Source organism: Comamonas sp. SCN 65-56, assembly GCF_001724135.1.
In the GTDB taxonomy this organism is placed as follows: domain Bacteria; phylum Pseudomonadota; class Gammaproteobacteria; order Burkholderiales; family Burkholderiaceae_C; genus Comamonas_C.
Genome location: NZ_MEDS01000006.1, coordinates 110705 through 165005, shown reverse-complemented (window position 1 = coordinate 165005; position 54301 = coordinate 110705). Strand labels below are relative to the sequence as shown.

At 65.4% G+C, this 54301-nt stretch carries 49 protein-coding genes (1 of these 49 only partly in view); 26 read left to right on the top strand and 23 right to left on the bottom strand.

The window, feature by feature from the left end; translation table 11 throughout:
* The first annotated feature begins 74 nt into the window (after positions 1–74).
* Positions 75–1697 (top strand): ATP-binding protein, encoded by a 1623-nt coding sequence (locus ABS45_RS04670; RefSeq protein WP_291553500.1) that lies wholly within the window; start codon positions 75–77, stop codon positions 1695–1697.
* A gap of 109 nt (positions 1698–1806) precedes the next feature.
* The gene (gene uvrA, locus ABS45_RS04665; RefSeq protein ID WP_291553498.1) at positions 1807–4785 is read left to right on the top strand and encodes an excinuclease ABC subunit UvrA; all 2979 of its coding nucleotides are present in this window, start codon (positions 1807–1809) and stop codon (positions 4783–4785) included.
* 17 nt (positions 4786–4802) lie between these two features.
* Here the strand turns inward: uvrA and ABS45_RS04660 are convergent, their stop codons facing one another.
* The 11 genes from ABS45_RS04660 to ABS45_RS04610 form a co-directional block, all read right to left on the bottom strand.
* Positions 4803–5609, bottom strand: coding sequence for an enoyl-CoA hydratase-related protein (locus tag ABS45_RS04660; RefSeq protein ID WP_291553496.1), 807 nt, complete (start codon positions 5607–5609; stop codon positions 4803–4805).
* Between the two features lie 148 nt (positions 5610–5757).
* Positions 5758–6654: a LysR family transcriptional regulator gene (locus tag ABS45_RS04655; RefSeq protein WP_291553494.1), complete on the bottom strand. Its 897-nt coding sequence runs from the start codon at positions 6652–6654 to the stop codon at positions 5758–5760.
* A gap of 203 nt (positions 6655–6857) precedes the next feature.
* Entirely contained in the window at positions 6858–7988 is a 1131-nt protein-coding gene (locus tag ABS45_RS04650; RefSeq protein ID WP_291553493.1) for an NAD(P)-dependent alcohol dehydrogenase, read from the bottom strand.
* Positions 7989–8025: 37 nt separating this feature from the next.
* Positions 8026–9267, bottom strand: a complete 1242-nt coding sequence (locus ABS45_RS04645) for a cytochrome P450 (RefSeq protein WP_291553490.1) — start codon at positions 9265–9267, stop codon at positions 8026–8028.
* Positions 9260–10210 carry a branched-chain amino acid ABC transporter permease gene (locus ABS45_RS04640; RefSeq protein ID WP_291553489.1) on the bottom strand — a complete coding sequence of 317 codons (951 nt, stop codon included), beginning with the start codon at positions 10208–10210 and terminating at the stop codon, positions 9260–9262. The genes ABS45_RS04645 and ABS45_RS04640 overlap by 8 nt, the downstream gene beginning before the upstream one ends.
* A gap of 95 nt (positions 10211–10305) precedes the next feature.
* The gene (locus ABS45_RS04635) at positions 10306–11181 is read right to left on the bottom strand and encodes a branched-chain amino acid ABC transporter permease (protein WP_291553487.1); all 876 of its coding nucleotides are present in this window, start codon (positions 11179–11181) and stop codon (positions 10306–10308) included.
* Position 11182: 1 nt separating this feature from the next.
* Positions 11183–11899 carry an ABC transporter ATP-binding protein gene (locus ABS45_RS04630; protein ID WP_291553486.1) on the bottom strand — a complete coding sequence of 239 codons (717 nt, stop codon included), beginning with the start codon at positions 11897–11899 and terminating at the stop codon, positions 11183–11185.
* Positions 11896–12684: an ABC transporter ATP-binding protein gene (locus ABS45_RS04625; protein WP_291553509.1), complete on the bottom strand. Its 789-nt coding sequence runs from the start codon at positions 12682–12684 to the stop codon at positions 11896–11898. The genes ABS45_RS04630 and ABS45_RS04625 overlap by 4 nt, the downstream gene beginning before the upstream one ends.
* Positions 12685–12753: 69 nt before the next feature.
* Positions 12754–14010 (bottom strand): ABC transporter substrate-binding protein, encoded by a 1257-nt coding sequence (locus ABS45_RS04620; protein ID WP_291553484.1) that lies wholly within the window; start codon positions 14008–14010, stop codon positions 12754–12756.
* Entirely contained in the window at positions 14007–15467 is a 1461-nt protein-coding gene (locus ABS45_RS04615; RefSeq protein WP_291553482.1) for an NAD-dependent succinate-semialdehyde dehydrogenase, read from the bottom strand. The genes ABS45_RS04620 and ABS45_RS04615 overlap by 4 nt, the downstream gene beginning before the upstream one ends.
* A 204-nt stretch (positions 15468–15671) precedes the next feature.
* Complete coding sequence (locus ABS45_RS04610) at positions 15672–16811, bottom strand: acyl-CoA dehydrogenase family protein (protein WP_291553481.1); 1140 nt, start codon at positions 16809–16811, stop codon at positions 15672–15674.
* A gap of 306 nt (positions 16812–17117) precedes the next feature.
* Between ABS45_RS04610 and ABS45_RS04605 the strand changes: the two genes are divergently transcribed.
* Together ABS45_RS04605 and ABS45_RS04600 are read left to right on the top strand one after the other, a co-directional pair.
* Positions 17118–18281 carry a CaiB/BaiF CoA-transferase family protein gene (locus tag ABS45_RS04605; protein ID WP_291553479.1) on the top strand — a complete coding sequence of 388 codons (1164 nt, stop codon included), beginning with the start codon at positions 17118–17120 and terminating at the stop codon, positions 18279–18281.
* A gap of 50 nt (positions 18282–18331) precedes the next feature.
* Positions 18332–20521: an acyl-CoA dehydrogenase gene (locus ABS45_RS04600; protein ID WP_291553477.1), complete on the top strand. Its 2190-nt coding sequence runs from the start codon at positions 18332–18334 to the stop codon at positions 20519–20521.
* Positions 20522–20661: 140 nt separating this feature from the next.
* Here ABS45_RS04600 and ABS45_RS04595 read toward each other — a convergent pair whose 3' ends face one another.
* From ABS45_RS04595 to ABS45_RS04585, 3 genes are all read right to left on the bottom strand, one after another.
* The gene (locus ABS45_RS04595) at positions 20662–22389 is read right to left on the bottom strand and encodes an amidohydrolase family protein (RefSeq protein ID WP_291553476.1); all 1728 of its coding nucleotides are present in this window, start codon (positions 22387–22389) and stop codon (positions 20662–20664) included.
* 91 nt (positions 22390–22480) lie between these two features.
* Entirely contained in the window at positions 22481–22813 is a 333-nt protein-coding gene (locus ABS45_RS04590; RefSeq protein ID WP_291553474.1) for a multidrug efflux SMR transporter, read from the bottom strand.
* Between the two features lie 29 nt (positions 22814–22842).
* A complete protein-coding gene (locus ABS45_RS04585) occupies positions 22843–23610 on the bottom strand; it encodes a class II glutamine amidotransferase (protein ID WP_291553472.1) in 768 nt (255 codons plus the stop codon).
* A gap of 150 nt (positions 23611–23760) precedes the next feature.
* On the opposite strand from ABS45_RS04585, the gene ABS45_RS04580 reads away from it, so the two are divergent.
* The 12 genes from ABS45_RS04580 (at position 23761) to ABS45_RS04525 (ending at position 38336) form a co-directional block, all read left to right on the top strand.
* Positions 23761–25335, top strand: a complete 1575-nt coding sequence (locus ABS45_RS04580; RefSeq protein ID WP_291553471.1) for a Re/Si-specific NAD(P)(+) transhydrogenase subunit alpha — start codon at positions 23761–23763, stop codon at positions 25333–25335.
* Positions 25336–25365: 30 nt separating this feature from the next.
* Positions 25366–26781 carry a Re/Si-specific NAD(P)(+) transhydrogenase subunit beta gene (gene pntB, locus ABS45_RS04575; protein WP_291553469.1) on the top strand — a complete coding sequence of 472 codons (1416 nt, stop codon included), beginning with the start codon at positions 25366–25368 and terminating at the stop codon, positions 26779–26781.
* 147 nt (positions 26782–26928) lie between these two features.
* The gene (locus tag ABS45_RS04570) at positions 26929–28608 is read left to right on the top strand and encodes a long-chain-fatty-acid--CoA ligase (RefSeq protein WP_291553468.1); all 1680 of its coding nucleotides are present in this window, start codon (positions 26929–26931) and stop codon (positions 28606–28608) included.
* A 10-nt stretch (positions 28609–28618) separates the two neighbouring features.
* Complete coding sequence (locus tag ABS45_RS04565; protein WP_291553466.1) at positions 28619–29359, top strand: 5'-methylthioadenosine/adenosylhomocysteine nucleosidase; 741 nt, start codon at positions 28619–28621, stop codon at positions 29357–29359.
* A gap of 174 nt (positions 29360–29533) precedes the next feature.
* Complete coding sequence (locus ABS45_RS04560; protein ID WP_291553464.1) at positions 29534–30337, top strand: crotonase/enoyl-CoA hydratase family protein; 804 nt, start codon at positions 29534–29536, stop codon at positions 30335–30337.
* 26 nt (positions 30338–30363) lie between these two features.
* Entirely contained in the window at positions 30364–32241 is a 1878-nt protein-coding gene (locus ABS45_RS04555; RefSeq protein WP_291553462.1) for a feruloyl-CoA synthase, read from the top strand.
* A 151-nt stretch (positions 32242–32392) separates the two neighbouring features.
* Positions 32393–33640, top strand: coding sequence for a thiolase family protein (locus ABS45_RS04550; RefSeq protein WP_291553460.1), 1248 nt, complete (start codon positions 32393–32395; stop codon positions 33638–33640).
* A 70-nt stretch (positions 33641–33710) separates the two neighbouring features.
* Complete coding sequence (locus tag ABS45_RS04545) at positions 33711–34475, top strand: SDR family NAD(P)-dependent oxidoreductase (RefSeq protein WP_291553458.1); 765 nt, start codon at positions 33711–33713, stop codon at positions 34473–34475.
* A 14-nt stretch (positions 34476–34489) separates the two neighbouring features.
* A complete protein-coding gene (locus ABS45_RS04540; RefSeq protein WP_291553457.1) occupies positions 34490–34903 on the top strand; it encodes a thioesterase family protein in 414 nt (137 codons plus the stop codon).
* Positions 34904–34957: 54 nt separating this feature from the next.
* On the top strand, positions 34958–36097 hold the full coding sequence (locus tag ABS45_RS04535; RefSeq protein ID WP_291553455.1) for an ABC transporter substrate-binding protein: 1140 nt from the start codon (positions 34958–34960) through the stop codon (positions 36095–36097).
* Between the two features lie 59 nt (positions 36098–36156).
* On the top strand, positions 36157–37857 hold the full coding sequence (locus ABS45_RS04530; RefSeq protein WP_291553454.1) for an acyl-CoA dehydrogenase family protein: 1701 nt from the start codon (positions 36157–36159) through the stop codon (positions 37855–37857).
* A complete protein-coding gene (locus tag ABS45_RS04525; RefSeq protein ID WP_291553452.1) occupies positions 37854–38336 on the top strand; it encodes a MarR family transcriptional regulator in 483 nt (160 codons plus the stop codon). The genes ABS45_RS04530 and ABS45_RS04525 overlap by 4 nt, the downstream gene beginning before the upstream one ends.
* Before the next feature lie 23 nt (positions 38337–38359).
* On the opposite strand, the gene corA is transcribed toward ABS45_RS04525, so the two are convergent.
* The 4 genes from corA to tsaB all read right to left on the bottom strand — a co-directional run bounded on the left by corA (position 38360) and on the right by tsaB (position 41375).
* A complete protein-coding gene (gene corA / locus ABS45_RS04520) occupies positions 38360–39346 on the bottom strand; it encodes a magnesium/cobalt transporter CorA (protein ID WP_291553450.1) in 987 nt (328 codons plus the stop codon).
* 147 nt (positions 39347–39493) lie between these two features.
* Positions 39494–40216 (bottom strand): uracil-DNA glycosylase family protein, encoded by a 723-nt coding sequence (locus ABS45_RS04515; protein ID WP_291553448.1) that lies wholly within the window; start codon positions 40214–40216, stop codon positions 39494–39496.
* Positions 40213–40677, bottom strand: a complete 465-nt coding sequence (rimI, locus tag ABS45_RS04510) for a ribosomal protein S18-alanine N-acetyltransferase (protein WP_291553446.1) — start codon at positions 40675–40677, stop codon at positions 40213–40215. Before rimI ends, ABS45_RS04515 begins: the two co-directional genes overlap by 4 nt.
* The gene (tsaB, locus tag ABS45_RS04505) at positions 40674–41375 is read right to left on the bottom strand and encodes a tRNA (adenosine(37)-N6)-threonylcarbamoyltransferase complex dimerization subunit type 1 TsaB (RefSeq protein WP_291553444.1); all 702 of its coding nucleotides are present in this window, start codon (positions 41373–41375) and stop codon (positions 40674–40676) included. Before tsaB ends, rimI begins: the two co-directional genes overlap by 4 nt.
* Positions 41376–41574: 199 nt before the next feature.
* Between tsaB and dacB the strand changes: the two genes are divergently transcribed.
* Together dacB and ABS45_RS04495 are read left to right on the top strand one after the other, a co-directional pair.
* Entirely contained in the window at positions 41575–43017 is a 1443-nt protein-coding gene (dacB, locus tag ABS45_RS04500; protein ID WP_291553442.1) for a D-alanyl-D-alanine carboxypeptidase/D-alanyl-D-alanine-endopeptidase, read from the top strand.
* Between the two features lie 43 nt (positions 43018–43060).
* Entirely contained in the window at positions 43061–44167 is a 1107-nt protein-coding gene (locus ABS45_RS04495) for an SGNH/GDSL hydrolase family protein (protein ID WP_291553440.1), read from the top strand.
* A gap of 89 nt (positions 44168–44256) precedes the next feature.
* On the opposite strand, the gene ABS45_RS04490 is transcribed toward ABS45_RS04495, so the two are convergent.
* Positions 44257–46464, bottom strand: coding sequence for a malate synthase G (locus tag ABS45_RS04490; RefSeq protein ID WP_291553439.1), 2208 nt, complete (start codon positions 46462–46464; stop codon positions 44257–44259).
* A complete protein-coding gene (locus ABS45_RS04485) occupies positions 46461–46670 on the bottom strand; it encodes a hypothetical protein (protein ID WP_291553438.1) in 210 nt (69 codons plus the stop codon). The genes ABS45_RS04490 and ABS45_RS04485 overlap by 4 nt, the downstream gene beginning before the upstream one ends.
* 5 nt (positions 46671–46675) lie before the next feature.
* On the opposite strand from ABS45_RS04485, the gene ABS45_RS04480 reads away from it, so the two are divergent.
* Both ABS45_RS04480 and ABS45_RS04475 read left to right on the top strand, forming a co-directional pair.
* On the top strand, positions 46676–47653 hold the full coding sequence (locus ABS45_RS04480) for a LysR family transcriptional regulator (protein ID WP_291553436.1): 978 nt from the start codon (positions 46676–46678) through the stop codon (positions 47651–47653).
* Complete coding sequence (locus ABS45_RS04475; RefSeq protein WP_291553434.1) at positions 47650–48105, top strand: DUF2214 family protein; 456 nt, start codon at positions 47650–47652, stop codon at positions 48103–48105. The genes ABS45_RS04480 and ABS45_RS04475 overlap by 4 nt, the downstream gene beginning before the upstream one ends.
* 20 nt (positions 48106–48125) lie before the next feature.
* Here the strand turns inward: ABS45_RS04475 and ABS45_RS04470 are convergent, their stop codons facing one another.
* Genes ABS45_RS04470 through ABS45_RS04460 form a run of 3 tightly spaced genes read right to left on the bottom strand, consistent with a single transcriptional unit; the run spans position 48126 to position 49035 of the window.
* On the bottom strand, positions 48126–48494 hold the full coding sequence (locus tag ABS45_RS04470) for a GNAT family N-acetyltransferase (RefSeq protein ID WP_366246623.1): 369 nt from the start codon (positions 48492–48494) through the stop codon (positions 48126–48128).
* Positions 48495–48512: 18 nt separating this feature from the next.
* Positions 48513–48698, bottom strand: coding sequence for a hypothetical protein (locus tag ABS45_RS04465; protein ID WP_291553432.1), 186 nt, complete (start codon positions 48696–48698; stop codon positions 48513–48515).
* Between the two features lie 4 nt (positions 48699–48702).
* Complete coding sequence (locus ABS45_RS04460) at positions 48703–49035, bottom strand: PsiF family protein (protein ID WP_291553430.1); 333 nt, start codon at positions 49033–49035, stop codon at positions 48703–48705.
* Positions 49036–49157: 122 nt separating this feature from the next.
* On the opposite strand from ABS45_RS04460, the gene argS reads away from it, so the two are divergent.
* The 6 genes from argS to rpoN form a co-directional block, all read left to right on the top strand.
* Positions 49158–50837: an arginine--tRNA ligase gene (argS, locus tag ABS45_RS04455; protein WP_291553428.1), complete on the top strand. Its 1680-nt coding sequence runs from the start codon at positions 49158–49160 to the stop codon at positions 50835–50837.
* Positions 50838–50839: 2 nt separating this feature from the next.
* The gene (locus ABS45_RS04450) at positions 50840–51508 is read left to right on the top strand and encodes an SPOR domain-containing protein (protein ID WP_291553427.1); all 669 of its coding nucleotides are present in this window, start codon (positions 50840–50842) and stop codon (positions 51506–51508) included.
* Positions 51509–51568: 60 nt separating this feature from the next.
* The gene (locus ABS45_RS04445) at positions 51569–52219 is read left to right on the top strand and encodes a thiol:disulfide interchange protein DsbA/DsbL (protein WP_291553426.1); all 651 of its coding nucleotides are present in this window, start codon (positions 51569–51571) and stop codon (positions 52217–52219) included.
* A gap of 127 nt (positions 52220–52346) precedes the next feature.
* Positions 52347–52985 carry a lipopolysaccharide transport periplasmic protein LptA gene (gene lptA, locus ABS45_RS04440; RefSeq protein WP_291553425.1) on the top strand — a complete coding sequence of 213 codons (639 nt, stop codon included), beginning with the start codon at positions 52347–52349 and terminating at the stop codon, positions 52983–52985.
* Positions 52982–53752: an LPS export ABC transporter ATP-binding protein gene (gene lptB / locus ABS45_RS04435; protein WP_291553423.1), complete on the top strand. Its 771-nt coding sequence runs from the start codon at positions 52982–52984 to the stop codon at positions 53750–53752. Before lptA ends, lptB begins: the two co-directional genes overlap by 4 nt.
* Before the next feature lie 4 nt (positions 53753–53756).
* Positions 53757–54301, top strand: partial view of an RNA polymerase factor sigma-54 gene (rpoN, locus tag ABS45_RS04430; protein WP_291553421.1) — the start only. Its footprint extends 997 nt past the window's final position; the window shows 545 of its 1542 coding nt (coding positions 1–545); it begins with the start codon at positions 53757–53759; its stop codon lies beyond the right edge, outside the window.

The window sequence follows — 54301 nt, the reverse complement described above, 5'->3', positions numbered from 1 at the left end:
CATCCGCACTGCGCGTTCGCGCACCTCTGCGGAAAACTTCGTTGCATTGTTCATGGCTCAATCCTTTCAAAGATTTGAGCCTCCTCGGAAACCGGGGCGGTTCAGGTCAGGTCGGCTCCGAGCGCGCCAAGCTGGTGCGTGCGGGCAATGCACTGATGCAACGGCGCGACCAGCTCGATGCAACGTTTGAACAGACGACGCAGACGCTCGAGCGTATTGATGCGCTGCTCGACGGACCACTGGCGGCCGCGGCGCTCGAGGCGGGCAGCGGCGTTTCCCTGATGACGCTGCGCGACATCGAGGCGAAGACGGCCCGGATCGGCTACTGGCTCACGCTCTTCAAACACCGCCCAACCGCGGCGGCACGCCAGCACCTGCTGGACAAGGTGCGCAAGCACCACGGCGCGATCGCGCGCTTCGCGGAGCAGCCGCTTGGCGCGGCGGCGCAGCCGCTGCGCGACCGCGTCTCCGGGATGCACCGCGAGGTGGCGACCAACATCGCGCTGCTGCTGACCGGCGAGACCGAGATCAGCGACGCGGCGCGACAACTGGACGCGCTGTCCGAATCGATCGACGACATCTTCGACAACGAGATCCAGGTGATGCTGCTGGAAGACTTGTCCGAACCGCGCAAGAACATGGAGGCGGCGTTCGCAAACCTGCAGCGCACGCTGCGCTACCTGATCCCGCTCTATCTTTTGATAGCACTGGCCACCGGTTTGCTGCTGCTGCGCGCGATCATCACGCCGGTGCGCCGCCTGGCCGCCGGCACGCAGGCATTGGGCGCGGGCGATCTCGATTACCGGATCGCGGTGCGCGGCAACGACGAGCTCGCGGCACTGGCGCGACAGTTCAACACCATGGCGCAGCGACTGCAGGAGAGCACAGTCTCGCGCAAGCTGCTGGAAGCGAGCGAACAGCGCTTGCAGGCAAGCGTTGTCGAGCTGCGCCAGGAGATCAGCGAGCGCCAGCAGGCCGAACGCGAGCGCGAGGCCTTGCAGGCGCAGCTGCGGCACAGTGAAACGCTCGCGGCGATGGGGCGGCTGGTGGCCGGCGTGGCGCATGAGGTGCGCAACCCGCTGTTCGGCATTTCATCGACGCTGGACGCCATGCAGGCCAGTGCCGAGGCCGGGCGCACCAACCCGCGCTACCACCAGGTGCTGCGCCGCGAAGTCGACCGCCTCAACGGCCTCATGACCGATCTGCTGGAATACGGGCGCGCACCGCCGGCGGAGCGCGCCGTCGAACCGCTGGGCAAGACGCTGACCGAGGCGATCCGCAATTGCCAGACCGCCGCACGCATGGCGGGCGTCGAGGTGCTTGGTCGGCTGGAGCAGGACGCTGCGGTGCTGATGAGCCGCGACCGCCTGCTGCAGGTGCACGTGAACCTGATCGAGAACGCGATCCAGCACGCGCCGCGCGGCTCCACGATCATCGTGGCCACACAGGCAACCGTTGACGACGCGGGACGCCACTGGATTGGCTATCTCGTGATGGATGAAGGCCCCGGGTTCGCGCCTGAAGATCTCGCGCATGTGTTCGATCCGTTCTTCACGCGACGGCACAAGGGCACTGGCCTTGGCCTGGCGATTGCGCGGCGCATCGTGGACGAGCATCACGGCGTGATCGAGCCGGGCAACCGGCCAGACGGCGAGGCCGTGGTCAGAGTGCGCCTGCCGGTGGCACCAGCAGGTTGATGCCGTAACGCAGATCCCGATTGGCGCGGCACGGGCGTCCCGGGGGCCATGCGCGCAATCGCCGCACCGCCGATAATCGCCGGTTGCCCTGCGTTCAGGGCTGCCCGCCATGAATGACCTCACCCTTCCCCTGCCACCGGATGCCGACGGCCTCCCACTGTCGCTCGCGCTGCGCCGCCAGCGCATCAGCATCCGCGGCGCGCGCACGCACAACCTCAAGAACATCGACCTGGACCTGCCCGCGCACCAGCTCGTCGTCATCACCGGCCTGTCGGGCTCGGGCAAGTCGTCACTGGCGTTCGACACCTTGTATGCGGAGGGGCAGCGGCGTTACGTGGAAAGCCTTTCCACCTACGCGCGCCAGTTCCTCGGGCGCCTGGACAAGCCCGACGTCGATCTGATCGAGGGCCTGTCGCCCGCGATCGCGATCGAGCAGAAGGCCACGAGCCACAACCCGCGCTCCACCGTGGGCACCGTCACCGAGATTCACGATTACCTGCGCCTCTTGTACGCGCGCGCCGGAACGCCCCATTGCCCCGAGCACGATCTGCCGCTCGCGGCGCAAACCGTGAGCCAGATGGTGGATGCGCTCTTGCAACTGCCCGAGGGCACGCGCCTGATGCTGCTCGCGCCGATCGCACGCCAGAAGAAGGGTGAGTTCACCGAGGTCTTCGCGCAGATGCAACAGCTCGGTTACGTGCGCTTTCGCGTCGATGGCGCGGTGGTCGAGGCACACGAGCTGCCCGCGCTCAGGAAAACCGAGAAGCACGACATCGACGTCGTGATCGACCGCGTGAAGGTGCGCGCCGATCTCGCGCAGCGCCTCGCCGAGAGCGTCGAGGCGGTGCTGCGCGTGGGCGGGCAGGACGGCGCGGGCCGCGTGATTGCGCTGGACATGGACAGCGGGCGAGAGCACCTTTTTTCCAGCCGTTACGCCTGCCCGCTGTGCAGCTACGCGCTCCCTGAGTTGGAGCCTCGGCTGTTCTCGTTCAACTCGCCCAGCGGCGCCTGCCCGGCGTGCGACGGCCTGGGCCAGCAGGAGGTGTTCGACCCGGCGCGCGTCGTCGCCTACCCCGAGATCAGCCTGGCCAGCGGCGCGATCGCCGGGTGGGACAGGCGCAATGCGCTGTACTTCGGCATGCTGCAAAGCCTGGCGGCGCACTACGGCTTTGCGGTCGATACGCCGTTTGAAGATCTGCCGGAAGACGTGCGCGACGTGATCCTGCACGGCTCGGGCGAGGAAGACATCGCGTTCACCTACTTTGCCGATGGCGGCAAGCCCGTCGTCAAGCGGCACCCGTTCGAGGGCGTGCTGCCCAACCTTGCGCGGCGCTGGCGCGAAACCGACACCCCGGCGGTGCGCGAGGCGCTGGCCAAGCTGCGCAGCACGCAGCCCTGCAGCGAGTGCCACGGCGCGCGCCTGCGCCGCGAGGCGCGCCACGTCTTCATCGCCGAAGGGGCCGAGCGCCGCGCGATTCAGGATGTGGCGCGCATGACGCTGCACGACGCGCACGCCTGGTTCGCGCACCTGGCGCTTGCCGGGGCCAAGGCCGAGATCGCGCGCAAGATCGTGCACGAGATCACGGCGCGGCTGTCGTTCTTGAACGATGTCGGCCTGCCGTATCTGAGCCTGGCACGCAGCGCCGAGACACTCTCGGGCGGCGAGGCGCAGCGCATACGCCTGGCCAGCCAGATCGGCTCAGGCCTCACCGGCGTGATGTACGTGCTCGACGAACCCAGCATCGGCCTGCACCAGAGGGACAACGAGCGCCTGATCGCCACGCTCAAGCACCTGAGGGACCTGGGCAACAGCGTGATCGTGGTCGAGCACGACGAGGACATGATCCGCGCGGCCGACCATGTGGTGGACATGGGCCCGGGCGCGGGCGTGCACGGCGGGCAGGTGATGGCCCAGGGCACGCCCGAACAGGTGGCAGCCACGCCCGCGTCGCTCACCGGGCAGTATCTGCGCGGCGAGCGGCGCATCGAGGTGCCCAGGCACCGCAAGACTTTCAAAAACAGTAGCTATTCGCGCTTGATAGGCGGGCGCGAAGAGCATAAAGCGCTTGAAAGAACGGATGTGCTGCGCATCGTCGGCGCCTCTGGCCACAACCTGCGGGATGTGACGGTGGATTTCCCCGTCGGGCTGCTGACCTGCGTCACCGGCGTGTCCGGCTCGGGCAAATCGACGCTGGTCAACGACACGCTCTACCTCGCGGCGGCGCGCGAGATCCACCGCGCGCACGCCGAGCCCGCGCCCATGCGCGCCATCGAGGGCCTGGCGCAGTTCGACAAGGTGATCGCGGTCGACCAAAGCCCGATCGGGCGCACGCCGCGCAGCAACCCCGCGACCTACACCGGCCTGTTCACGCCGATCCGCGAGCTGATGGCCGAGACCACGACGGCGCGCGAACGGGGCTACGGCCCGGGGCGCTTTTCATTCAACGTCGCGGGCGGGCGCTGCGAGGCCTGCCAGGGCGACGGCGTGGTGAAGGTGGAGATGCACTTTCTGCCCGACGTCTACGTGCCCTGCGACGTCTGCCACGGCCAGCGCTACAACCGCGAGACGCTGGAGGTGCAGTGGAAGGGCAAGACCATCGCGCAAATCCTGGAGCTGACGGTGGAGGAGGCGCACGCCTTCTTCAAGGACGTGCCGACGCTGGAGCGCAAGCTGCAAACGCTGCTGGACGTGGGCCTCTCGTACATCCGCCTCGGGCAGAGCGCAACCACGCTCTCGGGCGGCGAGGCGCAGCGCGTCAAGCTCGCGCAAGAACTCTCGCGCCGCGACACCGGGCGCACGCTCTACATTCTCGACGAGCCGACGACCGGCCTGCACTTCGCCGACATCGCGCTGCTGCTCACGGTGCTCGAGCGTCTGCGCGACGCGGGCAACACCATCGTCGTGATCGAGCACAACCTGGACGTGATCAAGACGGCGGACTGGCTCATCGACATGGGTCCCGAGGGCGGTGCGGGCGGCGGGCAGGTGGTGGCGACCGGTACGCCGGAAGAGGTGGCGGGGAACCCGGCGAGTTTTACCGGGCGTTATTTGCAGCGCTACCTTGCGGGCGTGCCCAGCGCCGCCTGAGGTGGCCCCACTCAAGGTCAAGCAGTACCGAAGCAGGGTTTGCGCTTGTCCTTGAAGGCCTGTGTCGCCTCCTTGTGATCGGCCAACTCGAACGTCACCTGCTCAAGCGCCATGGAGGCTTCCAGCAGATGATTGACCCGCTCCTTGACGATCTGATTGACCGACAGCTTGGTCCAGCGGGTTGCCCACGTCGGCCCATCGGCCAGCTCCTGCGCTATCTGGCGCGCGAAGGGAAGTACTTCTGACCGTGGCTTCACGTGGCCCACCAAGCCAATTCGTTCAGCCTCCTTGCCCTTGAGCAGGGTGCCGCGCATCAGGAACTCTTTCGCCTTCGCCACGCCAATCAGCAGTGGCCAGATCACCGTGCCGCCATCGCCGGCGACAAGGCCAACCTTGTTGACGTGGCTGTCGCCGATCCGTGCGTCATCGGCCATCACGGAGATGTCGCACAGCAGCGCGATTGTCGCCGCGAGGCCGACGCAGTCTCCGTTGATTGCACTGACGATCGGTTTGTCGAGTTCAAGCAAACGGTTCACAAGGCGGCGACTGATCATCGGATCGTGCACTTCGCCTTCCTCGAGCACGTCGCCGCCAGGGCGCTCACTCATCGCCTTGACGTCACCGCCAACACTGAACCAGTCGCCCGCGCCCGTCAGCAATACGGCGTTGACGGACATATCGTCGGCCAGATCGTCCCAGATCGTGCGCAGCTCGCGAATCAGTCGCTGGTTGATCGCGTTGCGTGCTTCGGGGCGATTGAGCGTCACGGCGGCGACCTTGTTCGCCACTTCGACTTTCAGGTCGTGGTAATTTTCGTAAGTCATCAGCAGGTTCTCCTGGATCAGTGGTGGTCTGGAGATCAAGGTTAGGCGAGCAGCGCGCCCCTGCCAAGGCAGCTGCCGGCACAACACCTGTGCGTCGTCGGCAAGGTCGACAGTGACGCCGTGCCCTGCGATCACGGGTGCGTGCTTGTCAGTCCGCTGGCACGTGTTCGCTGAAATAGTCCAGGAACGCGCGCACGCGCGAACTCAGATAGCGCCGGTTCTGGTAGACAGCGTAGACCGGGTCACCGGGTGCGCGGAACTCATCGAGCACGGAGAGCAAGCGCTGACTTTCCACATCCGCGCGCGCACGTGCGTCTACCAACCGCACCAAACCCATGCCGGCTACCGCGAGCTGACACAACACATCGCCATCGGTTGCGGCCACCGGCCCCGAGGGCGTGAAACTACGTACGTCGTGCCCGTCGTTGAGCGGCCATTGGCTGCGAAATGACCCGGGCAGAAAGTTCAGGCACTGGTGCCCATCCAGGTCTTCTGGGGTGCGAGGTGTACCGTGTCGCTTCAGATACTCCGGCGAACCGAAGATGCGCCAGTGGACCGTGGTCATGCGCCGTGCGACAAGCGATGAATCCGGCACCATGCCGCTGTAGAAAGCAAGGTCGAGTTGCTGCTCCGCAAGGTTCAACGGGGTCTGCGACGCCACCAACTCCACCTTGAGCTTGGGGTGCGAAGCACAGAATCCCGGCATCAGCGGGGTGAGCCACAGTCGGGCGAAGCCCGCCGTGCTGCCGATGCGCAGCACGCCGTCGATTTCGTTGAGCGACGGGTTGAGCGATTCCTCGGCCTCCTCGATCGCCGAGACGACCTTCAGGACCGCGGCCTGGAAGCGTTCTCCCTCGTGCGTGAGGCGCAAGGTGCGCGAAGTCCGGTGAAACAATCGCACGCCCAGTCTGTCTTCCATTCGCTGCACGACCTTGCTGATCGTCGATGGATCGACGTCCAGACTGCGCGCCGCAGCCGAAAAACTCGATTCCTCCGTCACGCGCAGGAAGAAAGTCAATTCGCGAATGTTGTCGTAGAGGCTCATGGCGAACATCAAGTCTATTCGCTTCGTACTCCTGCCATGAAAATTCGAACCCGCGGTGGCGCCGACCCTGCACGCGATCACCGGGCCAAGACCGCCTGACGCAGGCCACGAGCGGCCCGCGGCCTGCGCCTGGGGTCCTCGGTGGATCGATCAAGCCTTCGGTGTCGGCGCGGTTCCGTGACAGAGGATGGCCTGTGTCTACCTCAGCCCGGCATCAACAATACTGGCTTCAGAGTCTGCCCACGCTCCATGTCTGCCATGGCTTCATTGATCTGCGCAAACGGGTAGCACCGCACCAGCTGGTCCAGCGGAAAGCGCCCGGCCCGATAAAGCTCAACAAGATGCGGAATGAAGGCACCAGGAACGCCGTCGCCTTCGACAATGCCCCGCAACATGCGTCCGCCAACCATCAGTTGACGCGGATCGAACGGTATCTCGCCCTGCGGCATAGCAACGAGCCCGCAAACACCGTGCACGGTCAACGACGCCAGCGCAGCCTTGATCGTTTCTGGTCGTCCCGTCGTGTCGACGGCATGGGTGACACCGTCACCGACGGTCGCCGCCAAGTCAGCTTCGAAGTCGGCCGCGCGCGCATCCAGCGCCGTGCAAGCCCCCAGTTCCCTGGCCAGCTCAAGCCGCGCAGGATGGATGTCAATGGCAATGATGCGCGAGGCACCCGCGGCTTTCGCTGCCATGACGGCAGACATCCCGACTGATCCGACCCCGAATACCGCCACGCTGTCGCCCGGTTGAACTCGCAGGCTGTTCAGGATGGCTCCAGCGCCGGTCTGGACGCCACACCCAAGCGGCGCGAGGTACTGCAACGGCAAATCGCGGGGTACGACCACGGCATGCCGCTCATTCGTGACGACATGGGTGGCGAAGGACGATTGGCCGAAGAAGTGACCATGCACGCGCTGTCCGTCAAGGCGCCGCAAGCCCGTCGATCCGTCTGGACGCCGCCCACCGAAGTTGAGGCTGTTGAAGTCGCGGCAATAGGCCATGCGCCCGGCTGCGCAGCGCGCGCAACTGCCGCACCAGCCATAACTCATTACGACGTGATCACCGGGCTGGATGCGCGTCACAAGGCGGCCCACCGATTCGACCACCCCGGCACCTTCATGACCGAGAACGATGGGCTTGGGCGCCCGGGTGTCGGAATCGCGCATCGCAACGTCGGTATGGCAAATTCCCGTTGCCACCACGCGTACGCAAATTTCATCGTCCATCGGCGCCGCGAGAACCAGTTGTTCGAGACGAAATGCCATCCCTGGTCGCTCAACGACCGCAGCCATCACCTGCCGATCCTGTGATTTCGCATGGGTCTCCATCATCCAGCCTTCCTGCACGGCAGTCGGTACGCCAGCCGACTCAGCTACGCATGGTCACACGAACCGGCAGACGCTTGACTCCGCCGACGAACGAGGTCTGCACCCACGCCGGTTCGCCGGCCAGTTCGAAACGATGGACTCGGGGCAAAAGTTGACGAAAAAGAATCTGCAGCTCCATTTTCGCGAGCATCATGCCCAGGCACATGTGCGCTCCGAAGCCGAAACCCAGGTGGCGATTGGGACTGCGATCGATCCGAAAGGCGAACGGCTCGTCAAACACGTCCTCGTCACGATTGCCGGAGGGATATGCCATCAGCAGTGCCTCACCGCGCTTGATGTTCTTGCCGCGAAGGACATAGTCCTGCTTCGCGGTTCGCATGAAATGCTTGGCTGGCGAGGCCCAGCGCACGAACTCGTCGACGGCTGAGGGAATGAGATCGGGTTCGGCCTGCAGGCGGCGCCATTGATCCGGATGTTGAATCAAGGCAAGCAGGCCACTGGCTGCCGTCCCGCCCGTTGTGTCATGACCGGCCGCAGCCAGTGCGATGTAGTACGAGGACGCTTCGTGATGTCCTATGGGCTTGCCGTCGATGACTGAATTGGCGATGACCGATGCCACGTCATCGGTGGGATGCGCGCGCCGGTTCTCGCTCACGCCGTCGAAATACCTGATGAAATCCCGGGTCGCTTGAAACAGATCTGAGCCTTTCTGCATCTCCGGGTCACTACCGCCAAAATAGGCATTGGTGATACGCAACAGTTCAGCCTCATCCGATTCCGGCAATCCGAGGATCAGCATGATCACCCGCAGCGGGTACCACGCCGCGAGTTCGGTGTAGAAATCGAATGTCTCTCCGGAACGTTGTTCCAGATCGGCGACTGTTCTTTGAGCCAGTTGGGTAATTCGCTCCTCAAGCTGCTTGATCTGTTTGGGCAGAAACCACGCTTGGGTGATCTGACGGTAGGTTCGGTGTTCCATCCCATCCATCTGGGGCAGTCCGCGTACGAGGTTACTGTTGCCTTCCATCAGCGAGCGCACCTTGTCCTCGAACTCGATGCTGAACAGCTTGGAGCGTGGTGCATTCGTGAACAAATCCTGTTGGCGCTCAATCTCCATGATGTCGGCGTGCTTGGAGACGGTCCAGAACGGCCTGAACCCTTCGGGTTCGCTCCAATGCACGGGATCCTCTTGCCGCAGCCGCGTGAACAGCGCATGCTGATCGTCCGGATTGCCGTAGGTCTTCCCGTCGGCGATGGCGTTGTCGAGTGCTTGATCAATCATCGGTTTTCTCCAGTTTTGTCGTGCCGCGCAGCGCGCGGACCATGCGTGTGAGGCGATCGATGCCGCCGGCCACACCGGTAGGCATGGTCAAGATGACCACGACCAGCAGTGCCCCATACAAGACACCGGGTGCGGATTTGGACACGCCTTCCAGCAGATTCGGCGCGAAGAGAATGAACAACGCGCCCCACACGGCACCCGACAGCCGCGCCGCGCCGCCCAGTACGACACCCACCAGCAAGGCAATGGAGAGCATCAACGAGTAGCTGTCGGGCGAGACGAATTGGGTCAGCAAGCCAGCCATGGCCCCCGCCATGCCGACATACATTGCACTGATGCCAAAGACGATTGCGCGATGCAGTGTCGTGTCGATGCCCATGGTTCTGGCCGCCACCGGTTGGTCGCGAATGGCCTCCATGGCTCTGCCGATGCGGCTGTTGACGAGGTTGCGCGCCAGCACGAAGAGCACTATGGTGACCACCGCAGTCAGTGCGAAAAACCATTGATCCGAGTCAAGGGGCAAGCCCGCAGGCGCACCAGCGCGCTCGACTGCCAGACCTTGGGCGCCTCCAGTCCACGCCTCCAGACTCTGGTGCTTGATCAATTGCGGTGTCGCCACGCTCAGTGCAAAGGTCGCCAGCGCGAGGTAGTGGCCGGCGAGCCGGGATGCGGGAAAGCCAAACAGGAAGCCAACGGCCAAGCAAACCAAGCCTGCAACGACGATTGCCACCACGCTTGGGGTTTGACCGAACTCAACCAGCATTGCCGCGGCGTAAGCACCCAGCGCGTAGAACGCACTATGCCCCAGAGAGAGCTGTCCGTTGTAGCCCACCAAGAGATTCAGTCCGAGAATTGCCACCGCGTAAATCAGCAACTGGGTGCCTTGAAACAGCAGATACCCAGGGGCCAGGGCCGCGAAGGCCGCCAGCAAGGTCAAGAGCATGAGCCACCGCCCGGGTCGGGCAGCCCCCCACTTGGCGAATGGCAGCGCGGCACCGCGAGCGCGAACCACGACAGTCGTATCAAAAGTTTTCGAGTTCATACCCGCACCACCATTTGTTTGCCGAACAACCCGCGTGGTCGCGCCAGGAGGACCACGATGATGACCAGCAGTGCGACTGTCAACCGCAGGTCTGTTCCTACCAGGTAGGACCCGGCCAGGGTTTCGATGATTCCGAGCAGAAAGCCGCCGACTGCAGCACCCCAGGGGTTGTCGATCCCGCCCAGCAGCGCACCGGCGAACGCGTAGATGATGATGCCGCTCATCATGTTCGGTTCCAGGTACACCAGTGGCGCCGTCATCATGCCGGCCGCAGCACCGATGCCCGCCGCCAGCGCCCAGCCCAGGCACAGCATTGCCCCCACGTTGATGCCGACCAGCCTGCTGCTGATCGGGTTCTGCGCCGCGGCACGCATCTTCAGGCCGAGGCTGGTGAACCGGAAAAAGAGGTAGACCAGCCCCAGCATTGCCAGAATCACCGTCAGCATCCCGAGTTGATGCGGCCCGACGTGGGGCACGGCACCCCAGACGCTTTCATTGAACGGGCTTTCAATCGACTTGGTTTCGTAGCCGAACAAGACGCCGGCCAAGCTGTTGAGCAAGATCATCAACCCTATGAAGACGACGATCAGCACCAGCATGGACTGACCCTCCGTGCGTCGGATCAGAATTCGCTCGATCAGACCACCCATGGCCATTGAAGCCACGATCGTCGCGGCAAATGCCGTCCAGTAGTCCAGCCCCGCGCTGATCAGCCACCAGCCGAGGTAGGTCGAAAACAAGGCCATCTCGCCCTGCGCGAAGTTGATGTGGTCGGTAGTCGTGTAGATCATCACCAATGCCAGTGCCACGCTGGCATAGATGGCTCCGTTGGCGAGGCCCGAAACGGTCTGATCGAGTATTCCTGCAAACATGTCAGTACCCCAGATAAGCGCGGCGTATTCCTTCGTCCCTGCGGATGTCATCCGAAGGGCCACCGGTGGCGATGCGACCGGACTCCAGCACGTACGCGTGGTCTGCGCAACCAAGCGCCAGGTCGGCGTTTTGCTCGACGAGGAGGATTCCGACGGAATCGTTCTCGTTGATCGTCCGGAGTACGTCGAAAATTTCCTTGACGACCAGGGGCGCCACGCCGAAAGAAGGCTCGTCCAGCAAAAGGAGCCTGGGTCGCATCATCAGGGCTCGCGACACCGCCAGCATCTGCTGCTCGCCACCGCTCAGCGTTCCCGCCTGCTGCGCGCGCCGCTCCCCCAGGCGCGGGAAGTAGCCGTACATCCGCTCGCAGTCCGATTCGATCTCATCCTTGTCGCGGCGCGTAGCAGCGCCCAGCAGCAGGTTTTCCTCGACGGTGAGTTGGGCAAACGTTCCGCGCCCGTCGGGGACATGTGCGACGCCCAAGCGGGCGATTTTCTCCGTCGCCACCCCATCGATGCGTTCTCCAGCGAGCAGGATCTCACCGCTGGTTCGAACCATGAGGTTGCAGATCGCGCGCAGCGTCGTGGTCTTGCCGGCGCCGTTCGCACCCAGCAAAGCCGTGATTCCACCAGCGTGCACGGCAAGTTCGACGTCCGACAACACCGGGCGCTGGCCGTAGGCGGCGCTCAGGCCACGAATTTCAAGGAGCTTGTTCATGCGCTCGCCCCCAGGTAGGCTCGGATCACTTCCGGATGCGAGCGGACGTGCTCGGCACTGCCGTCGGCGATCTTGCGACCGAAGCTCAGAACCACGATCTGGTCGGACACGTCCATGACCAGATTCATGTTGTGTTCGACGAGCAAGATCGTCAAATTCAGCTTCTCGCGCAGCGCCAGGATCAGATGGCGAAGTCCACCTATCTCCTCGTGCGTGAGACTCGCCGCCGGCTCGTCCAGCAGAAGCAGCTTGGGCCGCGACGCCAGCGCGCGTCCGAGCTCGACCCGTTTCTGCGTGCCGAACGGCAGGTTCTTGACGGGCACATTGGCAACGCTTGTCAGGTCAAGGAGCTCGAGCAGCTCCCGACACTCAGCTTGAAGCGCACGCTCCTGGGCTCTAGCTGTCGGCAGCCCGAACATTGATGCGAGGTAGCCTCCGGAGTGAGCGACATAGCCGCCGACCATGACGTTGCGCTCGACACTCATCGAGCCGAACAACGCTAGATTCTGAAACGTCCTGCCGATGCCCAAGCGCGCCATCCTGTGGACCGGAAGCTCCAACACCGGCGTCCCGGCGAACTGGATGGCCCCTTGGTACGGTCGATACAGCCCGCTGAGGCAGTTGAACAGCGTCGTCTTGCCCGCCCCGTTGGGGCCGATGAGTCCGCACACGCTTCCCGCATCGGCATGAAACGACACGTGGTCCAGTGCGAGGATGCCGCCGAATCGCACCGAAACCCCCGACACGTCCAGCAGCGGGCGGTCCGGAGCTCGTTTCGGATCCATCGCCCGGGCGGGATCACGGTTGGTGACGGAGATGGTGCCCATTGCATGGCCCTCCAAACACTAGTCAGGTCAACGCGAGAGCACGTCGCCGAACAGCTGCCACTTCGTACCGTCGAAGCGCATCATCTGCATCTGCTCAATCGGGTGGTAATCCGCAGTCGACGTGTTGATCGTGACGCCGGGGAGCAACAAGGGCATCTGCAGATCCTTGATGCTCAGTGCCTGCCGCATGATGTTTTCGCGCGACAGATCGGTACCAGCTGTCTTCAGAATGTGCTCCAACAACTGCGCTTGCGTGGTTGCCAGAACCATCATGTAGTCCTTGGTATTGCCCTGCGGATCGTACTGCTTCATGAAGTCGAGCCACTGCTTCATCGCCGGGTCGTCAGCCCATTGCGGGTCGGATGGATCCTTCAGGTACTGCGCCGACACAATGCCCGTTGATCGATCAAGACCCGCCGGCTGCAACGTCATGCCGATGGAGCTCGACGTGTTGACAACGATGTGCAACGGTTTCCACTCCAGATCACTGACCTTACGGATAGCTTGGACTACGAATTTTGGGTGCGCAGTGTCGAACAGGACATCGGCGCCCTTGGCCTTGAGAGCGATGATCTGGGAATCCACAGAGGCATCCGTCAACTCGTAAGAAGCCTCGGCCACGATCAGATTCTTGGCCTTGTCGCCCAGACCCTCCTTGAGCGCCGCCAGATAGGTGGCGCCCACGTCGTCGTTGGCGTACAGGACGCCGATTTTCGCGTTCGGCTTGGTCTGCAGGATGTACTTGGCGTAGATCTGCGCCTCGATCTCACCCGTGGGCATGCTGCCGAGGGTCCAGGGCTGGCTCTTGGGGTCTGCAAAGCCCGTCGCCGTGGTGCCGATCAGCAATTGCGGCACGCCGCGCTTGTTGAGGTACTTTGCAATGGCACGGTTGGGCGTTGTGCCCAGCGACCCGAAGATGAAAGCCACGCCTTCACGTTCGACCATCTTGCGCGTCTGCTCCAGCGTCTTCGGTGGTGAGTAGGCGTCATCGAGACTGATCAGATCAAGCTTGCGGCCATCGATGCCACCCTTGTCATTCAGCATCTTGAAATACGCCGCGTGCACCCGCCCCGCGCCCGCAAAGGCCGACGCGGGACCGCTGTAGGGCATGGTTTCGCCGAATTTGATCTCGGAGGCGGTGACTCCGGAGGTTGCGGCTTGCACGGCGGCAACCAGCGCGAAACTCGCGACGGCGGCAATGCTGATGATGATTTTCGGGTATCTCATGTGTTGTCTCCTGTTGTCTGCACTAATGGCGGTTTGTTCATCGACCTTGGGCTTCATGCCACTGATCGGATGACTGATTTGAGATTCATGTACTCCATCAGTCCTTCCCGGCCCATTTCGCTGCCCAGACCACTGTTCTTGATCCCGGCGAATGGGAGCTCGGGCGGACTGAGCGCGAAAGTGTTCAAGCTGACGTTGCCCGCTTCGAGTCCGTGCTCTATCACGTGGGCCGATCGCAGCGAGCGGGTGAATGCATAGGCGGCCAAACCGAACTCCGAGGCATTGGCGCGCCGCAACGCGTCATCCAGATCCTCGAAGCGCGACACCAGCGCGAGCGGACCAAATGGCTCTTGGACCATCGCGGCAGCGTCATCGGGCATGTCGGCAAGCACGGTAGGCAACCAGAAAAAGCCGGGATCACCGTTGTCTGGCGGTCGTCCCCCAGCCACCACGCGCGCGCCCCGCGATACTGCGTCCTCGCAGAAATGTGACATCGCTTCGACCCGTCGCTGATTGGCCATCGGTCCCATCTGCACGCCCGGGTCAAACCCGCTACCCACGCGAAGAGCGCCGGCACGAAGGGCCAGGCGATCGGTGAACTGGTCGTACACAGCGTCGTGCACGTAAAAGCGCGTCGGGCAGATGCACAACTGGCCGGCATTGCGGAATTTGGCCGCTATGCAGGCGTCAACGACGCGATCGACATCGACGTCATCCATGACTATCACGGGCGCGTGCCCGCCCAACTCGAGCGTGATCTTCTTGAGGGCGGCACCGGCCTGGGTTGCGAGTTGCCGCCCAACTGCCACCGATCCCGTGAACGAGAGCTTGCTGATTGCCGGTGACGCGATCAGTCGGGTGGACACTTCGGAAGGAACGCCATAAAGCACATTCAAAACACCATTGGGCAACCCAGCCTCCATGCACAGACTGGCGATCGCGACCATGATCCCGGGGGTTTCCTCCGCCGGCTTGATGATTACGGAACAGCCGGCAGCGAGGGCGGTGGCCACCTTGCGCGCCGCCAGCACGGCCGGAAAGTTCCATGGCGAGAACGCGGCCACCGGACCCGCCGGCACCAAGCGCACGAGTTGATCGCTATCGGCTGTACGGGCGGGCACGACGCGGCCGTAGGCACGCTTGCCTTCTTCACCCATCCATTCAAAGGCGTCGGCGGTGTTTCGGATCTCCTCCCGGGCCTCAGTCAGCCGCTTGCCCTGCTCGAGCGTCAGAATCGTCGCGAGTCGCTCGACGTTCTCGCGGATAAGGTGGGCGATGGTTCGCATCACGGTGGCACGCTCAAACGTCGGCACGCTCTTCCAGACTTGGAAGCCGCGCTCTGCGGCGGCGATGGCGTCCCCAATGTCGTCTTCGGTCGCCAGTGGAACCTGGGCCAGCACCTCGCCAGATGCCGGATTGAGCACCGGTCGGTGGTGTCGGCTGCCCGCGCGGACCCATTGGCCGTCAATCAACAGACCAAGGGTCGGGTATGAATCGTGGACAAAGTGGCGCATGGTCGTTTCAGTCGGCGGGTTCGTTACATGAATCAGCGCAGTGAGAATAGGTTGCGGGCGGCGCGAGCGCCACTGGCACCAGTGCAAAGCAACTGTGACGGCTCGGCATCGATTGCATCGCACCGAGCTTCAGGGCTTGGTGACAGCCGCGTCCTGCGCAGCCCCACATGGGCGCTTGGCGTATGTTCGTCATGACGAGAGCCATCACGCCAGCAGCTGTTTGGCGATCACGACGCGCTGGATCTGGTTCGTCCCTTCAAAGATCTGCGCGAGCTTGGCGTCGCGCATCATGCGTTCCACGGGATAGTCCATGGTGTAGCCATAGCCTCCGAACACTTGAACCGCGTCGGTCGTGACCCGCATCGCGACGTCACTCGCGAAGCACTTGGCCATGCTGGCGAGCAGGTTCAGGCGTTCCCAATCCCCGCTATCCCCTGCGCGCGCGCATTCATAAACCAGCGCACGGGCGGCTTCGACCTGCATTGCCATGTCGGAGAGCATGAATTGCACGCCTTGGAACTCGGCGATGCTGCGCTTGAACTGCTTGCGTTCCTTGGCATATTCGATCGATGCGGACAGTGCACCCTGGGCCAATCCCACACACTGCGCACCTATCGTCGGTCGGTTCAGATCCAACGCGCGCATGGACGCCTTGAATCCCTTGCCTTCCTCGCCCACCAGGTTTTCGATGGGGACGCGAACGTTGTCGAAATAGATCGGCGTGTTGGGAGCGCCACGCCAGCCCATTTTGCGTTCGTGTCGACCAAAAGTGATACCTGGCATCTTCTTCGGCTCGACAATGAACGCGCTGATACCGTCGGCCCCAGACTGGCCGCTCGTACGCGCCATGACAACGATGTAGTCAGCCTCGACACCGTAGCTGCACCATTGCTTGCGACCGTTGAGCACGTACGAATCGCCGTCGCGGACAGCGCGCGTGGTCATCGCACCGACATCGGATCCCGCTTGCGGCTCGGAAATTGCCATTGCGGTTACGACGCCGCCCTTTGCTACTTGCGGCAGGAAGCGTTGGCGCTGTTCCTCGGTGCCGAAATGCAGCAAAGGCATGATGAACATGGTGTTGAGCCCGGCGATCGAACCGCAGGCCGGAGACACGCGCGAGATTTCCTCGCGGGCGATGCACATCAGCGTCAGGTTGCCTTCAGGTCCGCCGTATCGTTCGGGAATCCACAGCTGCATCAAACCCATCTCGCCATAGAGTTTGACCAGTTCCGTGGGAAAGCGGTCGTTCTCGTCGACCTCGGCAGCGATCGGAACCACATGTTTGTCCACCATGCGGCGGACGCTGTCGCGAAAAGCGATCTCTTCGTCGGTGAAATTCATGTCTGCACCTCTTGGTTGCTTCAGGGATTGCGGCAAGATTAGGGTCAAGCCCGAGTCGTCCAAGACATGCAGCGGCACAACACCTGTGCCATGGCTGCACAGGACACCTGCGCACCGCCCGGCCGGGAATCAAGCCACGACGGCTGGCGCTGCCCGTGATCACATGCTCAGTCGAGTGTGCCGATGTGGCACACATGCTGTTCCGATGCCAGCATTGCCCGAGCCGCATCGAGGGGCGAAGCTTGCTGTGTCCAGTTTTTTTATTGCAGAGCCATGACACAGCCGATCCCCCCCCGCCCAGCGGCCTTGGCCGACATCACGGTCCTCGATTTCACGATCGTGATGTCAGGGCCCATGTGCACGCGCATGCTTGCCGATGCCGGTGCCGACGTGGTCAAGATCGAATCGCCCGACGGCGATGTCGTGCGTCAGCGGCCACCGTTGCTCAACGGCACCAGCACGTATTACGCTTCAATGAACTGCGGCAAACGCAGCGTCGTGCTCGATCTGCGCACGGACGAAGGCAGGTGCCTCGCGCGTGCGCTTGCCGCTAGAGCGGACGTCGTGGTCGAAAATTTTCGCCCAGGCGTAATGAAGCGGCTCGGACTCGATTACGAAACGCTTGCGGCTGAAAATCCGAAGCTCATCTATGCATCGATCTCGGGTTTCGGCCAAATCGGCCCCAGGGCGCAAGCGCCGGCTTATGCGCCGGTGATTCATGCCGCATCGGGATACGAGACGGCCTATAACGAGTACCAACGCGGCAGTGGACGGCCGGCGAACAATGGGATTTTCATTGCCGACGTACTAGGCGCAGCGCACGCTTTCGGCGCAGTTCAGCTGGCGCTGTATGAGCGCGCGCGAAGCGGCCGTGGTCAGTACATCGACGTATCGCTGATGGACTCGGTACTGGGCATGCTGATCTACGAGATCCAGGCGGCGCAGTTCCCTCCCGAACGTCCGCGCCAAGTCTATGAACCGGTGCAGGCGGCCGACGGGTATGTGATGGTGGCAGCCGTCACGCGCAAAAACCTTGACGTACTGTTCGACATGATCGGTTATCCGCAGGGCAAGAACGACCCGCGCTTTGCGACCGTCGCGACGAAGGAGGCGAACTGGCCGGCGTTGCTCAAGCTGATAGAAGACTGGACGCGCGAGCGCAGCGGCGCCGAATGCGAGGCCACGTTGATGAGGGCTGGCGTGCCGTGCTCTCGCTACCGCAGCGTCGCGGAGGCCATGGACGATCCCCAGGTGACCGCGCGAGGCAGCATGGCCGAACTCAACGTCGGAGGTGACCATTTTCTCGTCGCCAACGCCCCATTCAAGATGTCCGGGACGCCACTTGCGGCGCAACCGCGTCTCGCAGGGTTGGGTGAGAACACCACCGAGGTGCTGCAAGAGATGCTGGGCTTGTCAGACGAGAGGGTGGAGGAATTGCAGTCGCAGGGCGCTTTGGGTGCACTGGCATGATGGCAAGGGCGGTTGACTTGGCTGCGCTGCCAAGCGCTGAGGAACGCACCATGCTGCGTGATTCACTGCGCGGCTTTCTCGATACGCACTGGCCCGCTACCCGCGCTGTCGAACGCGGTCGCGACATTTCCGAAACCGCGGCGCTGTGGACCGGTCTTGTCCGCCAAGGGCTTGCCGCTCTCGGTGCAAACGCCGAAGAAGGCGGTTTGCGGGAACTGGTGATTGCAATGCAGGAGCTCGGCCGCGCTGCGGCCCCCGTGCCCCAGCTCGGCGCAGCATTGGCGAACCTCGCATTCGCGTCGTCGGTCGAGCCGGCCGCCACGCGGTTGCTCGAACGCGTTCAAAGTGGCCACGCGTTGGTGGTCGTGTCATTCGGCGAGCTCGATCCCGATCCACACGCGGCGACATTGGCGCTTGAGGGTGGGCTGCTGTACGGCACGCTGCGGTTCGTCGATGGTGCCGCAGCGGCGAATATTTTGTTGCTGGCAACGCCTGACGGGCTGGCCGTCATTGACCTGGCGCACCCGGGCGTCGCTGTCACACCATCGCGAGCGCTAGGCACCGACTGCTGGGCCGAGGTCACGCTGTGCGCGGTTCCAGCCGAAGTACTGACCGTCGACGAGTTGCGGCTTGTCGACCTGCAGCTCATCGCACGTTTGTTGTTGCTCGCGCGCGCGTATGGCGCCGCGCAGCGTGCTTTCGATATGGCGGTCGCCTACGTCAAGGAGCGGCATCAGTTCGGGCAGCCCATTGGCCGTTTCCAGGCCATCCAGCACAAACTGGCAAACAATCTGATTGCTCTCGAAGGCGCGCGTTTGACCATCGAATACGCAGCTGAGAGTCACGATTTCGGTGTTGCCGACTGGCACTACTACGTCAACGCCGCAATCGCGTTCGGCGCCCACGCGCTGCGGCAGGTGTCGCTCGAGACGCAGCACGTCTTTGGCGCGATCGGCTACGCCGAAGAGCATGAGGCTCCACGTCACTTCCGGCGCGCGCACCTGGACACGCTGGTCCTTGGCGGCGCACGTCAGGCGCGTGCGGCGCTGGCGGCCAGGTTGCTTGACGATGGCGAAGCAGGGTTGCCGGAGTACAACCTGGGGCCCGCCGGCAATGCGTTTCGTGAACAGGTCCGCGCATGGCTCGCCAAACATTGGAGTGGAGCGCGCAAGGCCGCGTTCGATGCCCAGCCGTTCCACGATCGTGAGTTCGATGCCTCGTTCGCTCTTGATCTCGGCAAGACCGGATGGCTTGGCTTGTCGTGGCCCAAAGAGCATGGCGGTCAAGCGCGGCCACCGCTGGAACAACTGGCGTTCATTGAAGTCATGGAGCGCGCCGAGGCTCCGCGACTTGGTGCATCGGTTCAGGCGAATGCGTTGCTGATGTTCGGCACGCCCGAGCAACAGGCAAAGTATCTGCCCGAGATTCTGCGCGGCGAAGTAATGCATGGCATGGGTTACAGCGAGCCAGATGCCGGATCTGATTTGGCGTCACTGAAGACCTGCGCCGAGCTTGATGGCGATCACTGGGTGATCAACGGCCAGAAGATCTGGACCACGACCTACTGGGGAAAGTACATGTTCCTGGCAGCGCGGACCAATCGTGACGCGCATCCTCGGCAGGCCGGCATCAGCATGTTCATCGTGCCCATGGATACGCCCGGAATCACAGTCAAGCCGGCTGCCACGATGTACGACGGCAGTTTTGCAAACATTTTTTATGACAATGTACGCATCCCGCGCAACCACATCGTTGGGCCTGTGAACGGCGGCTGGAAGGTGTTGACCGCCGCGCTCGCCAACGAACGTGGGCTGATTGGTGGAGGTATCGTGCTCAAGGTAGCGCATGGTTTCGACCAGCTGTGCCGAGAGTTGCGCGCACGACCATCTCTGCGCGACGATCATGTCGTACGAGACCGTATCGGCACTATTGCAGCGGAGATCGAGGTCGGTCGTCGATTGATGATTCACTGTGCCGAACTGGCCACCAGTGGTGCGACGCCGCCCGAGCTTGGAGCCATCAGCAAGGTTTTTTCCGGTGAACTGATGGAGCGCTACGGCGAAGCCGCGCTTGAATTGCTGGGGCCTCTCGCCGCGTTATCGCAAAGCGCCCCAAGTGCCGTTGACCTTGGTCGTTTCGAGCAGCAATTGCGCCATTCGCTGATGTGGGTCATCAGCATAGGCACGAATGAGATCCAGCGCAGCCTGATCGCACAGCGCGGTCTCGGGTTGCCACGTTGACCTGGAGACATCAGACGAAAAAGGCATCGTCGATCTCATGCTGGCGGTGATCGCGGTCAACAGCTGGAGCCGCATGGCGATCGCGTTTCGCTCCAAGGTGGGCGATTACGGCAAGAAGTAGGCCTGCGCCGGTTTGCGCCTCAGCGCGCGGCGGCAGGCAGACTGCCGTGCGTCAGGCGCCCGTTCATCATCGTGGCCACCACGGCCACCTTGTGGATATCGTGCGGCGCCACGTCAAAAAGGTTGCGCCCCAGCACCACCAGGTCGGCGCGCTTGCCCACTTCCAGCGACCCCACCTGCTTTTCCAGGCCGATCTGGAAGGCCGGATCGATGGTGTAGCCCTTGAGCATCTGCGCCAGCGTCATGCGTTGATCCTTGCGCGGCAGAATGGGCGCGTCGGGCTTGCCGATGAGCTGGCGCGTCATGCCGATCTGGATCACGTCCAGCGGCTTGTAGGTGGAAAAATAGCCTGCGGCAGCCCAGTCGGTGCCCAGCGTCACGCGCGCGCCTGATTCCACCAGCGCACGTGCCGGATAAACGTTGTTTTCAAAACGCTGCGGCCCCAGGCGTGGGCGCAGCACACCCAGGCTGTCGGGGTCGGCCGTGGCCCAGTTCACGCCCACCTGGGCAATGACGCCCAGCTTGCCAAAGCGCGGCACATCGGCCGGAGCTATGCTCACCAGATGGCAGATGGTGTGGCGCCGGTCGCGCGGCGGGTTGGCCGCGATCGCCGCCTCCACCGTGTCAAGCACGGTGCGCGTGCAGGCGTCGCCGTCGCAATGCACATGCACGTTCACGCCCGCCTTGTCGGCCTCGGCAATGAGCTGGTGAAACTGCGCGCTGCTGAAGGTGGTGGTGCCGCGCGTCTCGGGCTTGTCGGCATAGGGTTCAAGCATGGCGGCCGTCCAGCCGCCTTCGGTGCCGTCGCCCATGATCTTGAGTGCGGCCACGTGCACCCGTTCGGAGTGGATGCGTTTTTGCACCGCCTTCAGCCCGGGCAGGGGTGGCGGGTCTTGCGGCCCGCGGGTGGCGTACGAGACACCCAGGCGCAGCAGCAGCTCGCCGCGCTGCTCCAACTCCAGGTAAGCCGAAAGCAGATCGCCCTGATCAGCCACCGGCGGCACGCCTGCGTCAAAACCGCCCGTCAATCCGGCGGCGGCAGCCTTGGGCATCCATCGTCCGGCGTAGGCGCCAAAGGTCTTGGGCGTCAGCGGCACCAGCTTGTTGAGCGCATCCATGTAGGTCGCCGGCTCCACCGCGTAGCCGGTGAGCTCGCCGTCCTTGTCACGCTGCCAGAAGGCGAAGCCGGGGGCGGGGTCTTGGGTGTTGCGGGTCACGCCCGCCAGCTCCAGCGCCCGGCTGTTGAACCACATGCTGTGGTAGTCGATGTTCAGCATGTAGGCGGGGCGGTCGGGAAAGATGCGGTCGAGCTCGCGCCGGTTCGGGCCTTCGGGGCCGAACATGTCGGTGCGCCAGCCGAAGCCGCTCACCAGGCCCGTGGGATGCTCGCGCGCGTACTGCTGCAGCGCGCTCAACATTTCTTCGCGCGTTTCATGCTGCAGGTCGGCGCCGGCCGTCATGAAGCTGCTCAGCAGCGGGTGGGTGTGGCTGTCGATGAAGCCGGGCACGACCATCTTGCCCTGCAAGTCCACAACCCGGGTCTCGGCACCGATGTGCTCCTTGAGCGCCGCGTCCTCGTCCTTGCCGACATAGACGATGTCCTTGCCACGCACCGCCAGCGCCTGGGCCCAGGGCTGGTGCTCGTTGACGGTATAGACCTTGGCATTGCGCAGCACATAGTCGGCCGGCGCAGCCTGGACGGCCATGCCCAGAGTACATAGGGCGGCCATGAGGATGGATCGAATCATGCGTGCTCCTTGGGGTTGAATCAGGTCGCGGGCAGCCAAGGTTTTGCTTGACTCCGTCGTGTCGATGCTTGGGCGTTGCCGCTCGAATGGCTCAATGCACGCTGGTCTTTGAAAGCAGGTTCAGCACCAGCACGCCCGCGACGATGAGCGCGATTCCGACGAAGGCCCAGGCATCGAGCGCCTGGCCGTGTACCACCCAGGCGATCAGCGCGACGAGCACGATGCCCAGGCCCGCCCAGACGGCGTACGCCAGGCCCACGGGAATGGTCTTGAGCGCCAGCGAAAGAAAGTAGAAGGCCAGGCCATAGCCGACGACCACGACCAGCGAGGGCAGCGGGTTGGTGAAGTTGTTGGCCGACTTCAGCGCCGAGGTGCCGAGGACTTCGCCGACGATCGCGACCAGGATGTAGAACCAGCTTTGCATCTTGAGGTTTCGTTTTCTTTCAACGGCGCTCAGTGCGCCAGGCACTGACCATCGACGAACACATGCAGGGCCTGGGGCGCGATCGCGGTCCAGGTTTCGTTGCGGGTGAGCGGTGCGGTGGCAATCACCGCCACGCGGTCGGCGGGTGTGGTGCAGGTGGCGAAGTCCAAGCTCAGATCCTCGTCGCTGAGCTGCGCCGTGGCGAAGGGGTGCTGGCGCTCAATGTAGTGCAACTGGGTGCTGGCGTGCGCCCACAGCGCCTGGCCACTGGATAGCAGGAAATTGAAGGTTCCGCGCGGCGCAATATGCGCTGCCAGCTCTTTTAATGTGAGCGTAAGTTCCGCAATGCTGGGCACGCCGGCATGCGATTTGGCGAGCTCTTGCATGATCCAGCAGAAAGCGTGCTCGCTGTCGGTGCTGCCCACGGGGTGAAACTGCGCGTGCAGACGCGGGCGAAAGTCCTTCAGATCACCGTTGTGCGCAAACACCCAGTAGCAGCCCCAGAGCTCGCGCACGAAGGGGTGGCAATTTTCCAGCAGTACTTCGCCCTGGGTTGCCTTGCGGATGTGGGCGATGACGTTTTCGCTTTTGATCGGGTAGCTGCGTATCAGATCGGCCACCGGGGAATCCACCGCGCGCTGGTGATCGACAAAATGCCGCAGGCCCTTGCCTTCGAAGAAGGCGACGCCCCAGCCGTCGGTATGCTGGTCGGTGTGGCCGGCGCGTTCGGCAAAGCCGGTGAAGCTGAAGCGCAGGTCGGTCGGGGTGTTGGCATTCATGCCCAGCAGCTGGCACATCGGTGCTTTCCAGTCCTTGCAGTGTGGTGGCAGGCGCGCAGATTATGGGCGCCCGGGCGGCCAGGGATGTCTTGCATTGCAAGCCCATGTAAAAATACCGTCCCAAACACACACCGCGCAGCCGCCTGCGCAACCCGAGGAGAAATCACCATGTTGATCGGAGTGCCCGCCGAGATCCTGGCCGGCGAAAAGCGCGTGGCCACCGTGCCCGATGCCGTTGAGAAGCTCATCAAGCTGGGCTTTGCGGTGGCGATTCAGTCGGGCGCCGGCGATGGCGCCAACTTCAGCGACGACGCCTATCGCGCCGCTGGGGCCGAGGTGCTGCCCGACGCCGCCACGCTGTGGGCGAAGTCGGACATCGTCTTCAAGGTGCGGCCTCCCTCCAGCGAGGAAGTGGCGCTGATGCCTGAAGGCCGCACGCTGATCGGCTTCATCTGGCCGGCGCAGCACCCCGAGCTGATGGAGCAGCTCAAGGCAAAGAAGGCCACGGTGCTGGCCATCGACTGCCTGCCGCGCACGCTCTCGCGCGCGCAGAAGATGGATGCGCTGACCTCCACGGCTGGCGTTTCGGGCTATCGCGCGGTGATCGAGGCGGCGAACGCCTTCGGGCGCTTCTTCAACGGCCAGATCACGGCTGCGGGCAAGGTGCCGCCGGCGCGAGTGTTCATTGCCGGCGCCGGCGTGGCGGGCCTGGCGGCGATTGGCACGGCGGCCAACCTGGGCGCCATCGTGCGCGCCAACGACACGCGCGCCGAGGTGGCCGACCAGGTCAAGTCGCTGGGCGGCGAGTTCGTCAAGGTGGACTACGAGGAAGAGGGCTCGGGCGGCGGCGGCTACGCCAAGGTGATGAGCGAGGGCTTTCAGGCCGCGCAGCGCCAGATGTACGCCACCGAGGCCCAAAGCGCCGACATCATCATCACCACCGCGCTGATCCCGGGCAAGCCAGCGCCCAAGCTCATTACCGCCGAGATGGTGCAGAGCATGAAACCCGGCAGCGTGATCGTGGACATGGCCGGCGAGCAGGGCGGCAACTGCGAGCTCACGGTGCCCGGCGAGGCGGTGGTGCGCCACGGCGTGACCATCGTCGGCTATACCGATCTGCCTTCGCGCCTGGCCAAGCAGTCGTCCACGTTGTACGCCACCAACCTGCTGCGCCTGACCGAAGAACTGTGCAAGGCCAAGGATGGGGTGGCCGTGGTCAACATGGAAGACGACGCGATCCGCGGCCTGACCGTCGCCAAGGATGGCGAGATCACCTGGCCCGCGCCGCCGCTCAAGCAGGCCCCGGCGCCCGCACCCAGGGCCGCGGCAGCGCCCATGCCTGAGAAAAAATCCAGCCACGGGCCGGGCGCGCCGATGTCAGGCAAGACGCTGTCCATCGTGTTCGCGGTGCTGGCGGTGCTGTTCTGGGCCATAGGCGCGTATGCGCCCACGGCCTTCCTCGGGCACCTGACGGTGTTCGTGCTCGCCTGCTTCATCGGCTACATGGTGGTGTGGAACGTCACGCCCTCGCTGCACACGCCGCTGATGAGCGTGACCAACGCCATCTCCAGCATCATCGCCATCGGCGCGCTGATCCAGATTGCGCCGCCCGGCATGGGTGAAAACGGGCGGCCGGACACGCTCATCCTCTGGCTGGCGTTTGCGGCGCTGGTGCTGACCGGCATCAACATGTTCGGCGGCTTTGCCGTCACCAAACGCATGCTGGCGATGTTCCGCAAGTAAGCCCAGAACCACCCGAGAAAGAGAACAACCATGTCTGCAAGCCTTGTGACGGTGGCCTACCTGGGTGCTGCCATCCTCTTCATCCTGAGCCTGGGAGGGCTCTCCAACCCCGAAACGTCCCGCCGCGGCAACCTGCTGGGCATGATAGGCATGGCGATTGCCGTGCTGGCCACGGTCTTCGGCCCGCGCGTGCACGCCTCGGGCATTGCCTGGATCATTGGCGCGCTGGTAATCGGCGGCGGCATCGGCCTGTGGGCCGCGCGCATCGTCAAGATGACGCAGATGCCCGAGCTGATTGCGCTGATGCACAGCCTGGTGGGCCTGGCCGCGTGCATCGTGGGCTTCGCCAGTTACGTCGATACCTCGATCCAGTTCACCGGGGTCGAGAAGATCATCCACGAGGTGGAGATCTACATCGGCATCCTGATCGGCGCCTACACCTTCTCGGGCTCGGTCATCGCTTTTGGCAAGCTGTCGGGCAAGATCGGCGGCAAGCCGGTACTGCTGCCCGCGCGCCACTGGCTCAACCTGGTGCTGCTGCTGGTGATGGTCTGGCTCGGTGGGCGCTTTCTTGCCGCGCCCGACGCGCAGGCCGGCATGGCACCGCTGCTGACCATGACGGTGATCGCACTGGTGCTGGGCGTGCACATGATCATGGCCATCGGCGGCGCGGACATGCCCGTGGTCATCTCCATGCTCAACAGCTATTCGGGCTGGGCGGCGGCGGCCACGGGCTTCATGCTGTCCAATGACCTGCTCATCGTCACCGGTGCGCTGGTGGGCTCCTCGGGCGCGATCCTGAGCTACATCATGTGCAATGCGATGAACCGCAATTTCGTCAGCGTCATTGCCGGCGGCTTCGGCTCCGGCGGCGGCGCAACGGCGGCGAAGAAGGGCGACCCTGCCGAGCCGCAGGGCGAGGTCACGCCCATCAGCGCGGCAGAGACCGCCGAGCTGCTGCGCGAGGCCAAGGAAGTGGTGATCGTCCCGGGCTACGGCATGGCCGTGGCCCAGGCGCAGCACACGGTGTATGAGATCACCCAGACGCTGCGCGAGAAGGGCGTGAACGTGCGCTTCGCCATCCACCCCGTCGCCGGCCGCATGCCAGGCCACATGAACGTGCTGCTGGCCGAGGCCAAGGTACCGTACGACATCGTGATGGAGATGGACGAGATCAACGAGGACTTCCCCGATACCGACGTGGCGATGGTCATTGGCGCCAACGACATCGTGAACCCCAGCGCGGCGGAAGACCCCACCAGCCCGATCGCCGGCATGCCGGTGCTCGAAGTCTGGAAGGCCAAGACCAGCATCGTGATGAAACGCTCCATGGCCTCGGGCTATGCCGGCGTGGACAACCCACTGTTCTACAAGGACAACAACCGCATGCTGTTTGGCGATGCCAAGAAGATGCTGGACGAGGTGCTGGTGGCGCTCAAAGGCTGAGGAATCCCTGCGCGGGGGGAGGAAACCCGCATTCACTCGCCCGGGGCGCAAAGGCATAATCGAGAAAAAAGCACGACCGTGCCTTTTCGCGGCGTGGGCTGCAGGGACGGTCAGACACCATCAACCCCGCAATCAGGAGACTGGACAATGACCGACCGCCCGTGGCTTGCCGCCTACCCGCAAGGCGTACCCGCCGATATCGACGCTTCGCAGTACCAGTCGCTGGTGCAGCTGATGGAGCAGGCCTTCCGGGATTTCGCCAATCGCACGGCCTACAGCTTCATGGGCAAGGACACCACGTTTGCGCAGACCGATGCGCAAAGCCGCCAGCTCGCGGCCTACCTGCAGAGCCTGGGCCTGGCGCGCGGCGCGCGCGTGGCGCTGATGATGCCCAACATTCCGCAGTACCCGGTGGCGGTGGCAGCGGTGCTGCGCGCGGGTTTCGTCGTGGTCAACGTCAACCCGCTCTACACCCCGCGCGAGCTGGAGCACCAGCTCAAGGATTCGGGTACCGAAGCCATCGTCATCATCGAGAACTTCGCCGCCACGCTGCAGGCCTGCATCGCCGCCACGCCGGTCAAGCATGTGGTGCTGTGCGCGATGGGTGACCGCCTGGGCCTGATCAAGGGCGCAATCGTCAACCACGTGGTGCGCAAGGTCAAAAAGCTGGTGCCGGCCTTCGAGCTGCCCGGCGCGGTGCGCTTCAACGACGCGCTGGCCAAGGGTGCGGGTGCCCGTTTCACCGCACCGGCCATCAAACCCGACGACATCGCTTTGCTGCAGTACACCGGCGGCACCACCGGCGTCTCCAAGGGCGCGGTGCTGCTGCACCGCAACATCATCGCCAACGTGTTGCAGTCCGAGGCCTGGAATGCGCCGGTGATGGCCAAGGTGCCGGAGGGCGAGCAGCCCACGAGCATCTGCGCGCTGCCGCTCTACCACATCTTCGCCTTCACGGTGAACATGATGCTGTCCATGCGCACCGGCGGCAAGACGGTGCTGATCCCCAACCCGCGCGACCTGGCCGCCACGCTCAAGGAGCTCTCCCAACACAAGTTTCACAGCTTTCCGGCGGTGAATACGCTGTTCAACGGGCTGGCCAACCACCCGGATTTCGCCACCGTGGACTGGAGCCATCTCAAGGTCTCGGTGGGCGGCGGCATGGCGGTGCAAAGCGCGGTGGCCAAGCTGTGGCTGGAGAAGACCGGCTGCCCGATCTGCGAGGGCTACGGTCTGTCGGAAACCAGCCCCTCGGCCAGCTGCAACCCGGTCACCTCCAAGGAGTTTTCCGGCACCATCGGCGTGCCCATCCCCAGCACCTGGCTGTGCATCCTCGATGACGAAGGCCACGACATCACCGCCAGCGGCCAGCCGGGCGAAATCGCGATCAAGGGGCCGCAGGTGATGGCCGGCTACTGGCAGCGCCCGGACGAGACCGCCAAGGTCATGACGCCCGACGGCTACTTCAAGACCGGCGACATCGGCACCATGGATGCACGTGGCTACTTCAAGATCGTCGACCGCAAGAAGGACATGGTGCTGGTGAGCGGCTTCAACGTCTACCCCAACGAGGTCGAGGACGTGGTGGCGCAGATGCCGGGCGTGATGGAATGCGCCGTCGTCGGCGTACCGGACGAGAAGACCGGCGAGGCCGTGAAGCTGGTGATCGTCAAGAAGGACCAGAGCCTGACCGAGGAGCAGGTGCGCCAGTTCTGCCACGAGAACCTCACCGGCTACAAGCGCCCCAAGGTGATCGAGTTCCGCACCGAGCTGCCCAAGACCCCCGTGGGCAAGATCCTGCGACGCATGCTGCGCGACAAGACCTGACCGCCAGCCAGTGACCACGGCCATCCTGAGCGCGCTGCCCGAAGAGCAGGGCGGTCTGGTCGCAGCCTTGCAGCAGCGACGCAGCGTTGCCCACGCCGGACGCAGCTTTCACACCGGCCTGCTGCAGGGCAGGCCAGCGGTGCTCGCGCTCTCGGGCATAGGCAAAGTCGCAGCGGCGATCACCGCCACGCTGCTGATCGAGCGCTTTGGTGCGCGGCGCATCGTCTTCACCGGCGTGGCGGGCGGCCTGGGCGATGGGGTGAAGGTGGGCGACATCGTGGTCGCACGCAGCACGCTGCAGCACGACATGGATGCCTCGCCGATCTTTCCCCGCTGGGAACTGCCGGGCCAGGGGCGCGCGCTGCTGCCCTGCGATCCCCAACTGAGCACTCTGCTTTTGGAAGCTGCTGGTGCAGGCGTGGCGGGCGCCAGCACGGGTTTTTTCTCAGATCCGGCAGTGCACGCCGGCCTCATCGTGAGCGGCGACCGCTTCGTCAGCACCGCCGTGGAATGCAGGCAGCTGCGCGCCAGCCTGCAGGCCGCGGGCCATGAGGCGCTGGCGGTGGAAATGGAAGGCGCCGCCGTCGCCCAGGCCTGCCACGACCACGACGTCGCCTGCGCCATCGTGCGCACGATCTCTGACCGCGCCGACGACAGCGCGCATGTCGATTTCAGCCGCTTTCTGCGCGAAGTGGCGAGCGGCTATTCCGAACGCATCATCACCGCGCTGATGCGCTCCGCGGCGCTCTGAGCGCGTGCAGCACGCGCGCCTCGCGCGCAACCACCCACCCGGCCTGACCCGCACGCCGTAGCACCGAAGCGGCGCGGCAGCGGCACGCATTTTTGCCCAAACCGAGGGTTTCCCCTAGTCAAACATACCGTTTTCCTACTTGTATTTAGTTATTGTTTATAAATAATTAAGGCCATGAACACCTCTGCCTTGCCCCGCTCCGAAGATCTGTCGGTGGAAATCACTGGCGAGCAAAGCCAGCTGGCCATCGTCACGCTGACGCGCACAGCCAAGCGCAACGCGATCTCCGACGGCCTGATCGCCGCCCTGCGCGATGCCTTTCAAAGCCTGCCTTCGACCGTGCGCGCAGCGGTACTGTGCGGCGCAGGAGAGCACTTCAGTGCCGGGCTGGACTTGTCCGAACTCAAGGAACGCGATGCAGGCCAGGGCCTGCACCATTCGCGCGGCTGGCATGTGGCGCTCGACGCCATCGAACACGGCCCGGTGCCGGTCGTCGCGGCGCTGCATGGCGCGGTGGTGGGCGGCGGGCTGGAATTGGCATCAGCCGCCCATATCCGCGTGGCCGATGCGACCACTTTCTACGCCCTGCCCGAAGGCCAGCGCGGCATCTTCGTCGGCGGCGGCGGCTCGGTGCGCATCCCCAAGCTGATCGGCGCGCACCGCATGCTGGACATGATGCTCACGGGCCGCGTGGTCAATGCCACCGAGGGCGAGCGCCTGGGTCTGGCGCAATACCTCGTGCCCGAGGGTGAGGCGCTGGCCAAGGCGCTGGCGCTGGCCGAGCGCATCGCCACCAATGCGCCGCTGACCAATTACGCGCTGATGCACGCGCTGCCACGCATCGCCGAGCAGTCGGCCGACCACGGCTACCTGACCGAGGCGCTGATCGCGGCGATCGCCCAATCCGCGCCCGAGGCCAAGCAGCGCGTGCGCGATTTCCTGGCCGGCAAGGCGGGCACCAAGGTCAAGAAGGCGTGAGCGCCCGCAATCCGCAGGAGACAGACATGAGCAGCCCGAAATTTCGCCCCCTGACTTTCGGCGTGACGCGCGTGACGGTGCGTGACGGCGACGGCGGCGTGCAGTACCTCGCGGCCGAGCAGGCGCTGCAGGCGTTCGATGCGCGCATGTCCGATGCGCTGGCGCGCTGGGCGCGCGAGACGCCGGATGCCACCTTCATGGCGCAGCGCGTGCGCGCGGCCGACGGCAGCCTGGGCGACTGGCGCCATCTGAGCTATGGCGAGGCGCTGGCCACGGCACGGCGCATCGGCCAGGCGCTGCTCGCACGCGGGCTCTCCGCCGAGCGTCCGGTGCTGATCCTGAGCGAAAACAGCCTGGAGCACGCGCAGCTGGCGCTGGCCTGCCTTTGGGTGGGCGTGCCGTGGGCACCGATCTCGCCGCCGTATTCGCTGGTGAGCAAGGATTTCGGCAAGCTGCGCCACATCATGGCGACACTCACGCCCGGCCTGGTCTGGGCCGACGATGGCGCGCGCTACGCCAGCGCCATCGCCGCCACCGTGCCGGCCGATTGCGAGGTGGTGCTCTCGCGCGGCGCCGACGCGCCAGCGCTGTCCGGGCGCGCCATCACGCCCTGGGCCGAACTCCTGGCCACCGAGGCAACGGATGCGGTGGACGCCGCGCAGGCCGCCACCGGGCCGGACACCATCCTCAAGTTTCTCTTCACCAGCGGCTCGACCAAGAACCCCAAGGCCGTCATCAACACCCACCGCATGTGGTGCGCCAACCAGCAGCAGATGCGCCAGTCCATGCCCATCCTGACGCAGGAAAAGCCGGTGCTGGTCGATTGGCTGCCATGGAACCACACCTTTGGCGGCAATCACAACGTCGGCATGGTGCTGGCCAATGGCGGCACGATGTACATCGACGACGGCAGGCCCACGCCTGCGCTGGTGGGCGAGACGCTGCGCAACCTGCGCGAGATCGCGCCGACGCTGTACTTCAACGTGCCCACGGGTTTTGACGCGATCGCGCAGGCCATGAAGCAGGACGCACAGCTGCGCCGCAAGCTGCTCTCGCGCGTGAAGATGTTCTTCTACGCCGGAGCGTCTCTGCCGCAGTCGGTCTGGGATGCGCTCACCGAAAGCGAAGAAGCCGAACTGGGCGAGCGCATCGTCATGGCCTGCGGCTTCGGCATGACCGAATCCTCGCCCTACGGGCTGTTTCCGACCAGTCCGAACATCCGCGCCGGCGAGCTCGGCGTGCCCACGCCGGGCATGCAGTGCAAGCTGGTACCAGTGGACGACAAGATCGAGCTGCGCTATCGCGGCCCCAACATCACGCCCGGCTACTGGCGCGCGCCCGAGGACACCGCCGCCTCGTTTGATGAAGAGGGCTTTTTCTGCACCGGCGACGCGGTGCAGTGGATGCATGCGGATGACCCGCACCAGGGCCTGCGCTTTGACGGGCGCATCGCCGAAGATTTCAAGCTCGCCACCGGCACCTTCGTGAGCGTCGGGCCGCTGCGCGCCAAGGCGATTGCCGCGGGTGCGCCCTACATCCAGGACGTGGTCGTCACCGGCCTCAACCGCAACGAGGTGGGTGCACTGGTGTTCACTACGGCGGCGGTGCGCGCGCTCGCCGGCCTGCCCGCCGACGCGCCGCTGGCGCAGGTGCTCGCGCACCCGGCGGTCACGGCTCGGTTCCAGCGCGTGGCAGACGATCTGGCCGCGCACGCCACCGGCAGCGCCAGCCGCATCGCGCGCCTGACGCTGCTGGCCGAGCCGCCCTCCATCGACCTGGGCGAGGTCACCGACAAGGGATCGATCAACCAGCGCGCCGTGCTCAAGGTGCGCGATGCGCTGGTGCAGGCGCTGTACGACGAGGCGCCGGGGGTCTCGGTCATCAAGCCGGGAGCGAAACCGTGACGCACCTGCTGGTTCCTCCCTCCCTCGCTGGGGGAGGGTTGGGGTGGAGGCCAGCAGCGCCAGAAGGCTCCACCGCTTGCACGCAAGCCCCCATCCCTGCCTTCCCCCAGCGGGGGAAGGAGCAAGCCCTGACTTTTGAAAGGAACTGACCATGGCCCAAAAAGGATTCTTCACCGCCTTCCACGACGTCTGGATGCTGGACGGCGTGCGCACGCCCATGGTCGACTACTGCGGCGCACTGGGCCACATCTCACCCACCGACCTGGGGATAAAGGCGGCGCGCGAGGCCCTGAAGCGCGCGGGCGTTGCTGCCGGCGACATCGGCTCGGTGGTCTGCGGCAACATGGCGCCGGGCGACTTCGACCAGTTCTTTCTGCCGCGCCACGTCGGCCTGTACGCCGGCGTGCCGATTGAAGTGCCGGCCATCATGGTGCAACGCATCTGCGGCACCGGCTTCGAGCTGTTTCGTCAGGCCGGCGAGCATGTGCAGGGCGGCGCCTGCGAGGCGGCGCTTGTCGTCGGCAGCGAGAGCATGACGCGCAACCCGATTGCCGCGTTCGATCACCGCACCGGCTTCAAGCTGGGCGCGCCGGTCGCCTTCAAGGACTACATGTGGGAGGCGCTCAAGGACCCGGCGCCCGGCATCAACATGATCCAGACGGCCGAGAACCTGGCGAAAAAATACGGCATCACGCGTGAGCAGGTGGATGCATTCGCCAGCGAATCTTTCGCCCGCGCCGTGGCGGCGCAGCAAAGCGGCTTCCTCGCCGGTGAGATCGTGTCCGTCGTCACCGAGAAATTCGAGCTCGAGGGCTACAAGCCGCGCAGCATCAAGTTGCAGGGCAAGACCGCCGAAGTGGCGCAGGACACACACCCGCGCCCCTCGCCCATCGAGGTGCTGGCCAGGCTGCGGCCAGTGTTCGAGGGTGGCGTGCAGACCGGCGGCAACTCGTCGGCGCTGGTCGATGGCGCAGCCGCGGCCGTAGTGGCCTCGGGCGCCTACGCAAAAGCGCAAGGCAAGCAGCCGCTGGCGCGCATCGTCGGCGCCGCGGCGGTGGGCGTGCCGCCCGAGATCATGGGCATAGGCCCGGCACCGGCGATTCGCCTGCTGCTCGAGCGCACAGGGCTCACGCTGGACGACATCGGCCGTATCGAAATCAATGAAGCACAGGGCGCGCAAACGCTGGCCGTGGCCAAGGAGCTCGGGCTCGATCTGGCCAGGCTCAACGTCAACGGCGGCGCCATCGCGCTGGGTCACCCGCTGGCCATGACCGGCGTGCGCCTGACCCTCACCGTGGCGCGCGAGATGCGCCGCGCGGGCGTCAAGTGGGGCATCAGCTCCGCCTGCGTCGGCGGCGGACAGGGCATGGCACTGCTGCTGGAGAACCCGGCGGTCTGAATTTCAATGAGAAAAGGCCTTTGGCGCTTGTGTGACAAGCGCTGATAGCTATCACATCAGGAGTATTTCAATGCAGATTCAGGGACAGGCAGCACTCGTGACCGGAGGCGGCTCCGGCCTGGGCGAGGCCACGGCGCGCGAACTGGCGCAGCGCGGTGCCAAGGTGACGGTGCTGGACATGCACCGTGAGCAGGCAGAGCGCGTCGCCAGGGAGATCGGTGGCCTGGCGATTGCGGTCGATGTGACCAGCAGCGAGGGCATGCGGGCCGCCATCGCCCAGGCCGCGGCGGCGCACGGCCCGGCGCGCATCCTGATGCAGATCGCCGGCATAGGCACGGCCAAGCGCGTGATCGGCAAGGACGGCAATGCCGCGCCGCTCGAAGACTTCATCAAGGTGGTGAACGTCAACCTGATCGGCACCTACAACGCCGCGCGCCTGTTTGCTGCCGCCTGTGCAAAGCTGGAGCCGATGGATGACGGCGAGCGCGGCGCGATGGTGTTCACCGCCAGCGTGGCCGCGTTCGACGGCCAGGTCGGCCAGCAGGCGTACAGCGCCAGCAAGGGCGGCGTGGTCGGCATGACGCTGCCGATGGCGCGCGACCTGGCGCAGCACGGCATACGGGTATGCACCATCGCGCCGGGACTGTTCGCCACGCCGCTGATGAAGACGCTGCCCGAGGCGGTACAGGCGTCGCTGGCGGCATCGATCCCCTTCCCGCCCCGCCTCGGCAAGCCCGAGGAGTTCGCCGATCTGGCATGCCACATCGTCACCAACGGGCACCTGAACGGCGAAGTCATCCGCCTGGACGGCGCGCTGCGCATGGCGCCGCGCTGAAAGGACTGCCCGCCATGAGCAAGACCACCGTCTACGAACTGAAGGTGATGTTCGGCGATTGCGATCCGGCCGGCATCGTCTTCTTCCCCAATTTCAGCAAGTGGATGGATGCCTCGTCGCTGGACTTCTTCCGCCAGTGCGGCGTGCCGCCGTGGCGTGAACTGAAAGAGTCGCACGGCATCATCGGCACGCCGCTCTTGGAGATCCACACCAAGTTCATGCGCCCCGCCACCTACGGCGACACGCTGCAGGTGCACACCAGCATCGAGAGCTGGGGCGCCAAGACCTTTGTGCAAAAGCACCGGGTGATGAACGGCGAGACCTTGCTGTGCGAAGGCCGCGAGACCCGCGCCTTCTGCATCCACCCCGAGGGCGGGCGCCTGCAGGCGATTCCCGTGCCCGATTTCATCAGGGAGCGCTGTGCCTGACGCAGGCCCGCGCGCCTCTTTCCCCTTTCTTCAACGCGCACTCCAGGAGACACCATGAAGCGCTTGCATCTCAAGGCCCTTGTGGCCGCCGCCGCCCTCGCCGCCAGCGGCGCGGCACTGGCCGACATCACCATTGGCGTGGTCGCGCCACTGACCGGCCCGGCCTCGGGCCTGGGTATTCCAGTGGGCAACCAGGTCAAGCTCTGGCCCAAGGAGATCGCGGGCGAGAAGCTCAACGTGATCGTGCTCGACGACGCCACCGATCCGACCAATGGCGTGAAGATCGCGCAGAAGTTCGTCACCCAGGACCATGTCGACGTCATCATGGGCTCGGTGGCAACGCCCGTGGCCGCCGCCATCTCGCAGGTGGCCGAGGAATCCAAGACGCCGCAGATTTCGTGGTCGCCGGTGGCCACACCCGCGGGCAAGGACCACTGGCTGTTTCGCCTGCCGCAGTCCAACGCGGTGATGGGCCATGCGGTGCTCGAGCACATGAAGAAACACGGCGTCAAATCCGTGGGCTTCCTCGGCTACAGCGACGCCTACGGCGAGACCTGGCTGGTGGACTTCAAGCCGCTGGCCGAGGCCGCTGGCATCCAGTTCGGCCCGGTGGAGCGCTTTGCGCGCGCCGACACCAGCGTGACCGGCCAGGCACTCAAGCTGGTCGCAGCCAACCCGCAGGCCATCCTCGTCGTGGCCTCGGGAAGCGGCGCAGCCATGCCCGAGGTGTCGCTGCGCGAGCGCGGCTACAAGGGGCTGGTCTACCAGACGCACGCGGCCGCCACCAGCGACCTGATGCGCGTGGGTGGCAAGGCGGTGGAAGGCACCTACGTGGTCTCGGGCCCGGCGGTGCTGGCCGAGCAGCTGCCCGATGCGCACCCCTCCAAGGCCGAGGCGATCAAGTTCGTGACGCAGTATGAAAAGGCCTACGGCCCGGGTTCGCGCAACCAGTTTGCCGGCCACGCCTATGACTCGATCATCGTGATGGAAAAGGCGGTGCCGATCGCACTGAAAACCGCCAAGCCCGGCACGCCCGAATTCCGCGCCGCGCTGCGCGACGCCTTCGAGCATATCGGCCGCACCGTGCTGGCCCATGGCGTGCTGGACTGGACCGCCAAGGACCACTGGGGCTATACCAACGACACCGGCGTGATGATGAAGGTGGTCGACGGCAAGTTCAAGGTTGAGAAGTAAAACCCGCCAAACCCCAATACAGAGCTGCGCAAGCAGCTCTTTTCTTGATAGGACTGTGCATGGCCGACTACCAACCAATCACCGCCGAGCGCACTTTCATTCTCGAGAACGTGCTGGGCGCCTCCAGCCAGTGGCAGCAGCTTGCGCCGTTCGCCGATATCGACGCCGCGCTGGCCACCCAGGTGCTGGGGGAAGCCGGCAAGTTCGTGGCGCAGGTGATCGCGCCGCTGAACCGCGTCGGCGATGAAGTCGGCGCGCAATGGCGCAAGGGTGCGGTCACCATGCCACCGGGCTTTGCCGACGCCTATCGCCAGTTCTGGCAGGGCGGCTGGCCGGCGCTCGCGGCCGATCCGGCTCATGGCGGTCAGGGGCTGCCGGCGGTGCTCGAAGCGCAGCTCTACGAGATGCTCAGCGGCGCCAACCACGGCTTCACCATGGCGCCCGGCCTGCTGCACGGCGCCTACGATTGCCTGCGCCACCACGGCAGCGAGTGGCTCAAGGCGCAGTACCTGGAAAAAATCGCCACCGGCGAATGGCTCGCCACCATGTGCCTGACCGAGCCGCAGGCGGGCAGCGACCTGGGTCTGGTCAGCACCCGCGCGCTGCCACAGGCCGATGGCTCGCACCTCATCAGCGGCAGCAAGATCTTCATCAGCAGCGGCGAAAACGACCTCGCCGACAACATCGTGCACCTGGTGCTGGCGCGCGAGCCCGGTGCGCCCGCCGGCCCCAAGGGCTTGTCGCTGTTCCTGGTGCCCAAGTTCTACCCCGATGGCACGCGCAGCGCCGTCACCTGCGAGGGCATCGAGGAAAAAATGGGCCTGCATGCCAGCCCCACCTGCGCAATGCGCTTCGACAACGCGCGCGGCTGGATCGTCGGCGCGCCGGGCGGCGGCCTGGCAGCGATGTTCGTGATGATGAACGCGGCGCGCCTGCATGTGGCGCTGCAGGGACTGGGGCTGCTCGATGCCGCCTGGCAGAAGGCCGACGCCTACGCGCGCGAGCGCCGCCAGATGCGCGCGCCGGGCGCAAGCGCCGCCAGCCTGCTGATCGAACACCCGGCGATGCGCCGCATCCTCGACACCCAGCGCGCCTGGATAGACGCCGGCCGCGTGCTGGCCTACCAGACGGCGCTGGAGCTCGACATCGCACGCCACCATCCGGATGCTGCGCGCCGAGCCCAGGCCGAGCACTGGTGCGCGCTCACCACGCCGGTGATGAAGGCCGCCTTCACGCACCAGGCGTTTCATGGCGCCAGCGATTGCCTGCAGGTCTTCGGTGGTCACGGCTATGTGCGTGAATCGGGCATCGAGCAGCATGTGCGCGATGCCCGCGTGACCATGATCTACGAGGGCACCAACGAAATCCAGGCGATCGACCTGCTGGTGCGCAAGGTGCTGGCCGACGGCGGCCAGAACTGGTGCACATGGCTGGAAGAACTCGCACAGCCGCTGGGCAAAACCGCCCTGGCGGCATTGGCGCGCACCCATTTGCAGGCACTGCGGGCGCTGACGCCGGAATTGGTGGCAGCCTGCCACGCCGATGCGGCGCTGCCCTATGAGGTGGCGGACGACTACCTGCGCGCCGCCGCCGTGGCCCTGCTGTGCTGGGCCGGCAGCCGCATTGAGGCCACCGCAGATAGCTGCGGGGAGCCCGCACGCTGGCATGCGCCCCTGCAGGCGCTGCAGCGCTGGATCGCCCCCGAGCTGCCCATGCGTTGTGCGATCATCAGCCACCGATTGCCCGCTGCCGCCCCGTGACCGCCTCTTCCGACTCCGTTGCCGCCGTTGATCCTTGCGCCGCCGTCGATACGGTGGACGCCAGCTTCCTGCAAACCCTGCTGGGCTTCAACGCCCGCATGGTGGCGCTCAAGGCCATCGGCGCCTTCCTCGCGTGCATGGCGCCGTACAAGCTGCGCATCGTCGATTTCTCCATCCTCTCGATCGTGCACCACAACCCGGGCGTGACCTCGCGCCAGCTCTGCGACACGCTCAACCTGCTGCCACCCAATCTGGTGGGCAAGATTGCCGCGCTGGAAAAGCGTGGCCTGCTGCTGCGCCATCCGCATCCGCAAGACGGCCGTGCGCTCGGTCTGCACCTGACCGAGGCCGGTTACGCGTTGATGCGGGAGGTCGAGCCACTGGTCAGCGCACAGGAAGCCAAGATTGCCTCCGCCCTCACGGCCCACGAGCGGCAGACGTTGATGCGGCTGCTGTGCAAGGTCTACGCCGCCGACTGACGCCCGGTCATACGGCTTGGCATTCAAGCCAGCCAACCGCGCTTGCGAAAGTACAGCATGGGCCCCAGGGCGCTGAGGACCATGAGCACGACGGCATACAGATAGCCATGCTCCCACTCCAGCTCGGGCATGGCGCGAAAGTTCATGCCGTAGACGCTGGCGATCAGCGTCGGCGGCAGCAGCGCGACGCTTGCGACCGAGAAGATCTTGATGATCTTGTTCTGGTTGATGTTCAGGAAACCGACCGTCGCATCCATCAGGAAGTTGATCTTGTCGAACAGGAACTGCGTGTGGCTGTCGAGCGACTCGATGTCGCGCAGGATCTGGCGCGCGTCCTCGAACTGCTCGGCGTTGAGCATGCGGCTACGCATCATGAAGCTCACGGCGCGGCGCGTGTCGAGCATGTTGCGCCGGATGCGCCCATTCAGGTCTTCTTCCCAGGCGATGTCGGCCAGCACCTGCTGCGCGTGGCTGTCGGTCATCTGGCCTTCGAGCACCTGGGTACTGACTTTTTTCAGCTCGTCGTAGATGCCCTCGAGCGTGTCGGCCGAATACTCCACGTCGGTGTCGAAGAGGTTGAGCAGCGCCTCCTTGGCGTCGGCGATCAGGCCCGGTGCGCGGCGCGCACGCATGCGCACCAGGCGAAACACCGGGATGTCTTCCTCATGGATGGAGAAGAGTACGCCGCAGCTCTTGAGCTCGGTGTTGTGCTGGTTCAGGATGAAGGCCACGCGCACCGAGCGCGGGTCGTCGTCGTCATCAATGAGGAAGTCGCTGCGGATGTGCAGCTCACCGTTGTCTTCCTCATAGAAGCGCGCCGACTCCTCGATGTCGTCGTCCATTGCGTCTTCGGGAATCGACAGGCCGTAGTGCTGGGCCACCCAGCGCTTTTCCTCGCGCGTCGGCGATTCGAGGTCGACCCAGATCGGCTTGAACCGGGCGAGCTCGTCCAGCGATTCGATTTCTTCCTGAACCAGTCGGCCGTTGACCAGCGAAAAGATGTTGAGCATGGCTCACGCTCTCCCTGAAGTGGTGTGCTGCGGTAGGGGTGGGGGCGCTTTCGGTACCCCCTGGCCGCATTACCCGGGCCGGGAGGCCGAAAGCCGGCAACTGGGGCTGGCTTCCACGGAGCTGTCTCCTGATGATTGAACGGGCGATTATCGCACCGCATCCGCCAACGCCATCGCGCGCTGCAGGTCGGCCCAGGCATCGCGCTTGGCCGATTTCTGGCGCAGCAGATCGGCCGGCGCGTAGCTGACGACCAGCGGCGTGCCGCCTGCCAGGCGGTGCTCGCTGACGCGCAGTCGCCCCAGCGGCTCGCTGCCGCCGAGCACGGCGCGGGCAGCGCCCAGGCCCAGCGCCAGCACCACCACCGGCTGCACCTGCTGCATCGCTTGGGCGAGCCGCTCCTCGTTTTCCTGCGCCATTGCCGGCGCGCGGCGCACCGGCGCCACGAAAACGCGGGGGTTGTCCGCCAGCTGCATGGCACGCAGCATGTTGAGCAGCAAATCACCGGCCTCACCGGCGCGCGGCGCATCGGGCGTCGGTGTCTCCAGCACCACCATCCAGGCCGGCCCGGCAGGTCCAGCGTCAGGCGGCACATCGGGGTAGAGCGGCTGGGGAGCATCCAGCTGCCAGATCGGCGCGGTGCGGGCGGCGGGTGCCACCGCAGCCACGGGCGCCGGAACAGGCGCAACCGCGGCGCGCCGGGCGGGCGCGGTGGAGCCGGGTGGCGCAGACGGGGCAAAAGGCGCCGGTGCCTGCCGCACCGGGGCCGTCACCGCGGCGACGGTGGCAGCAGCGGGCGCGGGTTCTTCGGGCTGCCAGACCCGCACTCCCATTTCGGCCAGCATGGCGCGCTGACGGCTGTCGAGCTTCATAGCGTCAGGCTCATCACGACGGCATCTTCACGTCCACCGCCCAGCATCGGGTAGTAGCCGCGACGCACGCCGACGCTGCGAAAGCCGCCAGCGGTGTAGATGCCGCGCGCGCGCTCATTGCTCACGCGCACCTCCAGCCACAGCGCCTGCGCGCCCCGCCCGCGCGCCCAGAGCGCGATGGCGTCCAGCATCACGCGCGCCCAGCCCTGGTGCTGCCAGGCGGGAGCGACGGTGATGTTGAGCAGATGCGCCTCTGCCACGCCCATCATCACGACAAAATAACCCAGCAGCTCGCCGCCCGCCACCAGCGCCTGACACTGGTAGCCGGCGTTGATCGAATCGAGGAAGTTGCCGCGGCTCCAGGGTTCGGGATAGGCCTGCAGCTCGATCGCCATCAGCGCGTCCAGATGCCTGAGCGCCAGCGGCTCAAAGCCGGCTTCGGGACGTGGCAGCGCGCTCACGCCGCCTGCTCCTTGCGCGCCGCGCGCTCGGCCGTGGTCTGCGCCACCTTGTCGCGCACGTACAGCGGCAGCGCCGCATCGGCGGCCACCGCCTGACCGGCGGCCAGCAGCACCGGCGCCAATCGCAGCAAGGCGGTGGCGGTGGGCAGCGCGGCCACCTGCGCGGCGCCCGGTGCCAGGCGTGCCCCATGGACCGCGGCGGCGTTGCCCGCCAGCGTCCAGCCCGCCGGCACCTGCACGGCCTCTGGCGCCAGCAGGTGCAGTTCGCCCTGCAGCGCCCAGCGCTGCTGCGCGGCGCTCCAGGCACAGGCGGCGGTGTAGACCTCGTCCATGCGCGCATCCAGCGTGGCGATCACCCGGGCGCAGCCCTGGGCGGCACGTGCCTCCTCCGCCACCGCCAGCAGCGTAGGCACGGGCAGCACCGGCAGGCCTGCGCCGCCGCGCGCACCAAACGCCAGGCCCTGCGCCACCGCGCAGGCGGTGCGCAAGCCGGTGAACGAACCCGGGCCCTGGCCGAACACGATGGCGTCCAGCGCGTCCAGCGCCGTGCCTGCCTGCTGCAGCAGCGCCAGAATGGCGGGAATCAGCGTGTGCGAGGCCTGCGCCCCGCCCGCGCCGGCATGCGTGAACACCCGGCCGTCCAGCGCCAGCGCGATGGACAGGTGCTCGGTGCTGGTATCAAAGGCAAGCAGGCGCATGGTGGCGCAATTATCCCGTCTCAGGAGGCTGTCGGACTTGAGGCGTCGAAAGCGAAAATTGGCCCCAGCGAGCACAGTTTTTGCCGGATTTGCAGCCCAATAGCGGGGCTATTGGGCAAAAAGACGGTGAAAAATGGGCCGCTGCGGACAATTTGTAGCCGACGATTCTCAAGCCCGACTGCCTCCTTAAACTCGCGCCATGCCCCATCTGCGCATCCTCCGCTTCCTTCTTTGCCTTTGCCTGAGCGCCTGCTGGATCGGCGCCGTTCACGCACAGAAAACCCCGGCTACCGGCCTGCCCGCAACAGTGCAGGCGGCGCTGCAGCGCGCCAAGGTGCCACCGGAGGCGCTGTCGGTTGTCGTCCTGCCGGCCGATGGGCAAGCGCCGCGCCTGGCCTGGCAGGCGGACGTGGCACGCAACCCGGCCTCGGTGATGAAACTCGTCACCACCTATGCGGCGCTGGAGCTGCTGGGGCCGGCCTTCACCTGGCAAACGCCGGTGTTCATCGACGGGCCCGTGACCGATGGCGTGCTGCGAGGCAACGTGGTCCTCCAAGGCGTGGGCGACCCCAAGCTCGTTGCCGAGCGCCTGTGGCTGATGCTGCGCCGCCTGCAGGGCCAGGGCATACGCGCCATCCAGGGCGACATCGTGCTGGACCGAAGCGCCTTTACCGTGCCGGTGCGCGACGCGGGCGAGTTCGATGGCGAGCCCTGGCGGCCCTACAACGTGGCGCCGGATGCGCTGCTGGTGAATTTCAACGCGCTGACGCTGGATTTCATCCCCGATGCTGCCGCGGGCGTGGCGCATGTCGCGTTCGAGCCGCCGCTGGCAGCGATGCAGGTGCCCGCCTCGGTAGCGCTGGCACCCCAGGGAACGGCCTGCGGCGATTGGCGCGCGGGGCTGCAGGCCGATTTTGCGCAGCCCGGGCGCATCGTGCTGGCGGGCAGCTATCCGCTGGCCTGCGGCGAAAAGCTCTGGTCGGTGGCACCGGCGGAGCCGCAGCGCTTCGGGGCCCGCGCCATCGCCGGCATGTGGCAGCAGCTCGGCGGCCAGTTGAGCGGTCAGGTGCGGGATGGCGCGCTGCCGCAGGGCCTCAAGCCCGCCTTCGTTTCCACCTCACCGTCGCTTGCCGAGGTAATCCGCGACATCAACAAGTTCAGCAACAACGTGATGGCGCAGCAGCTGCTGCTGACGCTGGGTCTGCAGGAAAGCGGCAGCGGCAGCCTGCAGAGCGCCCATGCGGCGCTGGCCCAGTGGTGGGCGGCGCATGGCGGCTCGGCCGACGAGCTGGTGATGGACAACGGCGCCGGCCTGAGCCGCGAAGGGCGCATCACCGCGCAGGCGCTGGCGCGCCTGCTGCTGCAGGCCTGGGAATCACCGGTGATGCCCGAGCTGCTGTCCTCGCTGCCGATTTCGGGCATGGACGGCACGCTGCGCCGGCGCAAGGGCCGCGCGCAGGGCACCGCCCACCTCAAGACCGGCACGCTGCGCGACGTGGCGTCCATCGCCGGGGTGGTGCACGGCGCCAGCGGTCGGCGCTACGTGCTGGTGGCGCTCATCAACCACCCCAACGCGATGGCGGCACGAACGGCGCTGGATGCGCTCGTCGACTGGGCCTGGGCAGATCGGTCAGCCCCCTAGAATGCCACCGGCAACCCTGCTCTCGATTTCACAGGAGACCTTCATGAAACACATGCGCTGGATCGCTGCGGCAGCGGCAAGCATCCTGCTGGCTGCCTGCGGCGGCGGCAGTATCGATATCGTTCATCCGGTCAAGGTGGCTGGCGACAGCCTGGCCGACAGCGGCACCTTCGGCTACAAGTTCACGGTACAGGGCACGGCGCGCACCGGCACCGGCTCCACACCCATCTGGCCGGAAATCATCGCCAGCGAGAATTTTTCCAGTCTGTGCCCGCACTACGTGGCCACCAGCGTCAGCACCTTCAACGCCAACGACAAGTGCACCAACTACGCCATCGGCGGCGGGCGCATCAACAACCTGAAGGACCCGACCTCGCCAGTCTCCATCACCCAGCAGCTCAAGGCGATGGGCGCCGCCGGGTTCGACAAGAACGACATCGTGCTGATCGACGGCGGCGGCAATGATGCCGCAGACCTGATCAAGGCCTTCCTTGCGGCCGCGGGCGACAAGGGCGCGAGCTTCGCTGCCATGCTGACGACCGTGCTGGACCCTGCCACCGTGCAGACCCTGCTGGCGCAGGGCCAGACCGGCATGGCGCAAGCCGGCGGCCTGTACATGCAGGCGCTGGCGACGCAGTTTGCCGGCACGATCAAAACCAATGCCGTGGACAAGGGTGCCCCGCGCGTGGTGGTGCTCAACGTACCCGACGTGACGCTCACGCCGCAGTTCGGCTTTGTGCTGGCCGCGATTGCGCAGCAGCAGGGCCCCGAAGCAGCCGCGCAGCTCAAACAAGTGTTCGGCGGCTGGGTGCAGGCCTTCAACACGACGCTGGGCGCGAGCTTCAAGGACAGCAAGACCGTGGGCGTGGTCGATTTCGACGGCACGCTCAAGGCCATGGTGGCCAAGCCCGCGGACTTCGGTCTCACCAATACCGCCACCCCCGCCTGCCCGGTGGTGGGCCAGGACAGCAGCGGCCTGCCGGAATACGACTTCCCGACCTGCACTGCCGCCGCGCTGTCGGCGCAAACCCCGCCGGTGGGCGCCACGGGCGGCGCCAACTGGTGGAAAACCTGGTTGTTCTCCGATTCCTTTCACCCCACGCCGCGCGGCCATGAGCTGATGGCCGACGCGGTGCGCAAGCTGCTCTGAGATCCAGCAAAAACGGCGGTTTGATTCAATATCAAAACCGCCGTTTGCGCTGACCTGGCAAGCGCTGTCAGCTATCTAACCAGAAGCGCTCAAGCCTTCTTTTGCGCCGCCTTGCGCTTCTGGCGCCAGGCGTGCAGCAGCGGTTCGGTGTAGCCGCTGGGCTGGCTCAATCCCTTGAACACCAGATCGCAGGCGGCCTGGTAGGCCATGGATTCGCCATAGCGGTCGTGCATACGCTCGTACAGCGGATCACCACCGTTCTGCTGATCGACCTTGGCGGACATGCGCTCGAAGGTGGCGCGTACCTGGCCTTCGCTGACCACGCCATGCAGCAGCCAGTTGGCCACATGTTGGCTGGAGATGCGCAGCGTGGCGCGGTCTTCCATCAGGCCGATGTCGTGGATGTCGGGCACCTTGGAGCAGCCCACGCCCTGATCGACCCAGCGCACCACGTAGCCCAGGATGCCCTGGATGTTGTTGTCCAGTTCCTGCTGCTTTTCCTCATTGCTCCAGTTCGGGTTGCTGGAGACCGGCACCGTGAGCAGGCCGGTGAGCAGGGTATCGCGCTCGGCATCGGCATTGGTTTTCTCCAGCGCCTGCTGGATCGCGGCCACATTGACCTGGTGGTAGTGCAACGCGTGCAGCGTAGCGGCCGTGGGGCTGGGCACCCAGGCGGTGTTGGCACCGGCCTTGGGGTGGCCGATTTTTTGCTCCAGCATGGCCTTCATCAGGTCGGGCATGGCCCACATGCCCTTGCCGATCTGCGCCTTGCCACGCAGGCCCATGCCGAGACCCACGAGCACGTTGCTTTTCTCGTAGGCAGCGATCCAGGCGCTGGTCTTCATCTCGCCCTTGCGGATCATGGGGCCGGCGTGCATCGAGGTGTGCATCTCGTCGCCGGTGCGGTCCAGGAAGCCGGTGTTGATGAAGGCGATGCGGCTGGGGGCGGCGGCGATGCAGGCCTTGAGGTTGACGCTGGTGCGGCGTTCCTCATCCATGATGCCGAGCTTGACGGTGCTCTCGGCCAGGCCCAGCACCTGCTCGACGCGGGCGAAAATTTCGCTGGCAAAGCCGACTTCCGCCGGACCGTGCATCTTGGGCTTGACGATGTAGACGCTGCCGCTGCGCGAGTTGCGGATGCCGTTGGCACCGCCCAGGCCCTTCAAATCATGCAACGCGATCGTGGTGGTGATCATCGCGTCCAGGATGCCCTCGGGAATCTCGCGGCCTTCCGCGCCCCAAAGGATGGCCGGGTTGGTCATCAAATGGCCGACGTTGCGCACGAACAGCAGCGAGCGCCCGGGCAGCACGATCTCGCCGCCCTTGGCGCCGACGTAGCGCCGGTCGGGGTTGAGCCCGCGCGTCATGGTCTTGCCGCCTTTTTCGAAGGTTTCTGTCAGCGTGCCGCGCAGGATGCCCAGCCAATTGCGATAGCCCAGCACCTTGTCTTCGGCGTCCACTGCGGCAATCGAATCTTCCAGGTCCAGGATGGTCGAAAGCGCCGCTTCCACCACCACGTCCGCCACGCCGGCCGCGTCGCTCTTGCCGATCGCGGTGGCGCGGTCGATGCGAATGTCCACGTGAATGCCGTGGTTCACCAGCAGCACGCCGGACGGCGCTGCTGCCTCACCCTGGTAGCCGACGAACTGCGCCGGGTTCTTGAGCCCGGTCTTTGCGCCGCCCTGGAGCGTCACCGCGAGCTGCCCGCCTTCGATGGCGTAGCCGCTCGCATCCTTGTGCGATCCGCTCGCCAGCGGCACCGCCTGATCCAGAAAATTGCGCGCGTATTCGATCACCCTGGCGCCGCGCACCGGGTTGTAGCCCTTGCCCTTCTCGGCGCCGCCCTCCTCGGCGATCACGTCGGTGCCGTAGAGCGCGTCGTACAAACTGCCCCAGCGCGCATTGGCGGCATTGAGCGCGTAGCGCGCGTTCAATATCGGCACCACCAGCTGCGGGCCGGCCTGGATGGCGAGCTCCGCATCGACGTTCCTGGTCGTCGCCTGCACGCCCTGGGGCGGCGCCACCAGGTAGCCAATCGTCTCCAGAAACTTGCGGTAGGCCGCCATGTCGCGGATAGGGCCGGGATTGGCCTTGTGCCAGGTATCGAGCTCGGTCTGCAGACGATCGCGCTCGGCCAGCAGCGCGGCGTTCTTGGGCGCCAGATCGGCGACCAGCGCATCAAAGCCCTTCCAGAAGGCCTCTTGCGCCACGCCGGTGCCGGGCAGCACCTCGGCATTGATGAATTGGTAAAGCTCGTCGGCCACCTGCAGGCCGTGAATGCGGGTACGTGCGGTCATGGAAAACCCCTGAAAACGATGGAGATGCCGGGACAGCCGTCCGGCTTGGATTGGTGTGGGTGGGACTTTATTACAAATATTTCTGAAGATAAATAAGCAAATTTACGCTGTACCTGTGACTTTTTTGCAAAAATAACCGCTGCAATGATGGAATCTCTTATAAATTTCATAGTTGCAAGCGCATACTGGAAGAGCGCTGCAGCCATTTTTCATGGATAAATTCAAGGCCTACGCCTCCTTTGTTTCGGTCGCCACACGCGGCAGCCTCACGGCGGCGGCGCGGGCCGAAGGCGCGGCCCCGGCCATCATGGGCAGGCGCCTGGATGCGCTGGAAGAGCACCTGGGCGTGAAGCTGCTGGTGCGCACCACGCGGCGCATCACGCTGACGCATGAGGGCACGGCGTTTCTGGAAGATTGCCAGCGCCTGCTCGCCGATGTCGCGCATGCCGAGGCCAGCGTTTCGGCCGGCGGCGTGAAGGCCACGGGGCATTTGCGCATCACCGCGCCGGCGGGCTTCGGCAGGCGCCATGTCGCGCCGCTGGTGCCGGCGTTTCGCGCGCTGCACCCGGAGGTCACGATCTCGCTGAACCTCTCGGATCGCATCATAGACCTGAGCGGCGAAGGCTACGATTGCGGCGTGCGCGTAGGTGACCTGCCCGATTCATCGCTGGTCAGCGTGCGCCTGGCCGACAACCGCCGCCAATGCGTGGCCACGCCCGAGTACCTGGCGCGCCACGGCACGCCCACCGAGCCCGGCGAGCTGGCGCAGCACGAGTGCCTGGCCCTGTCCAGCGATGCCTCGCAGATGCGCGGGTGGCCGTTTTCCATACGCCGCGCGGATGGCAGCCGCGAGACGGTGCACATCAAGCCCAGCGGCCCGCTCGATTGCTCCGACGGGCAGGTACTGCACGACTGGTGTCTGGCGGGTTTCGGCATCGCCTGGCGCTCGACCTGGGAAGTGGAAACCGAGATTGAGCAGGGGCGCTTGGTGGCGGTGCTCGAAGACTTTGCCGCGCCGCCCAACGGCATCTACCTGCTGCTGCCGCAGCGCAAGCACCTGCCGCTGCGGGTGCGGCTGTGGATGGACTTTCTGCGTGCGCGCTATGCCGAGCCAACCTTCTGGGCCAGGGGGGCTTTGCGCCCGGGCAATACTGGCGCCCCCGTTTCTGACAAGGATGCCGCACCGTGATTCTGGAAAGTCTGCTGGCCTGGGCCCACATCATGGCCTTCATCATGCTGGCCACCTTCATGACGGCCGAAACCGCGCTGTGCCGCGCCGACTGGATGAACCCCGCCGTGGTGCGCCGTCTGGTGCGCATGAACGCGCTAAGCCTGCTGTCGGCGCTGATCGTGCTGGCGACGGGTGTGGCGCGTACCTTCTGGGGCATGAAGGGCGCGGGCTGGTACTGGTCGCAACACCTGCTGCACGCCAAGATCGCCCTGCTGGTGGCGATGGCGCTGCTGCTGGTCATGGCAGTGCGGCGCTACCGCAGCTGGCGCCACCGCCTCGATGCCGACGGGGCGCTGCCCGCGGCGGACGAACTCAAGAAAACCCGCCTGCTCGTGATGTGGGCCGCGCACCTGATGGTGGTCGTGGTGCTGCTGGCGGTGTTTCTGGCGCGCGGGGTGTTCACGCGCTGAACCCTGTTCGCAAGGTCGGTTCAGCGCTGGGGCAAGCCATCGACAGGCGGGTTGTTGCACGCTGCTTCGGGTGGTGAATGGCGCATCGCGAATCGGCGAAGCAGCACGCCCGCGCGCATGACCTGCTGCTCCTGAACGACAACAAAGCCCTCGCGCAGGAAAAACGGCAACGCGACGAGACTCGCCTCGGTCGACAGCTCCCTCGCGCCAACGCTGCGCCGCACCTGCTGGTACAAGTGTGTGGCAACACCTTGGCGCGCCAACGCTGGCGCGGTGAAGAGAAATTCAATATGACCCGCGTCATCGAACGCAGTGAATCCGGCGAGCGTACCGTCCACCTGCGCGAGCCAGACATGCAGCCCGGCGAGCTTGTGTTCCCAGCCAGACAGATCGGGCGGCCTGGGTGCTCATGCGCGCAATTGCGCGGCGTTGTAATGCGGCGCGCCCAGCACGTGCACGGCGTCGGTGAACAGTGCCGCCAGCGCTGGCAGATCGCCAGCTTCGCAGACGCGCAGCGTGATGCGCCGCTCCGCAGGCGGGGAGGCCGCGCCACCGGCGTGCGCCGACGCCATGCCGGTGGCGTCTTGGCGCATCGGATCAGGCCGCCTTGCCGCCCAGGCACTCCTTCATGAAGGCCTTGCGTGCATCGCCCTTGAGCGCCTTGGTCTTGGCGTCGGCGTTGCAGGTTTTCATCTTCTCCTGCTGCGTCGCTGCGGCGGCAGGCGCGGCGGGCGCCTTCTTGGCGCTCAGGCATTCCTTCATGAAGGCCTTGCGCTCATCGCCCTTGAGCGCCTTGGTCTTGGCCTCGGCGTTGCAGGTGGTCATTTTCTGCTGCTGCGCCGTCGGAGCCTTGGCGGGCGCATCGGCGGCATGGGCAGCGAGGGAAAGGGCACAGCCGGCGGCAGCCAGCAAGGCGAGCCATTTTTTCATGCGTATCTCCTTGAGCCAGGAATATGAAACGCCCACCGCGCCGCATCGCGCAGCGGGCCACGCAGCATAACGCCGCGCCAGGCGATCGGGTTGTCAGGGCGCCCCGTAAAATCTCCTCTCTTATGCTCAGCGTCAAACAAGAACTGCTCGCGGCGCTGGCCGCCGAACTGGAAAAACTCTCGCCCGGTGCAGGCGCGCGTGCGGCCTTCGAATCGCCCAAGGTGGCCGCGCACGGCGACTGGGCCTGCACGGCGGCGATGCAGCTGGCCAAGGCGCTCAAGACCAACCCGCGTCAGCTCGGTGAACAATTGCAAACCGCGTTGCTTGCGACCAACGCCTGGCAGCGCTGGGTGGAGGCGATCGAGATCGCCGGACCGGGATTTCTGAACATTCGCCTCAAACCTGCCGCCAAGCAGCAGGTGCTGCGCGAGGTGCTGCACAGCCGGGAACGCTTTGGCCACCAGGCCGATCGCGGCGAAAAAATCCTCGTCGAATTCGTCTCGGCCAACCCGACCGGCCCGCTGCATGTGGGCCACGGGCGCCAGGCGGCGCTGGGCGACGCGATTTGCAACCTCTACGCCACGCAGGGCTGGAGCGTGCACCGCGAGTTCTATTACAACGACGCGGGCGTGCAGATCGACACGCTCACCAAGAGTACGCAGCTGCGCGCCCAAGGCGTGAAACCGGGCGATGCCGACTGGCCCGAGGCCGCCTACAACGGTGACTACATCCAGGACATTGCCGACGCCTTCCTCGCCAGAGCCACCGTCACGGCGGACGACCGCGCCTTCACCGCCAATGGCGACGTGCAGGATTACGACAACGTGCGCCAGTTCGCCGTCGCCTACCTGCGCAATGAACAAGACAAGGACTTGCAGGCCTTCAACCTCACGTTCGACGAGTACTACCTGGAATCGAGCCTGTACGCCAACGGCCATGTCGAGGCCACGGTGGCGCGCCTCGTCGCCAATGGCAAGACGTATGAGAAGGACGGCGCGCTCTGGCTCAAGTCCACCGACTACGGTGACGACAAAGACCGCGTGATGCGAAAAAGCGACGGCCACTACACCTACTTCGTGCCCGACGTCGCCTACCACATCCAGAAATTCCAGCGCGGCTACACCAAGGCGGTGAACATCCAGGGCACCGACCACCACGGCACCATCGCGCGTGTGCGCGCCGGGCTGCAAGCCGCCGATGTCGGCATTCCGCAGGGCTACCCGGATTACGTGCTGCACACCATGGTGCGCGTGGTCAAGGGCGGCGAAGAGGTCAAGATCAGCAAGCGCGCGGGCTCCTACGTGACGCTGCGCGACCTGATCGAGTGGACCAGCAAAGACGCGGTGCGCTTCTTCCTCTTGAGCCGCAAGCCCGACACTGAATACACCTTCGACGTCGATCTGGCGATCGCGCAGAACAACGACAACCCGGTGTACTACGTGCAGTATGCGCATGCACGCATCTGCTCGGTGCTGCGCGGCTGGCGCGAGGATTTCGACATCGGCGCGCTCGTGGACGCGGATCTGTCGCCGCTGGATACCCCCGCGGCACAGGCGCTGATGCTGCAGCTGGCCAAATACCCCGACATGCTGGCGTCGGCCGCCAGCAGCAACGCGCCGCACGACGTGACCTTCTACCTGCGCGAGCTCGCCGCCAGTTACCATAGTTACTACGATGCCGAGCGCATTCTGGTGGATGATGAAGCGGTGAAAACTGCACGCGTGGCGCTGGTGGCCGCCACCCGCCAGGTGCTGGAAAACGGCTTGGCGCTGCTCGGCGTCTCGGCCCCTCAACGGATGTGAACATGGCGAAAAAAGGGCAAGGCGGAGGCACGTTTGCAGGCTTGATCCTGGGCGTGGTGATCGGCCTGGGGATTGCGCTGGCAGTCGCCGCTTACGTCAACAAGGTTCCGGTGCCATTCATGAACGGCGGCAGCCGCCTGGCCGATCAGGATGCCAAGGACGCCGAGCGCAACAAGAACTGGAACCCCAACGCCAGCCTGAGCAGCAATGGCAGCATCACGCCGGCACCCACCAGCGCGGCGGCCGCCGCAGCCACCGCCGCCAGTGCACAGCCACCTGCCGTGGCCGGTGAGGCTGGCAGCGCCGCTGCCGTGCCGGTGCCCGCCACCAGCGCCGATCCGCTCGGCGACCTGGCACGCGCCAAGGCACAAGGCGCCAGCACCACCACGGCAGCGGTCGCGCCCGGCGCAGCAGCCACCGCGGCCGCCGCCGGCAGCTACAACTATTTCATCCAGGCCGGTGCCTTTCGCGCGCCCGACGAGGCCGACGCCCAGCGCGCCCAACTGGCCATGCTGGGCTGGGAAGCGCGCGTGAGCGAAGGCCAGCAAAGCGGCCGTGCGGTCTACCGTGTGCGCATCGGCCCGTTTGCGCGCCGCGACGATGCCGAGCAGCTCAAGGGCAAGCTCGACGGCGCCGGCATCGCCTCCATCCTGGTGCGCGTCGGTCAGTGAACCTTTTCGCCGCCAGCCGCGTCAGACCTGTTCTTTCCCCTTCTTCCGGAGCCCCATCGCATGAAACGTCGCGATTTTTCCCTCTCTGTCGGTTCGGCACTGGCCGCGACCACCATGGGCCTGCCGCTGGCGGCACGCGCCAAGGGCGGCAAATTCGAAGAGGGCATCGAATACCTGGAATTGAAGAAACCGGCGATGACCGAAGCACCCAAGGGCCAGGTGGAAGTCATCGAATTTTTCTGGTACAGCTGCCCGCACTGCAATGCGTTCGAGCCCGCACTCTCGCAGTGGATGGCAGCGCTACCCAAGGACGTGTTCTTTCGCCGCATGCCGGTGGCCTTCAATGCCAGCTTCGTGCCGGAGCAAAAGCTCTACTTCGCGCTCGAGAGCATGGACAAGCTCAAGGAGCTGCACGCCAAGGTGTTTCACGCGATCCACGTCGAGCGCCTGTCGTTGAACAAGGACGCCGCGATCTTCGACTGGGTGGTCAAACAGGGGCTGGATGGCGCCAAGTTCAAGGAGGCCTACAACTCCTTCTCCGTAGCCAACAACGTGCGCAAGGCGACACAGCTGCAGGCGGCCTACAACGTCGAGGGCGTGCCATCGATGGGCGTGGCCGGACGCTTTTATACGGACGGCACGCTCGCCGGCAGCATGCAGGTGGTACTGCAGACGGTGGATTTCCTGGTGCAAAAGGAGCGCACGACCTGAGGGTGACCAAGAGCCACTCCAGCCAAAGCGCGCCTCGGGCGCGCTTTTTCATGTTCGCCCCGCTCATGCATCTCCCGCGCAGGCGGTGGCTACAATCAATTGCAAGAACCGTGCCTTGACCCGCACCATGACCCATCGCCACTCCCTGCTGCTGATCGTCACCGTGCTGCTGCTTGCCAGCGGCAGCGCGGCGCATGCGGAAAAAGCCGATCGCGACCAGCCCATGCACGTCGAGGCCGACAGCCTGGTGCGTGACGATGTCAAGCTCACCAGCGTGTTCACCGGCAACGTGGTGATCACCAAAGGCAGCATGGTGCTGCGCGGCGCCAAGGTGCAGGTGCAGGAAGACGGGCAGGGGCACCAGAGCGGCATCGTGACCGCAGCGCCTGGCAAGCGCGCGTACTTCCGCCAAAAACGCGATACCCCCAAGGGCGCACCCGAGGAATTCATCGAGGGCGAGGCCGAAACCATAGACTGGGACGGACGCACCGAGCTCATCAAGCTGCAGCGCCGCGCCGAGCTGCGCCGCCTGCGCGCCGGCGTGCTGAGCGACGACATCAGCGGCGCCGTGATCACCTACAACAACGCCACCGACATCTTCACCGTCGATGGTGCGCCACGCCAGCCGGGCGCCACTGGCGGCACGCGCGTGCGGGCCACGCTGGCACCGAAGGAAAAGCCGGCACCGTCGGCTGCTGCCACCACCGAAACGCCCGCATTGCGCGCCAGCCCGGAGCTTGCGCCCGCGCCGCGCCAGGCGCCATGATCCGCCCGCTGAGCCCTGCAGCAGGTACCAGCCTGCTGTGCGTTGAGCATCTGAGAAAGAGCTATGCCGGGCGCACCGTGGTAGAGGACGTGTCGCTGCAAGTCCCCGAAGGCGGGGTGGTCGGGCTGCTGGGCCCCAATGGCGCCGGCAAGACCACCTCGTTTTACATGATCGTCGGCCTGGTGCGCTGCGATGGCGGCAGCATCACCATCGACGGGCGCGACGTGACGCACATGCCCATCCACAGGCGCTCGCAACTGGGGCTGTCGTACCTGCCGCAGGAAGCATCGATATTTCGCAAGCTCAGCGTGCAGGAGAACGTGCGCGCGGTGCTCGAGCTGCAGCGCGGCGAGAACGGCAAGCCGCTGCCAGGCGCGGAAATCGAGCGGCGCTTGAGCGCACTGCTGCAGGATCTGCATGTGGAGCATCTGCGCGACGCGCGCGCCATGGCGCTTTCGGGCGGCGAGCGCCGGCGCGTGGAGATCGCGCGCGCGCTGGCGACGCAGCCGCGCTTCATCCTGCTCGATGAGCCCTTTGCCGGCATCGATCCGATCGCCGTGATCGAGATCCAACGCATCATCGGCTTCCTCAAGGAGCGCGGCATCGGCGTGCTCATCACCGACCACAACGTGCGCGAGACCCTGGGCATCTGCGACCACGCCTGCATCATCAGCGAAGGCCGGGTGCTGGCGCGCGGCACGCCGTCCGAGATCGTGGACAACGCCGAGGTGCGTCGCGTCTACCTCGGCGAGCATTTCCGGATGTAGGGCAATGGCAAAGGTCGGCCTGTCCCTGGGCGTCTCGCAGCATCTGGCGCTCACGCCGCAGCTGCAGCAGTCCATCCGCCTGCTGCAGCTGTCGACGCTGGAGCTGTCGCAGGAAGTGCAGGACATGCTGGTGGACAACCCCTTCCTGGAGCTCGCCAGCGACGAGCCCGCTGGCGAGGCGCAGTCGCCAGCGGCGCCGGAGCGCAAGCTCGAGCGCAGCGAAATTGCTCCCATATCAGAAGCATTCGACGCAAGTCCGGCAAGCGAAAGAGCCGAAAACAGCACCAAAAGCGACAGCGACTGGGATGGCGACGATGTTGTCGACGCTGCCAGCGGCGACAGCCCCTGGAGCGCCGAGGCGCCCGGCGCCGGCCCCGCGCCGGACACCGACGACGATGCCGTCGGCAACCGGGAGAGCGCGCACGAGACCCTGGCCGATCACCTGCACCGCCAGGCGCTGGCGCTGCGCCTCACGCGCGAGGAGCGGGCCGCGCTGTCCTTCCTGATCGATTCGCTGAACGACGACGGCTACCTGGAGGATTCGCTGCA

Excerpts from the sequence above, each read along its gene's own strand:
- uvrA (WP_291553498.1), top strand. The coding sequence starts at position 1,807 with ATGAATGACCTCACCCTTCCCCTGCCACCGGATGCCGACGGCCTCCCA.
- ABS45_RS04660 (WP_291553496.1), bottom strand. The coding sequence starts at position 5,609 with ATGACTTACGAAAATTACCACGACCTGAAAGTCGAAGTGGCGAACAAG.
- ABS45_RS04655 (WP_291553494.1), bottom strand. The coding sequence starts at position 6,654 with ATGAGCCTCTACGACAACATTCGCGAATTGACTTTCTTCCTGCGCGTG.
- ABS45_RS04650 (WP_291553493.1), bottom strand. The coding sequence starts at position 7,988 with ATGATGGAGACCCATGCGAAATCACAGGATCGGCAGGTGATGGCTGCG.
- ABS45_RS04645 (WP_291553490.1), bottom strand. The coding sequence starts at position 9,267 with ATGATTGATCAAGCACTCGACAACGCCATCGCCGACGGGAAGACCTAC.
- ABS45_RS04640 (WP_291553489.1), bottom strand. The coding sequence starts at position 10,210 with ATGCTCTTGACCTTGCTGGCGGCCTTCGCGGCCCTGGCCCCTGGGTAT.
- ABS45_RS04635 (WP_291553487.1), bottom strand. The coding sequence starts at position 11,181 with ATGTTTGCAGGAATACTCGATCAGACCGTTTCGGGCCTCGCCAACGGA.
- ABS45_RS04630 (WP_291553486.1), bottom strand. The coding sequence starts at position 11,899 with ATGAACAAGCTCCTTGAAATTCGTGGCCTGAGCGCCGCCTACGGCCAG.
- ABS45_RS04625 (WP_291553509.1), bottom strand. The coding sequence starts at position 12,684 with ATGGATCCGAAACGAGCTCCGGACCGCCCGCTGCTGGACGTGTCGGGG.
- ABS45_RS04620 (WP_291553484.1), bottom strand. The coding sequence starts at position 14,010 with ATGAAGCCCAAGGTCGATGAACAAACCGCCATTAGTGCAGACAACAGG.
- ABS45_RS04615 (WP_291553482.1), bottom strand. The coding sequence starts at position 15,467 with ATGCGCCACTTTGTCCACGATTCATACCCGACCCTTGGTCTGTTGATT.
- ABS45_RS04610 (WP_291553481.1), bottom strand. The coding sequence starts at position 16,811 with ATGAATTTCACCGACGAAGAGATCGCTTTTCGCGACAGCGTCCGCCGC.
- ABS45_RS04600 (WP_291553477.1), top strand. The coding sequence starts at position 18,332 with ATGCTGCGTGATTCACTGCGCGGCTTTCTCGATACGCACTGGCCCGCT.
- ABS45_RS04595 (WP_291553476.1), bottom strand. The coding sequence starts at position 22,389 with ATGATTCGATCCATCCTCATGGCCGCCCTATGTACTCTGGGCATGGCC.
- ABS45_RS04590 (WP_291553474.1), bottom strand. The coding sequence starts at position 22,813 with ATGCAAAGCTGGTTCTACATCCTGGTCGCGATCGTCGGCGAAGTCCTC.
- ABS45_RS04585 (WP_291553472.1), bottom strand. The coding sequence starts at position 23,610 with ATGTGCCAGCTGCTGGGCATGAATGCCAACACCCCGACCGACCTGCGC.
- ABS45_RS04580 (WP_291553471.1), top strand. The coding sequence starts at position 23,761 with ATGTTGATCGGAGTGCCCGCCGAGATCCTGGCCGGCGAAAAGCGCGTG.
- pntB (WP_291553469.1), top strand. The coding sequence starts at position 25,366 with ATGTCTGCAAGCCTTGTGACGGTGGCCTACCTGGGTGCTGCCATCCTC.
- ABS45_RS04570 (WP_291553468.1), top strand. The coding sequence starts at position 26,929 with ATGACCGACCGCCCGTGGCTTGCCGCCTACCCGCAAGGCGTACCCGCC.
- ABS45_RS04560 (WP_291553464.1), top strand. The coding sequence starts at position 29,534 with ATGAACACCTCTGCCTTGCCCCGCTCCGAAGATCTGTCGGTGGAAATC.
- ABS45_RS04555 (WP_291553462.1), top strand. The coding sequence starts at position 30,364 with ATGAGCAGCCCGAAATTTCGCCCCCTGACTTTCGGCGTGACGCGCGTG.
- ABS45_RS04550 (WP_291553460.1), top strand. The coding sequence starts at position 32,393 with ATGGCCCAAAAAGGATTCTTCACCGCCTTCCACGACGTCTGGATGCTG.
- ABS45_RS04545 (WP_291553458.1), top strand. The coding sequence starts at position 33,711 with ATGCAGATTCAGGGACAGGCAGCACTCGTGACCGGAGGCGGCTCCGGC.
- ABS45_RS04540 (WP_291553457.1), top strand. The coding sequence starts at position 34,490 with ATGAGCAAGACCACCGTCTACGAACTGAAGGTGATGTTCGGCGATTGC.
- ABS45_RS04535 (WP_291553455.1), top strand. The coding sequence starts at position 34,958 with ATGAAGCGCTTGCATCTCAAGGCCCTTGTGGCCGCCGCCGCCCTCGCC.
- ABS45_RS04530 (WP_291553454.1), top strand. The coding sequence starts at position 36,157 with ATGGCCGACTACCAACCAATCACCGCCGAGCGCACTTTCATTCTCGAG.
- corA (WP_291553450.1), bottom strand. The coding sequence starts at position 39,346 with ATGCTCAACATCTTTTCGCTGGTCAACGGCCGACTGGTTCAGGAAGAA.
- ABS45_RS04515 (WP_291553448.1), bottom strand. The coding sequence starts at position 40,216 with ATGAAGCTCGACAGCCGTCAGCGCGCCATGCTGGCCGAAATGGGAGTG.
- tsaB (WP_291553444.1), bottom strand. The coding sequence starts at position 41,375 with ATGCGCCTGCTTGCCTTTGATACCAGCACCGAGCACCTGTCCATCGCG.
- dacB (WP_291553442.1), top strand. The coding sequence starts at position 41,575 with ATGCCCCATCTGCGCATCCTCCGCTTCCTTCTTTGCCTTTGCCTGAGC.
- ABS45_RS04495 (WP_291553440.1), top strand. The coding sequence starts at position 43,061 with ATGAAACACATGCGCTGGATCGCTGCGGCAGCGGCAAGCATCCTGCTG.
- ABS45_RS04490 (WP_291553439.1), bottom strand. The coding sequence starts at position 46,464 with ATGACCGCACGTACCCGCATTCACGGCCTGCAGGTGGCCGACGAGCTT.
- ABS45_RS04485 (WP_291553438.1), bottom strand. The coding sequence starts at position 46,670 with ATGGCTGCAGCGCTCTTCCAGTATGCGCTTGCAACTATGAAATTTATA.
- ABS45_RS04480 (WP_291553436.1), top strand. The coding sequence starts at position 46,676 with ATGGATAAATTCAAGGCCTACGCCTCCTTTGTTTCGGTCGCCACACGC.
- ABS45_RS04465 (WP_291553432.1), bottom strand. The coding sequence starts at position 48,698 with ATGCGCCAAGACGCCACCGGCATGGCGTCGGCGCACGCCGGTGGCGCG.
- ABS45_RS04460 (WP_291553430.1), bottom strand. The coding sequence starts at position 49,035 with ATGAAAAAATGGCTCGCCTTGCTGGCTGCCGCCGGCTGTGCCCTTTCC.
- argS (WP_291553428.1), top strand. The coding sequence starts at position 49,158 with ATGCTCAGCGTCAAACAAGAACTGCTCGCGGCGCTGGCCGCCGAACTG.
- ABS45_RS04450 (WP_291553427.1), top strand. The coding sequence starts at position 50,840 with ATGGCGAAAAAAGGGCAAGGCGGAGGCACGTTTGCAGGCTTGATCCTG.
- ABS45_RS04445 (WP_291553426.1), top strand. The coding sequence starts at position 51,569 with ATGAAACGTCGCGATTTTTCCCTCTCTGTCGGTTCGGCACTGGCCGCG.
- lptA (WP_291553425.1), top strand. The coding sequence starts at position 52,347 with ATGACCCATCGCCACTCCCTGCTGCTGATCGTCACCGTGCTGCTGCTT.
- lptB (WP_291553423.1), top strand. The coding sequence starts at position 52,982 with ATGATCCGCCCGCTGAGCCCTGCAGCAGGTACCAGCCTGCTGTGCGTT.